We start from the raw sequence: 57,671 nt of genomic DNA on the forward strand, positions 1-57,671 counted from the left end.
GGTCAGTACACTGGCATTCTCGCCGTTAACCAGCCCATCAACGGTGAAGCCGTCAACACTCTGCTCGGCGCCGTTATAGGTGGTGGTGCCGCTGTTGGCGGTGACGGTGGCCTGGGCCTTGTTGATGGTCAGGGTGCCGTTGGTGGTGATCAGGTCGTAACCTTGCTGATCGGAGTACAGACCGCTCATGTCGATGTTGTAGGTGCCAGCGTTACGCCCGCCGCCGCTGGCCTGGCCAAAGATTCGATCAGCATCGTACTCGCCCGTGGTGCTCCAGCCGCCGGTCTGCTCGGTACCGTTGTAGGTCGTCGTTGTGGTGTCGCCGGTCACCTCAAGGGCGGTCAAAAAGTTGCGCAGCAGTGGGGCGGTATAACCTTCGTAGATGCGCCAGACCGTGCCCGTGCCGCCTTGTGCATCAATATCCCAGCCAGTGAAGCTATCGGCTTGCAGCATTTGTGCGGTGGTGAGGCCGGTGATGCCGTTGGTACTGCCGCTGTTGTTTAACCCCACTGCGTTGGCTTTGCCGCTGGTGTCAATATTCCAGTAGCTGTTGGTAATGGTGCTGCTGTCAAAACTGTATCCAACCAGCCCGCCGGCTGAGTCAGTAGCTGAAACGCTTCCGGTGGCATAGGCGTCGTTGATGGTTCCCGATCGGTTAAAACCGACCAGCCCGCCGACGTAGGCATCACTGCCCTTAACGCTGCCGGTGGCATAGGCGTTACTGATGGTTCCCCCGTTGGATCCGACCAGCCCGCCGGTGGAAGTCTCACTGCCCTCAACGCTGCCGGTGGCATAGGCGTTGCTGATGGTTCCCGACGACGTATAACCGACCAGCCCGCCGACGGCGTTCTTACCCTTAACGCTGCCGGTGGCATAGGCGTTACTGATGGTTCCCCCGTTGGATCCGACCAGCCCGCCGACGAGGTCACCGCCCTTAACGCTGCCGGTGGCATAGGCGTTGCTGATGGTTGCCAAATAGTTGTATCCGACCAGCCCACCGATGGAGAAACTACTGCCCTTAACGCTGCCGGTGGCATATAGGTTGTTAATGGTTCCTGTGTTGTATCCAAGCAGCCCGCCGACAAATGTAATGCCCTCAATGCTGCCGGTGGCATAGGCGTTGCTGATGGTACTGTAGTTGTATCCGGCCAGCCCGCCGACGTATTCACGGCCGGAGACGCTGCCGGTGGCATAAGCGTCGCTGATGGTTCCCGATTGGTTGGCTCCGGCCAGCCCGCCGACTCTGTCAGCGCCCTTAACACTACCGGTGGCATAGACGTTGCTAATGGTTCCCGATTGGTTGAGCCCGACCAGCCCGCCGACATCCTCACTACTACCCTCAACGTCGCCGGTGGCATAGGCATCGTTGAGGGTTCCCGATTGGTTAAATCCGACCAGTCCGCCGACTCTTCCGCTGCCCTCAACGCTGTCAGTGGCATAAGCGTTGCTAATGGTGCCTGAGCTGACTCCGACCAGCCCGCCGACATGGTTACGGCCGGAGACGCTGCCACCTACCAGCCCAATATCGCGGATCATGCTGCCGCTGGCGGTAGCGCCGAACAAGCCAACAAAATCCGTACTACTTCGGTCGATTGTGAGATTGCTAAGGGTATGGCCTAGGCCATCAAAGCTGCCGGCATAACGGTTAGCCCCATCCCCAACGGGCACAAACCCCGCGCCGCCATTCCAGCCGGCGGTGGCGGAGGCGTCGATATGATTGCCCAGCAGGTAGTTGGCCGTAACGTCGTCGCGCATGGCCTGCAACTGCTCCACGTTCTGGATCACGGTATAGAGCGCCGGGCGGTTAGTGGCGTCGATGGTGCCGGTGGGCAGGTCGTTTTTATTGAACACCCGGTTGCCGGCCAGAGCGCGCAGGTAGGGGGTTGTCTGATTGTTGGCATTGGCCCAGGTGCCAGCAAAATCGAAACCGCTGAAGTTGGCGGCATCGAACATCTGCGCGGTGGTGAGGCCGGTGGTGCCGGTGGAGCTGCCTAAACCCGCGGCACTGGCCTGTCCGCTGGTGTCGGTGTTCCAGTAGCTGTTGGTGATGGTGCCACTACGCATGCTACCTATTAGCCCTCCGATCGAACCAAAAATATATTCTTTTACCTGCCCGGTGGCATAGCTTCGACTGATTTGCCCTCCATTCATAATGCCGACCAGCCCGCCCCCGAAGTCGCCTTTCACACTGGCGGTGGAGTAGCTGTCGCTGATCTGCCCGACTAGCCATCCCACTAGTCCGCCAGATACTTCAGTGGCATATACGGCGCCGGCACTATGGCTGTGCTCAATGGTGCCGGCGAAGTTTCCTGTCAGCCCTCCACCGTTCAGATAAGCACTAATATCGCCTTGTACCGAGCTGTAGCTTATACGGCTGTTATTAAGCCCCTGACCCACCAGTCCACCTACTCGGCTCTGTCCAGTAATGGTGGCGTTAGTCAGCCCTATATTGCTGATCTGGCTAGCAGAGATCACCCCAAACAGGCCGACTTCATTGGTACGTCGGCGGTTGATGGTAAGGCCATTGATGCTATGGCCCTGGCCATCAAAGCTGCCGGTGTAATTGTTAGTCCCGTTCCCAATAGGCACAAAGCCCGCACCACCATTCCAGTTGGTGGTGCCGCTGGCGTCGATATCGTTGGTCAGCGCAAAGTGGCTGCTCAACAGGCTGCGTGAGGCCATGCCCTGCAGGCCGTAGAGATCAACAATCTGGTAGGCGTTGCCCTCGCTACCGTCACCGCCGTTGGCGCGCAGGAAGCGGGCATTGGCGGTATTGAGGCGGAAGTCCCTGGCCGAGAAATCGGCAAGATTGCTGACCAACTGGCTCCAGGCGCCGCTTTGCAGATTAAAGGTGCCGACGTTCACCGCGCCGTCAGCGCTGATATTGCCACCGGCGTTGAGGGTCAGGCCGCCGTTGGTGGCGGTGATGGCTTCATTGATATGGATGTTGTTGTGGGCGTTCAGGCTGAGGGTGTGGTCGGCGTTCCAGCTCACTGCGCCGTTGACGTACATATCACCGGCTTCGGTGCCGCCGTCGACGGTGGCCAGGGTAACGTTGTTGTTTTCCAGATTAGCGCTGAGGGTAGCAGCACCAATGCCGCTGTCGGTCAGGGCGTCGCTGCTGGCGCTGATGGTGAAGTCGGTCGGGTCGATCAGCCATTCACCGGTGGTGCCGTTGTTGGCTTTGGTGGTGACCTGGGTGCCGCCGGCGATTTTGACGTGGGCGCCGGAGGTGTCGATAAAACCGCCGTCGCCGCTGTCCGGGGCAGAGGCGTCCAGCGTGCCGGCCACATTAACCGTGCCGCCGTTAAACCCGCCCTTGAGCACAATGGTGCCGCTCTGGTTGTCCAGCGTTTGCGCTTCGATGATGCCGGTGTTGTTGACCACGGTTTGTAGCAGGGCGTTGGTGGCGTTGGCGGTCATCACTACCTGGCCGCCGTTGGCGCGAACCAGTTGGTGGTTCTCGACCAGCGCGTCGATTGTGCCTTCATCGACGGTGACGTTGAGCAGGCCGTCACCGGCAAAGTCCAGGGTGATTTTGTCGCCGGCGGCCAGTGCGACCGTGCCCTGATTGGCTTGGATAATGCCGTGGTTGCTGACCTGCCCGCCGAGCAGGGCGACCGCGCCGCCGTCGGCAGTGATGCTGCCACGGTTGATCACGGCGGCGTTGTTGCCGTCACCCTGAAACTGGTAATTGCCGTCGTTAAAGTCCTGGTCAGACAGGCTCAGGGTTGAGGCCACCAGCGCCCCCACGTTGACCGCGGCACCCTCGCCAAACAACACACCGTTGGGGTTGACCAGAAATACCTTGCCGTTGGCATTGAGGTTGCCGTAGATCGCCGAGGCGTCTTCACCAATCACCCGGTTCAACGCTACCGAGTTGCTGCCCGGCTGATAGAAGTTGACCGTATTACCCGCACCAATGTCGAAGCTGTCCCAGTTGGTGATCAGCTTGTCGCTGTTCTGCTGCACGTTCAGGCTGTTGCCATCCTGACTGATGCTGCCGGAGCCACCGACGATGTTGCCGCCGGTGGGTAGGTCAGCAGCGTGCAGATTGGCCGAGATCAAGCTGATGGCGATGGCCAGGGCGGTGGGGGCGAAGTTGGGGCGTGTGCGGGTCATGGTGAATTCCTTTCTGGCGGCTGGTGCGTGCTGTTTACCGTGTGTTGGCAGTCTGCGGATCTAGAACATCCACTGGATCTGGCCCCAGAGGTAAACGTCTTCCGGTTCATCACTGACGGCCTCTTCGCCATCCAGCGAGGTGGCTGCGGTGGCGCTGATCTGCCACTGGTGATGCGGTCGCCAGTAGGCGGCAACGCCGGCACCGGCGAGGTTGCGGTGACGATCACCGATCGCTAGCGGGTCCTTGTTGTAGGTGATTTCACCTGCTTCCAGGAAGGCACCCAGTTGCCACTGGCTGCTAAGGGCGTAGCGCAGTTCGGTACTGGCCAGCCAGCCCTCGTCGCCGGAGGCTTCACCTTGCGGGAAGGCACGGATGCCGTAGGCACCGCCGAGGCTCATCTTCTCTACGGAATCCAGGTTGCCGTCGGCCAGTTGGCCACGCAGGTTCATGTTCAGGGTGAAGCGCGGGCTGAGACGCTGCTGGCGCAGCAATGCCAGGTTGACCTTGTGGTAGCGGCCTTCGGTACCGTAAAAGTCGGAGGCGACAGCGTAGGGGCTGTCCATCGACAGCTCGCCGTGGGTCCAGCTCAGGCGATAGCTGTTGGCGCTGCCGCCCAGCAGGTCATCACGCCAGTAGCCGTTGACCAGATCAAGGGTGACGCTGCGCAGGGTTTTCTCGCTGGCGACACCAAGCTGCTCATCTTCCAGATCGCGGTAGCGCCATTCGATGCGGCTGGACACCCCCCAGCGCCGTTGCTGCCACCAGTTCTGGCTGGCAAACACGCTGCCGGTGGCGGCTTTGCCCTTGGCGTTCAGGCTGTCGAAGTCCTTGCCCAGTTCGTATTCCAGCCAGGACAGGCCAAGCCCGACACGGGTGTTCCACGGGCCGACTGGCAATTCGTATTGGGTGCTCAAGTATTTTTGGTCGCCGTCGGAGACCAGCGCCTGCAGTTGCAGGCTGTCACCCAGCCCGAAGGGATTGGCGATGGCAAGGCCACCGGTCAGTCGGTATTCGCCGTTGTAGGTGTTGCCATAGTTGTCGAGCGACAGTTGCCCGCTCAGCGCTGGCAGGTCGTTTACGTCAATGTCCAATGCGCTGGTACCGACCTGCTCACCGCGAGACAGGCGCGAGTTGACCTGGCTGGCGGGCAGCGCATCGAGGCTCATCAGCGCGTTTTCCAGTGCGCCGGCGCGCACCCCGTCGCCGGCGTTCAGGCCTCGGGTGGCGTTTTGCAAAAGGCGGTCCGGCAGCTCGCTCTGGTTGTTGAGTCGAACCTGATCGTATTTGCCTTCGACGATTTGAATGGTCAGGTAGCCGTCATCAATTTTTTGCGGGGGCAGGATGGCGCGGGCGAGCAGCCAGTCGTGCTGGCGATACCAGGCGGTAATCCGGTCGGCGGCCTGTTGCAGTTGCCCAAGGGTGAGGGCTTGGCCGGACAGGTCGAGCAGTACGGCGGCCAGTTGGTCATCACTGAAGGCGGTGTTGCCCGTGAAGCGAAAGCCCAGGATGTTGACGGTCTGGCCGCCGGCGGCCTGCTCGTTGGCTGGTGGTGGCGTCAGAATGGGCGTGTCTGCTGGTGGTTCGGGCGGCAGATCAAGCGGCCTGGTTTCGAGGTCGCGCAGCGCGCCACCGGCGGTTTCTGCGGCTTGCAGCCCCCCAGCTGCTAGAGCGCCCAACAGACACATAGCCTGCAACCCGTTTTTCACCTGTTGTTTTTGCACGGTTCCCTCCCCAGCACACTCGCTCTAAAGCGGGAACGGTAGCAATCAGAGAGGGCGCGCGGCTTCCACTCAGCGCCACACCAATTGATTAGCTGACGCGGCTCTGGCGCAGGGGGTCAAGCCTCGCGGGCCTCCCCCGGAGGAAAGCCAAACCGGCGTTTGAAGGCGCGGTAAAACCAGGACAGGTTATTAAAGCCGAGGGAGTAGGCGATTTCGGTAATGCTGCGCGCCACATGCACCGGGCTACGCAGGCAGTGCAGCGCCCGTTGCAGACGCAGTTCCAGCAGATAATCGGTGAAGCTGGTGCCTTCCTGCTCAAACATGGCACGCACGTATCCGGGCGAGACGCCGTGGCGCGCCGCTACCCAGGACAGCGACAGCTTTTCGTGATGCAGGTTAACCAGCAAATCAGCCTTGAGCGCGCGCATACGCGCCTGCTTAAGACCGCGCTGACGCGCCAGCACGGCCATGTCCCGCGGCGCGCCGACCGCCAGAGCGGCCAGGTCAAGCAACTGGTTGGAGCACTGTAGTACATCAAGGGGCGCGTCTTCCTCGCTCAGGCGCAGCAGCTCAAGCGCCGTCCCTGCCAGTAGCGCGTGCCCTTCACGCGCCAGCCGGGGCGTCTTATAGCGACGCTCCAGATCCGCCGTCATCTCGCCTATCAGTGCCCGCGAGAAGGTGATGTTTAGCATCCAGTTGGTTGTGCCGGCAAACACGATATCGCCAGGCCGGTCATTAAAACCGAAGCACCCCGTGCCCGGCGCGCACTGAACCTCGCCGACGCCTGCCAGCTCGGTCAGCCAGCTGTTTTGTCCGGTGGGGTTGATCAGCAGAGCAACGTCGTCGTTGCCGTCTTGTAGCTGCGCTTCGCGCCGCTGCACTAGCAAGGGGGAGGACTGGGTCAGGGCAATGGTGATGCCCGGCAACAGGCGCACCCGCGTTTCGACAAAGGGCACCATGTCGCGCGGTGTGGATACTGCGATATTGGCTACGGCCGCATACACGTCTTGGGCCGCTTCCAGCCGCTGAACTTCTGGGTAATCCCGTGTGGAAAATGAGAAAAAAGCCATACTGCTTCCAGCACTACCAGTCCTTTTTATAGCCAATAGCGTCGCCCGAAGCAGGCCGCCAGTCAATGCGCGCTGCAAGGCCAAGAGCCAGAGCAGCGCGCAGCGCGCTAAAACGCGCCCTAAAAAGGGGCCAGCAGCGGCCATTACTGATTAGCAAATACCGGCCAATGACCCACCACCCTGCCCGCTCGCACGGCCAGCAAGTCGCCAAACTGCAGCAGCACCGCCTCGCTCTGCGTAGGGCGCATGAACACCAGATCATCCACCTGCAGCGCCGTATCCGTCGGCGCCAGCAAGACTTGCTGATTGGAGCTGGTGCCGTACAAACCACTCGCCGTCAGCCCGGCGGGTGAGACGGGTTCAGCCAGCCAGTTGCCGCCGTAGATAAACAGCGCCTGTTTGCCACGCCCGGCCAGCCGCGAGATGAGCGCTGGCAGCCACCCTGCGCCGGGCAGCGTGAAGGCACCTGTCGCCTTGAGCACCGGGGTGGCAATGAACAAAGCCGGTAGATGCCCGGCCAGGCTTGGCAGATCGAAGTGCGTGGGTTTAAGCAGCCCACTGCCCAGCGCCAGCTCGTTGCTGACCTGCTCCTGATCGTGCAGTCGATAGGTTGGGCTACCCGCGGTGTTCAACGTCAGCGGCGGCTGACCGTCTGCAGCCAGTGCCTGCGCCCAGAGCGCCGGCGCCTCACGCTGCACCTGTTCCACCCGGGCCTGGTACGTCGCCATGGCCTGCGCCAGCAGGCGTTCGGGCCTGCCAAACAGACGTGGCAGCATGGCCACATGCGGCTCGTAGCCCATAAACCCGGTAAACCTCAGGTGCTGCGGGTGCTGCGCAATACGCTGCAGCAGCGCACTCAGCATCAATGCGCCCGCCTGCCCTGGCGGCACACCGCCCCGGCGCAGGCCAACATCCAGCTCCAGATTCACGTTAAGCCGCAACCCCAGGCGCTGCGCCAGCCCCAGATACTGTTTGAGCCGCTCGGGAGAGTCGATCAGCCACTGCAACTGGCGCTGCGGCTCAAAGCCGCCCGTAAGCGATTGATAGAACCGCTCCGCGAGCGCCGCCGGCATTGGCTTGCCGAGCAGAATGTCGGCATCCGGCCAATGCTGGGCGTCGAGGTTGAGAAAGGGTTGGTGAAACGACATCAACCGCCGGGTGCCCGCTCGCCGGGCAATATAATCAAGCAGTTGGAACGACGGCAGCGACTTCTCCACCAGCCGCAACGTCTTGCCGGTCTGCGTGGCAAAGGCCACCGCCTGATCAATATTGTGATCCAGACGATCCAGATCGACGATCAGCCGCGGCAGCAACTCACCTTCCTGCTGCAAGGCGGCCTGCAGTTGGCCGAAGTACGCATTGTGTCCTGTCATGGCATCACCAGCAGCGTGCGCAAGTGATCGTTGAGCATCTGCCCTTGCGGGTCCAGTTGCTCACGTACGCGGCGAGCGTCATCCCAGCGCGGATACAGCTCCGCCAGTCGCACCGCATCCAGCGAATGCAACTTGCCCCAATGGGGCCGCCCGCCGTACTTCCAGAATATGGGCTCCACCAGGTTGAACAGCGGGCGGTAATCCGTGCAGACATGCTGATGAATCGAGATGGACGCGCTGTCACGCCCGTAGAACGGCGAGAGCCAAGCCTCATCTGCCGCCACCGTGCGGTACTCCAGCGGAAACAAGGTGCGCAGCGACGAGCGTTGCACCGTCGTCAGCACCTCTTCCACGCATTCCAGTCCGCGTGCCAACGGCAGCTCGTATTCCATTTCATTGAAGCGCGACGCCCGCGGGCTAGGGAAAATCTGGTAGGAGCGCCCGACTCGACGCACCTCCGAGTGCAGCGCGATCAACAACCGCTGCATCAACGCATCTGCGCCTGCCACCCCGTGGGCAATCCGTGAGGTGATATCCAGCACCTTGTCGACCGGCAGATTAAAACGGGGCTGTGGGGTCGGCGGCTCGGTTGACTCGTTCAGTACCTTCACGACAGCCCTGTCGGTGCGGAAAAACGCCCAGAACTCGGCGTGGCGGTTATTCCGTGCAAGCCCCTCAAAACAGCTCAGCACCTCAGCCAGCGGCAGCAGGTACTCGCGCTCCGCCAGGTGATAATTGGGTCGGTTTTGCAGGGTGATCTGGGTGATCACGCCCAGCGCACCAAGCGAAGTTGCCCCCGCCTGCAGAATGTCCGCATTGTGCGCGGAATCAGCGTCGATCACCTCACCGCTCGGCGTCACCAGCCGCAGTCCACGCACCAGTGCAGAGAACGACCCCAAGCCCAGCCCGGTGCCGTGAGTCGAAGTACCGCAGGCGCCCGCCAGCGACTGCGCATCAATATCGCCCTGATTGATCAGTCCCTGCCCGAGCGGCCAAAGCACACAGCCCAACTCATGCAACGGCGTGCCAGCCATCGCAGTGGCCGTCAGCCGTTCAGCGTCGTGGGATACCAGCCCGCTCAGATGATCAAGAGAAACCAGATGCCCTGCCGTTTTGCACAGTGCACTGAACGAATGCCCCGCCCCGGTCACCCGAACCTCACCGGTCGAGCCCTGCAACAGCGCAACCAGCTGGTCCTCGTTACCCGGACGCCACCAACGCCCAGGCATCGCACGCTGCGCCCCTGACCAGTTGCGCCATTCACCCTGCGAACTCACAGCCGCCGCCATACCCACTCCTTGTCATTGGACCCGGACCAATCCGGGGACGCGGTACACTGCCGCGACAACCTGATCATTGCGCGAGATGGCGACGGGAACAAGGGTAGAAATTGAGGCAGAAAGCGTCAGCACAGGCTAATGATTCGCTGACTCGGTGCGACGCATAGGATTATCGCGAGGGTAACCAGGGCACAAAAAAAAGGACCTTGGCTTGCGCCAAGGCCCTCTTTTTTCTGACGGAGTAGCCCGGTTACCGTCAGCCGATTCGCGTCCCGGCGCTCCCTCGCAGAATGCTTGACGCATCCTCCAGACGGCCGATAGCGGCGATCTTGCCGGTTCCTGCGAACCGCGCTGCGGCCTTTGCCTTTGGCAACATCGAGCCCGCCGGCAGGCTGATGTGGTCGAGATCATCCACGCTCAGAGCAATCACCCGTTGGGCCTGCGGCGTACCAAAATCACGGTATACCGCGTCAACATCGGTCAACAGAAGCAACGCATCGGCATCTATCTGCTCTGCAAGCAGTGCGCTGGCCGCATCCTTGTCGATGACTGCCTCCACGCCAACAAGGCTTCCATCGCGCCGACGTACCACGGGAATGCCACCACCCCCCGCGCAGATGACAATCACATCATTGCGCAGCAGGATTTTCAGCACCGACAGGTCGGGAATTTCAAGGGGCGCCGGCGACGGGACCACGCGGCGCCACTTGTCACCATCCTGCGCGATCGACCAGTTGGCAGCAGACGCCCTGCGCTCGGCCTCGGCTTTGTCGTACACCGGCCCGACAAACTTGGTCGGCTTTTGAAACGCCGGATCAGCCAGATCCACCACCACCTGGGTCAGCAGCGTTGCGACCGGTTTCTGGTGATCAATGGCATTTTCCAGCTCCTGTTCGATCATATAGCCGATCATGCCTTCGGTCTCCGCGCCCAGTACGTCCAGCGGGTCAGCGCCATCGGGGCGATAGGCTGCACCCTGCAGGGCCAACAGGCCGACCTGCGGCCCGTTGCCATGGGTGATCACTATCTGATGGCCTTCCTTGATCAGCTCCGCCAACGCGGCAGCGGCCTTGTTTACGTTGGCCCGCTGGGTCTCTGCGGTCATGGCCTCTCCCCGCTTGAGCAGAGCATTGCCCCCCAGAGCAACGACGATCAGCATGCTAGCCTCCCAGGGTCGCGACCAGAACCGCTTTAATGGTGTGCATTCGGTTTTCCGCCTGATCGAACACGATGGATGCCGGGCTCTCGAACACCTCCTCCGTCACTTCCATGCAATCGAGGCCGAATTCGCGCTGGATCTCGGCCCCGACAGTGGTTTCAGCATTGTGGAAGGCAGGCAGACAATGCATAAAGCAGGCGCGCGGATTACCGGTCTTCTCCATCACCTCGCGGGTGACCTGATAGGGCTTGAGCAACTTGATACGCTCTGCCCACTTCTCCTTGGCCTCACCCATGGAGACCCAGACATCGGTGTAGACGAAATCCACCCCCTGCACCGCCTCATCCACGGCCTCGGTCAGCGTGAGACGCGCACCCGTCTGCTCTGCGATTGCTCGTGCTTCACGCTGCACGCTCTCTTCAGGCCAGCAGGCACGCGGGGCACAAAGGCGCACATCCATGCCCATTTTGGCGCCACCGATCAGCAGACTGTCACCCATGTTGTTGCCCGCATCGCCGAGAAAGGCGTAGGCAACCTGATGCAACGGTTTGTCGACATGCTCCTGCATGGTGAGGAAGTCAGCCAGAATCTGGGTCGGGTGAAACTCGTCCGTCAGCCCGTTGTAGACCGGAACACCCGAGTAATCGGCCAGCGTCTGCACCACCTCTTGCCCAAACCCTCGGTACTCGATGGCGTCATAGATTCGGCCAAGCACCCGCGCGGTATCCTTGACCGTTTCCTTGTGACCAATGTGGTTCCCGGACGGCCCGAGATAGGTCACTCTGGCACCCTGATCGTAGGCGGCCACCTCGAACCCAACGCGGGTTCGGGTGGAGCTCTTTTCAAAAATGAGCGCAATATCCTTGCCCTGCAGGCCAGGACGCTCGGTACCGGCGTACTTGGCCGCCTTGAGATCGGCTGCCAACTTCAGCAGAAAAGCGATTTCTTTCGGCGTGTAGTCGCGCAGCGTCAGAAAGCTGCGATTTTTCAGATTGAATGCCATGATCTGTCGTCTCCTGTCCTGTTCAAACCGGGTCGCGTGCGGTTGGGCAGCTCATGCAATGGCCGCCGCCACGACCACGGCCAAGCTCGGCGCCAGGAATCTCCAGCACCTCAATGCCGGCTGCCTTCAGTTCGGCATTGGTATCGTCATTGCGGTCATAGGCGATGACCACGCCGGGGCGAAGCGCCACCACGTTGTTGCCATCATTCCACTGTTCACGGGCCCGCTCCTCCTCGGTAGCGCCGCCCGTGGGCACAATGTGCAGCTTGCTGAAGCCAAGCACCTCGGCCACGATCTCGAAGATCGGCCGCGGGTCCTGACGGAAATCCAGTGCGCCTTCAACATTCCCGGGGCGGATGTCGTAGCACACCAGTTCATCCGCCACTTCCTTGAAGGTTGTCACCACATCGCCACCGCACAGGGTGAAAACGGTGTCCAGATGCATGGCCGAACGGGACTTGGGTATGCGGAAAGCCAGCACGCGCTCGACCACACCTTTGGCGAACAGAGCCTGCGCCAACTGGCCGACGGCCTGCGGCGAGGAGCGCTCACCCATGCCAACCAGTACCGTCTTGTTGCCAACCGGCATGATGTCGCCCCCTTCGAGGGTCGCCAGCCCGTGGTCGACCGTCGGGTCGCCCCAGTGAATCTTGGTGCGACCGGCAAAGTTCGGGTGGAACTTGTAAATAGCGGTATTGAGCAGCGTCTCCGGGCGGCGGGCATTCCAGTACATGGGGTTGACCACGACACCGTCATAGATCCAGGCGCTGTTGTCCCGGGTAAAAAGCGCGTTTGGCAACGGCGGCAATACAAAGCCCTGGTGCCCGATGTAACTGCCGAACAGCCCCGAAGGCTCAAATGGCAGCTCTTCTACCGTCAAGCCACCGAGCAGGTGCGTCGCCAGCAGCTCGCTCGGAATCTCTGTCATCCAGCTGGTCAGCTCCGCTTTCGCACCCACGCCTACCTGGTCTGCGGTAATACGGTGATCGAGCACCCAGCTGCGCGCCTCGGCATGATCGAGGGTTTCTGCCAGCAGGGTGTTGACGTCCAACACCTCCACCCCTTCGTTGCGCATCGCCTGGGTAAAGACGTCGTGATCCTTTTGAGCCTGCTTTACCCAAAACACATCATCAAACAGCAACTCCTGGCAGTTACCAGGGGTCAAGCGACGGTGCGCCAAACCAGGCCGGCAGACTACTACCTGACGCAGACGCCCCGTTTCAGAATGCACACCAAGCTCTTGTACAGACATATCCATTTCTCCCTATTCCATTGGTGAAACGCTCAAAGCAGGGTGGAAATGCTCAGAACGACGGTTATGAACAGGATCAAAATAAGCAAAAGAGGCCAGATGAAAACCAGCCAGCGGTCGTAGGAAACCCGGCCAATGGCAAGCCCGCCAACCACGACGGCAAAGGTCGGATTAATGAAGTTCACCAGCCCGTTTGCAGACTGATAGGCAGTTACGACGAGGTCGCGCCCTACGCCTGCGAAATCGGCCAGAGGAGCAAGAATGGGCATCGACAGCACGGCCAGTCCGGAAGATGAAGGCACCAGAAAGCTCATAGCCGCCTCAATCCAGAACATCAGATTGACAAAAGCCAACCCGCCAACCCCGTCCAGCGCCTGCGCTGCGCTGTGCAGCATGGTGTCTGCGATCAGCCCGTTTTCCATAATCACCACAATCCCGCGCGCCAACCCGACAACCAATGCCACACCCAGCAGCTCTCTGGCGCCGTCAACAAAATGGTTGGTCAGGCCCTTCTCGCCCAGGCGCGCAATCACGCCGATCACAATTGCAGACCCGAGGAACAGCGCGCCCATCTGCGCCATCCACCAGCCTTGCGATGAAACGCCCCAGATCATCACCGCGAAGGTCAGCGCAAACAGCACGAGCACCACCGACTGAATGCCGGTCAGGTGATCACTATGCTCCTCGGCCGCCTGACGCTTGAGGAAAAAGGCCTTGTGCTCCTCAAGCTGCTTGGCCACCGCCGACCTGGACGGGTCCTGTTTGACGCGATGGGCATACGCCATCACGTAGGCGATGCAGATCACCAGCCCGCCGAGCAGAATCACGAACCGGGGGATAATCCCGTCAGTGAACGGAATACCCGCCGCATTAGCCGCAATGACCGTCGCGAACGGGTTGATTGTCGAGCCAAGCACGCCAATGCCGGCACCGACCAGAATGATCGCCACGCCAGTAACCGAGTCATACCCGGCCGCCATCATCACGGGTATCAGCAAGGCATAGAACGCCAGCGTCTCCTCAGCCATGCCATAGGTCGTACCACCAATGGCAAACAGGCTCATGAGTATCGGGATCATCCAGATCTCGTGGCCCTTCAGATGCACCATCGCCGAGCGGATGCCCGTATCAATGGCGCCCGTGGCGTTCACTACCCCAAGAAAGCCCCCAAGAAAGAGCACGAACAGCGCCACATCGATTGCATTGGCAGCATAACTGTCCGGATCATAGAAACCCGCACCGGGTGCCAGCATCACTTCGACGAGGCCTTGCGGATTCGGCTCGACTTCATGGTAAGTCCCGGCGACCGCGACCTCACGCCCAACCGCCTCGTTCATCTCGCGGTCAAACTTGCCTGCCGGCATGATCCAGGTGAGACCGGCCATCAGAATGATAAGAAGGAAAAGAATCGAATACGCGGTAGGAAAACGGGAAGCCAGATCCTGGCTCTTATCTTTCTCTAGCTCGGGTGCACTGTCCATTGGACACCTCCAGAAGAATGAAGCCCTGTCCGTATTCACCCCTGACGCGACGCACAGGCAAGGGCAAATCCGTTCAAACGACCATTAATAAACAGCCGTAAAGTCGAATACTGACGCTATTGAATGTATCAGCACCGAGACATACGTTAGTTGATGCAAATCATTCTTTGAGAATTGTTTTCAAATCACTGAATCGACTCTGGGATCCAAGCGACGATTGCTGCCAGACGGGCCTACACTCATGTGTCACCAAGCGCGCGCTAGCCGACGAGCAAAAGCACTCGGTCGCCACGTTAGTAGATCCACTGATCATCTGCTGTGAAAGAAGATCGAGCACCAACGCCAGATGCGCCCCGGTAGGTGCGGACGCTACTGATGGCCATACCCCCATGGCTAGGTTCGGTGATTCCGGCGAAGCCCGTGCAGGCTCGCCTGCCATAACGGCCGGGGCCGGCTGGCGTCGGTCCAGCATCTGCCGGACCGCTTTATCCTTGCAGTTAGGGGGAATGACCTTCGGCGTTCATGGCAATTTCGCCGCTGCTGAATACACAGGCCAGGGATGTCTGACGGAGCGGGGGGATCCACATCGGTTTTAAACCCGTAAGGGAGAACAGGGTAGAAACCGGCCTGCATTAACCAGGGCCGCCAGCGCAGCGGCCCAGTAGCGAGGCTACAGCAACGTCGGGTTAGGCGCGTCGCCGTAGACCTTGAGCGGATCAAAGGTCTTTTCCTGCTCTGCGTAGCCGATACGCCCGGTTTTCAGCTCGACGGTACGATAAAAGCAGCTGCGGTAACCGACGTGGCAACTGGCCGGCGCGGCGTGTGTGCCGGCGCTCAGCGCCACCCGCAGCCAGACCGCATCCTGGTCATCGTCAATGCGCATTTCCACCACCCGCTGGATCAAGCCGCTAGTCGCGCCCTTGTGCCACAGCACCTGGCGCGAGCGGCTCCAGTAATGCGCCTCACCGGTGAGAATGGTGCGCTCCAGCGCTTCGCGGTTCATGTAGCCAAGCATCAGCACTTCGCCGCTGTCGGCATCGGTGGTCACGCAGGCGATCAGCCCATCGCTGTCGAACTTGGGGGCCAGCTCATGCCCCTCCTCGACCTGCTCTACCGAGGTGCGAGGGGCGAAGTTCAGCGCCTGCGCGGCGTCGTTATCGGGCGTGTTGTTCATCAGGTATCTCCAGTGCTGGTAAGGTCTGCGCCCGGTGAAGCAACGGCCGGTACGTCAAGAAAACGGATGGGGCGCCCTTGCGGGCGCTCGCTGAGCTGCTCGTCGCGCACGGCCAGGTGGCCGCGCACCACGGTGTGAATAGGCCAGCCGGTCACGCGTACGCCATCGTAGGGGGTCCAGCCGCTGCGACTGGCAATCCAGCTGTTGTTGATGGTGCGTTGGGCGCCCAGATCAACCAGCGTCAGGTCGGCGTCATAACCCAAGGCAATGCGCCCTTTGCCTTCGATGCCGAAGATCCGCGCCGGCCCGACACTGGTGAGATCGACCAGGCGCTGCAGGCTGAGCCGCCCGGCGTGCACATGTTCAAGCATCATCGGCAGCAGCGTCTGCACGCCGGTCATGCCGCTGGGCGAATTGGGATAAGGCTGGCTCTTTTCCTCCAATGTATGCGGTGCGTGGTCGCTGCCGATCACATCGACCACCCCGTTGCGGATGGCCTGCCAGAGCGCCTGCTGATGGACGAACTCGCGTACCGGAGGATTCATTTGCGCCAGGCTGCCCAAGCGTTCATAGCAGTCCGGCGCCACCATACTGAGGTGATGCGGCGTGGTCTCTACAGTCACTCGATCCTTGTGCTGGGCAAGAAAGGCCATTTCCTGCGCGGTGGTGACATGCAGCACGTGCAGGCGGCGCCCGGTCTCCCTGGCCAGGGCGACGATGCGCCGGGTCGCCTTGAAGGCGCTTTCCATGTCACGCCACTGCGGATGATCGCGCACATCGCCACTGGCCTCGACCAGCGCCTTGCGCTCGCGCAGGCGCGCCTCATCTTCTGCATGCACAGACAAGCGCCGCTGACCGTGCTGGAGAATCTGTCGCAGTACCGCGTCTTCATCTGCCAGCAGATCACCGAACGAGCTGCCCATAAACACCTTGACGCCGGCACAGCCTGGCAGCCGTTCCAGGTCCGCCAACTGCGTGGCGTTGATCTGCGAACCACCGATATAGAACGCATAATCGCACCAGGCTCGGCCCTCGGCGGCCTGCAGCTTGGCGTTCAGGTCAGCCTCCCAGAGCGTCAGCGGGTTGGTGTTGGGCATCTCGAACACCCCAGTCACCCCGCCCAGCACAGCCCCTCGGGTGCCCGCCTCGATATCCTCCTTGTGGGTCAGCCCGGGCTCGCGGAAGTGCACCTGGGTGTCGATCACACCCGGCAGTACATGCAACCCGCGCGCAACCAGCACCTCGTCGGTCTGCCAGTGGCCGTGCAAATCGCCCAGCCCGACGATCTTGCCATCGCGGCAGGCGATATCGAGGGTCTCGACGCCATTGGGCGTAACCACCCGCGCGCCATGAATCAGCAGCTCAGCGCGCATCGGCCACCTCGCCACCTGATACCTGCAGCTCTTCGCGAGCACGCTTGAACCAGACCAGCGTCTGCTGGCGTTGTGCCTCGCCATAAAGCGCGACAAAACGCGTGGTCATATGATCGTTGGGGGCCTGCAGGGCGGCGATACGCGCCTCAATGTAGCTCAGGGTCAAGGGTTGCGCGCAGGTGACGGTGATGCAGTGCCGCCACTGCTGGTAACTTGCGGGGATGTCGGCGGTATCCATCGGTTACTCCCTGTGGTTTGCGGTTGATTGCAGGCCCAAACGCTCGCGCACCGAGGCGTTCGCCGCGCGGCTAAGCGGTGCATCCGGCGCGCTGGCGGCCTGCTGCAGATAAGCCAGCGCGTCGGCCAGTGGCATGCTGCCGAGGTCCTCGCCGTCACGATCACGTACCGCAACCGTCCCTTCAGCGCACTCACGGGCACCGGCCACCAGCAGGAAAGGGATGCGTTGCAGGGTCTGCTCGCGAATCTTGTAGCCAATCTTCTCGTTACGCAGGTCAACCTCGACCCGCAGGCCAGCGGCCCGCAACCAGGCGGCGACATCGCTGGCGTAGCTGCCATGCGCATCGGTGATGGGCAAGACCACTGCCTGCACAGGCGCAAGCCAGGCGGGCAGCTTGCCGGCGTGATGTTCCAGCAGGATGCCGATAAAACGTTCCAGCGAGCCGAACAGGGCACGGTGCAGCATGACCGGCCGCTGACGACTGCCATCCTCGTCGACGTACTCGATGCCGAAGCGCTCCGGCAGGTTCATGTCGACCTGCAGGGTGCCGCACTGCCAGTCGCGGCCGATGGCATCGCGCAGCACAAACTCCAGTTTGGGGCCGTAGAAGGCACCCTCGCCCGGATTGAGGTCATAGCTCAGCTGCATGGCATCCAGCGCCTGGACCAGCGCCCCTTCCAATCGATCCCAGGTGGCCTCGCTGCCCATCCGGTTGTCCGGGCGGGTAGACAACTTGATGCGAACGTCGTCAAAGCCGAATTCGCGGTAGATATCCAGCACCAGCGCCACCACCGCACGGCACTCCTCATCCATCTGCTGCGGTGTGCAGTAAATGTGCGCGTCGTCCTGGGTAAAGTGACGAACCCGCAAGAGTCCATGCAGCGCGCCCGAGGGTTCATAGCGATGCACCTTGCCAAACTCGCCCATGCGAATCGGCAAGTCGCGGTAGCTCTTCAGGCCATGACGATAGAGCAGCACGCTGCCGGGGCAGTTCATCGGCTTGAGCGCCAGGGCGCGGCCATCTTCGGTCTCGCTGGTGAACATGTGATCGCGGTAGTTGTGCCAGTGGCCGGAGATTTCCCAGAGCGAGCGGTCCATCACATCCGGCGTGTTCACCTCGGTGTAGCCCGCCTGTTGCTGGCGGCGGCGCATGTAACTGATCAACTGCCGGAACACGGCCCAGCCACGCGGATGCCAGAACACCGCGCCCGGAGCATCTTCATGGAAATGGAACAGGTCAAGCTGGCGACCGAGTTTGCGATGATCACGTTTTTCGGCCTCCTCAAGGCGCAGCAGGTAGGCATCCAGCTGCTTCTTGTCCGCCCAGGCCGTGCCATAGATGCGTTGCAGCTGCTCGTTGCGCGAATCACCCCGCCAGTAGGCACCGGACAGACGCGTCAGCTTGAAGTGTTTGAGAAAACGCGTGTTCGGCACATGCGGGCCACGGCACATGTCCACGTACTCCTGGTGGAAGTACAGGCCCATGCAGGTCTCGCTTGGCATATCGTCGATCAAGCGCAGCTTGTAGTCCTCACCGCGCTCACGGAACAGCTCAACCACCTCATCACGTGGGGTGACCCGCTTGATCACCTGGTAGTGGGTGGCAATCAGCTCGCGCATGCGCTGCTCGATCTGTGCCATGTCGTCGGGCGTGAACGGCCGCTCAAACGCAACGTCGTAGTAAAAGCCGTCTTCAATAACCGGGCCGATGACCATGCGCGCCGAGGGAAACAACTGCTTCAGCGCGTGACCGAGCAGATGTGCGCAGGAATGGCGAATAATCTCCACCCCTTCCTGATCACGCGGGGTAATGATCTGCAGATGAGCATCGTGCTCCAGCACATCACAGGCATCGTGCAATACCCCATCCACCTTGCCGGCCAGGGTATTTTGCGCAAGCCCGGGGCCGATACTGGCAGCCACATCGGCGATGCTGGGTGGGTGGTCGAAGGTGCGCTGCGAGCCATCAGGCAAAGTGACAACAACAGGCTGGACGGAACGGGGAACAGTCATGATTCAAAACTCGTTAAGGATATGCTGGTAAGCAGGGGTCAGGGTCTGGTTTGTTTTTCCGTGTCGCGATGGCTGCAGCAAGGGGCAGCGTGCTTCGCCGGCGGCACCGGGTAATAGCCGCCCGGATGCAGGGGATGACAGCGCAGCAGGCGCCGGATACCCAACCACAAGCCAACAATGACGCCGTGGCTTTGCACCGCCTCGATGACGTAGTGCGAACAACTCGGGTGAAACCGGCAGCGCGGCCCGAGCAGTGGGCTGATGAGCAGCTGATAGCCGCGTACCAGCAGCACCACAAGCCGCGCGCCGAGGTGTTTCATAGCTGAGCCTCTCCGGCTAGCCGCCAGCGACTTCCGGTGGGCGCGTCATGCAACACCACGCCGGCCTCATTCAGCTGTGCCCGCAAGGCGTCGGCCCGGGCATAGTCGCCCTGCTGTCGCGCCTGCTCCCTGGCAGCGACCAGCGCGTCAATCTCCGCCGCAGGCAATGCCGGTTCAGCCTCCGAGGCTTGCAGCTGCGCCAGTGCCTCGGCCGGCGGTTGCTGCAGCAGGCCCAGCAGTGCGGCCGAGGCAAGCAAACGCCCTTTAGCCAGGGCGCGCGCGGCAGGAGAAGCAGCCGTATCCAGCTCCTTGCGCAGCTGGTTTAGCCGCTCCAGCGCAGCATGCACATTCAGATCACTGCTCAATGCCAGCAGCACACCACCATCGACCGGCATATTCTGCGGCGTCTCAAGCTCGGCCACTGCCGCCAGGCTGCGATAAAAGCGCGCCAGCGTGCGCTTGGCGTCCAGCAGGCGCTCAGTACTCCAATTCAACGGCCGCCGATAGTGCGTGCTGAACAACGCCAGGCGAATCGCCTCGCCCGGTGCCAGCTCCAGCAAGTCACGCACCAGCAGAACATTGCCCAGTGACTTGGACATTTTTTGCCCATCGACGGTGACAAAGCTGTTATGTACCCAGTGCTGGCAATACAGCTGGCCGTTGGCACAGGTGCCCTGGGCCACTTCGTTTTCATGGTGCGGGAAGATCAGGTCCTGCCCGCCGCCATGAATATCGATGGTCGGCCCCAGATGCCGGCCAATCATCGCGGAACACTCGATATGCCAGCCCGGACGGCCGCGGCCCCAGGGGCTGTCCCATCCCGGCTGCTGCGGGACGGAGGGTTTCCACAGGACAAAATCCATCGGGTCGCGCTTGTAGGGCGCAACCTCTACCCGGGCGCCCGCCAGCATGTCCTGTGGGCTGCGCCCGGACAATTGGCCGTAATCAGCAAAACTCGGCACATTAAACAGCACATGCCCCTCGGCCAGGTACGCATGGCCGCGCTCCAGCAGCCGCTCAATCAAGGCGATGATGTCGGGAATATGCTCGGTGACTCGCGGCTGCAGGTCCGGTGTTTGCACCCCAAGCGAGCGCATGTCCTGCTGGTAGGCCGCAATGTAGCGCTCGCTGATGACGCTGATCGACACCCCTTCGGCCGCCGCTGCGGCGTTGATCTTGTCGTCCACATCGGTGAAGTTGCTGGCGTAGACCACCTCGCGGTAGTGGCAACGCAGCACGCGCGCCAACAGGTCGAAGACCACCGCCGGGCGCGCATTGCCAATGTGCGCATAGTTGTAGACCGTCGGTCCACAGACATACAGGGTGACCCGATCAGCCGTGCTGGTGGTCACCGGCTTGCGCGAGCGCGTCAGAGTATCGTGCAGTACCAGAGGCAGACTCATAACGCGCCCCCACGCCAGCGCAGGCTCATAAACTGCTAGGGCCACTGGCCCAGGCCACCGCATCATGCGGGTGCAGGCTTTCAATATGGCGAACAAAGACCTGCGGTTGCAGCCCCGCCAGGCCCGGCGCAGACTGGATACGCCGAGCGGCATCCTCGACGAACATCAGGTTCTGTCCGTTCAACGCGGCAAACGCCTGTTCATCCGCCCGTTTGACGGCGGTTTGCACCGGCGTCCCGAGCGCCTGCTCGATCTCGTCAACCAGCGACAGCAAGCCAAGTCCGGACGCCGCCTCCTCGAGCGTTACATCCACCTCAGCCTCGCTACGCTGGCTATGCGGTGTTGCCAGGGTGGCATGTGTCTCCAGCCAGCTCGCCACCTGCGCCGCACTCAATGTCTGCCCGGCAAAGGTCTGCAGAAACGCCTGCTGCACCAGCTGACGGGCCAACGCGGCCGAACAGGGGCAGGTCGACGAGTAGCCGACAGTGACACGCAGATTGAGCTGAAAGACACCGCGCGACAGGCTCGCCTGCAAGCGCACGGGATAGGACTTCCACCCCGCCAGCCCCTCGGTCACCAGCGCCGGGCGGCGCGTCAGAAAGTCAAACTGCAGGGCCAGCCGTGCGCTCTGCGAGCCGCAATCTGCATGGCTGTCGACCATTTCCTGAAGTACCGCGCGCAACCTGCCAGGTGCCAGCGGCGCGCCTTCACCGAGGCTATCCAGCAGCCGGTACAGGCGCGACATGTGAATGCCCTTGACCTGCGGCTGCGGCAAATCGACATGGACATCCGCACGGGCGTGTACAGTCTGGCGCTCGCCGGACTCGTCCAGCACAACGGGTAAATCAATGCCCTGCATTCCCACCCAGTCCAGCGGCAACAGCCGGGAGGACACCTCGGTGCGGGATACATCAGGCAGTACGGCATTCATCAGGTTTGCTTCCTTTTGGTTCAGGTGGTTGGCAACAGCGCATGCACTCGTTACGGCCCTACCAACGGGGTAATCAGTTCAGCGTTCTCGTCTGTGCCGTTCCGCGCTTTCCTGCCGCTCCTTTGCCTCGAAGCTCAGGGTTGCAGTCGGCCTCGACAGCAGACGGGCCAGCCCGATCGGCTCTCCGGTTTCAGCACACCAGCCATATTCGCGACGGGCCAGCAGCTGCAGCGAATGGTCAATTTTGTCGAGCAGCTTTTTCTCGCGCTCCAACAGACGCAGGTGCGCCTGACGCACCTCCTCCGTGCTGCCAATGTCAGCCGGGTCGCTCGAGGTCTCGTAATGGCGCAACTCACCGAACTCTGCATCAATTCGGGCCCGCAGCGCCTCCCGTTGGCTGAGCAGCAGAGCGTGGAAAAAAGCTTGTTGCTGCTCATTCATGTAAGCGTCATCGGGCTGCTTCAGCAGTTCTTCTTCGGTCATGCACGTCTCCCTCTTGCTGTGCGCAAGGCCCTGCGGTAGTGATCAATCGGGTGGTACAAAGCGTGGCAGACGCATCGCGCCGGCTTCATGGGGTCGAGTCGGCCTGCTGCAGACAGTTGGCGCACTGGCCATGCACCTCAATGGCCGCCTGCCCCGGCGCAAACGCGTGACGTTGCTGCCAATGGCTCAGGTTTTGGCTGAGACTATCGTCAACAAATTCGCTGACCTTGCCGCAACAATCACAAATGGCCAGCACCCTCAGGCCGTGCTTGCAGCCACCAGGCTCAGCACAGGTCACGTAGGCGTTCAGCGACTCCAGGCGATGTACAAGGCCGCGCGCAACCAGACGATCCAACGCCCGATACACCTGCGCCGGCGCATTAAAACCGGGCCGGCTCAAACGCCTGAGCAACGCATATGCCCCAAGCGGCGCCTGCTCCTGACGCAACGCAGCCAGCACCGCCGTCTCGTTCGCAGTCAAAGCCACCTGGCTCTCCTTTCGCCACAAACAATTGGTTATAACATAACATTTTACGCAATCAAACCGCACCCGGATACTGCGAACACCGTTAGTCAGTCGGTACCCTGCAGCCCGCAGGCGGCGCTGAGCGAGCCAGCTCTACGCGCTATCAGCAACTCGCTGAACGGTTTGGCGTGGCGCTTATTCCGCCCCGCAAGCGCACTCACCTGCCTGCTGGATGAGCGCGCAAAATGGGGCGGACACGATGATGTCTCGTTACTGTTGCGGCTGCGGTTGCGGCTGAAACGGCAGCGATGATTGATGCAGCACGATCCTCACCCTACCGTCGTCACACATCTTGAAGACAAAACTCTTGTTAACGAAGATATGACTGTCGTCTTCGCCAATCAGATGAACGTTGCATTGAACGATTGCGAGGTCGCCGTGCAGCAGGTAATCCAGCTTGTTGAACCAGAGCTTCATCCAGGGTTTGAGCTTGAACCCGGTGTCATCGGGAAAGTCGGGGTTACCGCCAATGAAATACGAGAGCGCTCCCTCCTTGGTCGGACGATAGGTCTGCGGGCCGAAGGTCAAGGTCGGTTTGAACAGCACCTTGCCTTTGTCATAGTCGTAAGTGTCGGTGAGTATCTGCGTTGCCGCGGCAGTGACATCGCCGCCTTCCGAGTGGATCTGACCAATGCGCACGACGTTGTCGCACCAGCGCTGAACGCTATCGACGACCATCTGGTCGGTGAAGGTGTTGCTGGTCATATATTGTCCTTCTGTCAGTGATTCGAGAAAACGCTGGCCCGTCGTGGCAGCCAGTTGGCGCAGCTTATGAGCGTCCTGGCGATGATCGACTGGTGACGCCCTCAGGGCCGAGAAAGGGTGCGCTGCCATTATCCACGGGCGGGCTGCCCGCTGGCGGAAAGCGATGGCGGGCAGTCAGGAGCAGCCGGCGCAGTGCTGTCAGATGCAGAAACTCAACCAGCATGCCGATTACCAAGGCAGCGTAGAGCAACGGCTGGTCCGGTAGCGCGGCCATGGTAATCGCCAGCATCAGCGGCGCATTGCGCGCCGCCACCGTCATGGTCAGCAGTGCGTGCTCGGGGTAGCGCATCCGACACAGGCGACTGATACCTTCGCTCAGCAGGAAGGTGAGCACGAAAAACGCGAACACCGCCAGCAACACCCAAACAAAGACCGCACGGTGCGCCATGAGCACGGAAATATTGGCGGCAAAGATTTCCATCACCAGCAGGGCAATGACCCAAGGCGTGGCCTGGTCGACGCGATGAAGTACCCGCTCAAAACGGGCCGCTCCCAAACACAGGCGCAGTAGCTGATGGGCGACCACTGCAGCTACTAGCGGCAGCAGGAACCACTGCAGCAAGGTGCTGCCGATCATCCCCGCCTCGACCTGCACAGCGTTATGCGTGAACCATTGCAGGTACCACGGATACAACAGCAGCTGAACCGCCATGTTGAGGGGAATCAATGCCGTACCGAGCGACACATTGCCGCCGGACAGCCGCGTGAAGCCAAGGAACCAGTCGGTGCAAGGCGACAAAAAATAGATCATCAGCCCGACCATGATCAGCGGATGGTCGGCCAGAAAGAGCGAAGCCACACAGTAGCCAATCCAGGGCACCAGCAAGAAGTTGGCCACCAGGGCTATACCGAGAAAACGCAGGTTGCCGACGGCCTGTACCAGCGCGCCAAAACGCACACCAAAGAACAACAGGGTGACCAACGCGAGCAACGTAGGGTCCACCCGTTCACCCAGCCATTGGCCGCCCGCCGGCAACAAGAGCCCAAACAGCGCCCCGAGCGCGATGCTGGCCATCAAGAGCACCGAGGTGACGGTAACACCAGGCAGCTGTGGTTCGGAGGATGAGCTCAGCATTGGCAATCCTCGCAGCAGTCGCTGTTACCGAAGGGCCCCCAGGCCCCATATTCGGCAAGCAACGCAGCGTCGTCGATGTCCAGGCGTTCGGCAATGTGGCCAGCTATCGCGGCAAAGCGCTGGCGAAACTTGTAGACGAAACAGTAGATCAGCGGATCGTGACGCACCTGCGGCCCCACCAGAAACAACCCGGGGCTCTGGGTCGATTCGTCCAGCTCACTCAGCACGGGACGGTCTTCGTCGTCCCACGCCCACAGCTCGGCGATCTGCCGTGCTCCGCCCCCTTTGAGAAAGCCGGTGCCCAGAATGGGAGGCTGTGGCTCATCCCAGTAGCGACCGTCCGCAGCGTGGATTCGATACTGCCCCCCTGCTTCCTGCGTGACGGACAATACAACGGCGGTGATTCACGCCCGAATAAAAGTACCAATGCTCGTTCCGCGCACCGCTTGCGCGATGCTTGATGGGCCGAGTCGACTCAGCATCAGTCGGATGTACCGGTCCACAGCGCGCTGCTATCACTCAACCACCGGCGCCGTGGACGTTCGGCTCCATGCTCGCTGCCAACTGCTCGCTGTTATCCATCACCGCCATCAGGACGGCGACCCGGTTGCGGAACACCGGCATCTCGTTCGCCGGTATGTGCGTGGCTGTGGGGATATCGGCAGTCAACGGATCAACGGGCCGGTTATTGACGTGCAGCTCGAAATGCAGATGTGGCCCTGTGCTGCGGCCGGTGTTACCCGACAGGGCGATACGCTCTCCCCGGCTGACCCGCTGCCCTCGCTGAACCTGTACCTGGCTGAGATGCAAATAACGGGTTTTAAAGTGCCCAGGATGCTCAACCTCGATATACCGTCCGGCGTAGGGATGATTGCCGATTCTGGACACCACCCCATCGCCGGTGGAAAGCACCGGAGTGCCAACAGGCATGGCGAAGTCAACACCAAGGTGCGGCGCGATACGCTTGGTGACCGGGTGCAGGCGACGAAGGTTGAAGGGCGAGCTGACGCGGTAGTTGCGTTGCGTCGGGCGGCGGAGGAACGCCCTGCTCAGGCTCTCACCGTTGCCGTTGTAATAGTTACCATCGGAGTGCAGAAAAGCGCTCTGGGCAAGTTTGGCCCCTTGGAGCCGAATGGCTTCTATGCGAGTTTGCCCGGTTGCACCGGCGTCCACCATTTCTCGGCTCAAGACAATCTCGAAAAGATCGTTCTTGTGTATGTCTCGCTGGAAGTTCACCCGCTCCTCGAGAATACGTTGTGCTTGCAGGATCTCCCCGTCGGTCAGCCCCGTTTGGCTGGCCGAGGCGTAGAAACTACCGCGAATCTGCGCACTGAACACATCCTGCTGCCAGCGGCTGGGTTTGATTTCCTCTGCAAACTCGAAGCTCCCATCAGGCAGCCGGCGATAATGAATCGTTTTGCCGGGATGCACGTTCAGCGAGAGCGAAAGCAACTCACCCGACGTGAGCGCTTGCTCGAAATACAGCGTATTACCCGGCTTCAAGACATCGAGTGCGAGCAGCTCCTGGTCAGCGGCCAGTACCGCATTCATGGTCGCCACATCGATGTTCCGCTGGGAGAATATGCCGCTCAGCGTATCCCCTGCTTGAATGACCCAAGCCTCATCCACTGCGACCTCGGGCTGCTCAGGAGAGCGCGGTAACGGGGCGATGGAGCTTGAAGATGAGGGGGTTACGACGGGCGGAGAGGCGACATCCGGCACAGTCGAGACCTGGCCGCGGGGCCACAACCAGGCAGCCAGACACACAGCACAGACCAATACCAACAGCGCCAACCGGCATTGATTAGCCCGGCGGAAAAGGATATTTGCGCTCTCCGGATTCGATGCTGCTCTTTTCTCGCGCCGAGAAGCCATGGGCGGAATCGTCCTCATATCAGTAGAAGCAAGCTGCCAAGCAGACCCACAAAAGATTGATATAACATAACAAAAAAGGCTATAGAAAGTGATAAGCCCTTGCCTGCCCAGCCCGCGCTGGCCGGGCATATCCCCTTCTAAGGCGCAGTTTTTTAAGCCAGAGATCGTTTGCCGCGTCGTTTACCCACCCAACGAAAGGCAACAGCCCCAACCAAATGGCGATCTGTTGGGGGAGACGTATTGGTACTGCGGAGAATTCTGGGACAGACCTCGTGGTACGCACACCTTGCACCGGATCACCTGCAGGAAGCGTTGAGGCTGAACCCTTTCGACACTTTTTCGACACTTTCCGAAGCTGGACAAGAAAAACACAGCTTGCGCCAAGCTTCTTCGCTGTCTGATAGAGAGGGATTACTCGGCGCTGAGCGCCTCGCCCTCGGCTGGACCAGCCTCGGGTCGTCGTCGCTGCGCTCCGACGTTCCTGCGCCAGCGGTGCTGGCTCCGGTCGAACCGCTAGGGTTCTCGTCCGTCTTTTCACCGCACAAACAAAAAAGCCCCAGCTTGCGCTGGGGCTTTTTTGTTTGTCTGGCGGAGAGAGAGGGATTCGAACCCTCGATACGCGATTAACGTATACACACTTTCCAGGCGTGCTCCTTCAGCCACTCGGACACCTCTCCGGATCTCGGCGGCAGGAGACCCTGCTACCGAGGCGCGCTAATGTACCGAAACACCCGTGTTTTGGCAAACCCTTTTTCTATGTATTTCAGTCATTACAGTGGCTTGCCGACAAGACTCGCCAGTCATGATTTAGTTGGTAAACTGCCGAATCGCGAACGCGGCCTGTCGCCGCAGCCCTGACTCGAGGACTTTCTGATGAGCGAACTGGTTTCCTACCGTTTTGCCGACGGCGTTGCCCACCTGAGCCTGGACAACGGCAAGGTCAATGCCCTGTCGCCCGACATGATCGCTGCGATCAACGCGGCGCTTGACCAGGCCGAGCAGGACCGCGCTGTCGTGGTGCTGAGCGGTAAGCCCGGCATTTTCTCTGGTGGTTACGACCTTAAGGTGATGACCTCCAGCCCGGACGCGGCCAAGGCGCTGGTTGCCACTGGCTCGACCCTGTCACGCCGCCTGCTGTCGCACCCCTTCCCCGTTGTGGCGGTGTGCACCGGCCACGCGATCGCCAAGGGCGCTTTCCTGCTGCTGTCTTCGGACTACCGTCTGGGCGTTGCCGGTCCGTTCAAGATTGGCCTGAATGAAACTGCCATCGGCATGACCATGCACCACGCCGGTATCGAACTGGCCCGCGCGCGCCTGACGCCCGCAGCCTTCGGTCGCGCCGTGATCAACGCCGAGATGTTCTCGCCGGAAGAAGCTGTTCAGGCGGGCTTCCTGGATCAGGTCGTCGCTGCCGAAGAGCTGGAAGCCGCCGCCATGGCCAAGGCCAAAGAACTGGCTGCGCTGAACATGACGGCGTTCCGCCAGACCAAGGTAAAATCCCGCAAAGCCTATCTGGAGCTGCTGGATGCCTGCATCGAGCTGGACCGTCAGCACGATCTGAGCTGACAGATCGGAAGGGGACTGCGCCGCCCGGGCAGATGCAGTAGTCTGTTGCTCTGTTAATAGCGGAGCAGCCCCTTCCATGGATTCAGTTACTCAGCTCGTTCTCGGCGCCTCTATCCAGGGCGCCATGCTTGGCCGCTGGCAGGGCCGCAAGGCGCTGGTATACGGCGCGGCACTAGCCACCCTGCCGGACATGGATGTGCTGATCGACTACGGCGATGCCGTCGCCGATATGACCTACCACCGCGGCTTCAGCCACTCTCTGTTCGTACTTGCAGCTCTCGCTGCGCTGCTGACCTGGCTGATCCGCAAGCGCTGGCCGGATGCCGGCTACAGCGGCAGGCGACTGTTCCTGACGTTGGCGCTGGTGCTCTGCACCCACCCGCTGCTGGACAGCTTTACCACCTACGGCACCCAACTGTTCTGGCCGTTGACTACGCCGCCGGTGGCGATTTCCTCTATCTTCATCATCGACCCGCTCTATACCTTGCCGCTGCTGCTGGCGACGCTGGTAGCGCTGGTGATCGGTCTCGGGCGCAGCGGTCGACGCTGGCAGTACGCGGCGCTGGCGTTGAGCAGTCTGTATCTGGGTAGCACACTGGTCGGCAAGACCATGGCAGAGCATCGGCTACAGGCCGCGCTTGAGGCGCAAAAACTGCAGCCGGATTCGGTATTCAGCACGCCCACGCCGTTCAATACGCTGCTCTGGCGCGTCATGGCGGTGGATGGCGACATCTATTACGAAGGGCTGACCGGCTGGCTGGACCATGAGCCAATGAGCCTGACCGCGCTGCCGCGCCAAAGCGAAGCAGCGGCACAAGCGCTGGCGAACTCACCGCAGAACGAGCGCCTGCGCTGGTTTACCGGTGACCGTTTGCGCTATGACCTGATCGACGGCCAGTGGGTGGCCACCGACCTGCGCCTGGGCATGAGCGGCTATCATCCCTTCCGTTTTGCCCTGGCAACCGCAGACGAGGACGGCCAGACCCGCCTGATCGAATACACCGAGCAGTGGCCTGCGCGCCGGCCAGACGCCTCGGTCCTGCGCCTGCTGATGGCCCGTGCGCTGGATGCCGCTACACCACTGTCGTTGGCGGAGCTAGCGCAGCCGCTGGGCGAGCCTGGGCCACATCAGCGGCAGTGATGGCCTGACTGACTGTCCGCTGCGCGCCGGCTTCTGCGATAATCGCCGCTTTATCCGGAAGGAGCAGGAAGATGTCAGGGCCATCGTCACACAGCAGTTCCGCAAGCAGTCGCCGGGTGGCGATGTGTGGTGCGCTGCTGGCGATTTTTACCACCATCTTCGCCAGCAACGTGCCGACACCGCTGTACGCGGTGTGGCAGGTCAAAATGGGCTTCTCGTCCACCGCGCTGACTGCGGTGTTCTCCATCTATGTGCTGGGAGTGGTGCTTACCCTGCTGACCCTGGGCTCGCTGTCAGACAAGATCGGGCGCCGTCAGATGATGGTGCCAGGGCTGCTGTTCATCATTGCCGGCGCGGTGATGTTCATGCTGGCCAGCGATATCTACGGCCTGGGCGCCGCCCGGGTGCTGACCGGCATTGGCACAGGCATCGTGACCGGAGCCTCCTCCGCCGCACTGGTCGAGCTGGAACCCAATGACAACTGGACCCGTGCCGCCACCCTCTCCGCCCTGTTCTTTACCCTGGGCGCCTTTGCCGGCCCCACGGTAAGCTCGTTGATGCTGGGTCTGGGAGAGGCGGCACTTACCTGGCCCTTTGCGGTAACGGTGGTGCTCGGCTGCATGACGGTGGCCATGCTGCTGTTCGCGCCCTGGCCCGCTGATATCGGCCAGCGCCATCCGGAGTTTCGCTGGCGCGCCTGGCGCCCCGCCACTATCAAGGTACCCCGCGAGATGCTGGGTGCCTTCATCTTTGCTGCCGCGGCCATCTGTCTGGCCTGGTCTACCGGTAGCCTGTATGCATCCCTTGGCCCATCGCTGGCAACCAAGCTGGTGGGCATCGACGATCGCACCAAAGCCGGCCTGTTCGCCGCCGGCTGGCAATTGATGGCCGGCGTCAGCCAGTTTGCCTGCAAACGCCAACCACTTGATCGTCTGCTGCTGGTGGGGCCGAGCACCCTGATCGTTGGCTTGGGCGTAATGGCAGCTGCGGTGGTCTACAGCTCACCCTGGCTGTTTACCCTGGCCACCCTGGCAACGGCTGGCGGCGCGGGCGCTACCGGTGTGGTCGGCATTGCCTCCATCAGCAACACCGCCCCGGTGGATCAGCGTGGCAGCATCAATTCGGCGTTTTACCTGATGGCGTACCTGACCATGGCCTCGGTGGTGCTGGGCGTGGGCTTTGTCAGCGACATGATCGGCTTTGCCCCGACGGTGCTGGGCTTCACCAGCATCATTTCCTGCGCGGCTCTGACTCTGATACTGGTGGCCGTTCGCACCAAGCGCGCATCGTTCTGGTAATCAGCCGAACAGCCACCAGCGCCAGAGAAAGAACACCAGCATGCTGCCAAAGATGGTCAGCAGCAGGTTACGGCTGAACGCGGCGATCAGCACGGCAACGACGCCGCCGACCAGATAGGCGTTACTTGGGGTCAGTTCCAGCCCCTCACCGCCCGGCATCAGCATGGCCGGCACGATGATCGCGGTCAGCACCGCGACCGGCACATAGCCGAGCGCCTGCTGCACCAGCGGGCTGAAGCGCACCCGGTCGCCGACGGCAAACAAGGTGTAGCGAATGGCAAAGGTAATGCTCGCCATGCCCAGCAGCAGCACGATCTCAAACTGACTCATTGATCGCCTCCTTTGCCGGTTGCGCCGCCAGCCAGCGTTCGGCGAGCACGCCAGCGCTCACACCCGCCAGCGCCGCAATCATCAACCCGAGCTTCCATGGCAGGTCATACGCCAACACCGCAACCAGGCCGGCGACCACCGCCGCCAGCAGCATCGGGCGAGTGCGCAGCAGCGGTACCACGATGCCGGTAAAGGTCGCGACCATGGCAAAATCCAGCCCCCAATCAGCCAGCCCCGGCAGCGCGTTGCCCAACAGCGCGCCGAGCAGCGTGCAGAGAAACCAGTTGCTGTACATGGCAAGACAGGAGCCCAGGTAATACCAATGCTTAAGTTCTTTGGGGGGGGTGCGGGTCCAGATAGTGACGGTGCACCACGGCAAAGCTCTCGTCGGTCAGCCAGAACGCCAACGGGATCTTCCAGCGCTGGGGCAAGTGCCGCACATGGGGCATCAGGCTGGCGCTATAGAGCATGTGGCGCAGATTGACGATCAGCGTGGTCAGCAACAGCACCACCAGCCCGGTGCCACTGGCGATCAGGCTGACGGCAATAAACTGCGCCGAACCGGCAAACACCAGCGCAGACATCAAGAGAGTCGCCGGCAGAGACAGCCCACTGGCAACCGCCAGCGTGCCGAAGATGAGACCAAAGGGCAAAGCGCCGATCAGCATGGGGACGGTGTCGCGCGCGCCGCGCAACAGAGCTGTGGTTTTGGCAGACATGGGCAGCAGGCAGACCGGGCAGTATCAGAACGATAAAGACTGCAGCCTATCCCGCCGCACCGCAGCAGAACAGATACAGCTACACGGCAACACCAGTACAAACTGTTACGTTCAGGCCTTGGGAAGTACTGATTAATTCCACACACCCTCTGCGAGTTCTCGAGCGTGCAGATGCAAGGCGCGATATGCAGCCAAGAGTGGTTAGCAGATGCATGCTTGAGCGCTCGCCCTGCGGGGCGCTCAGGCTGGGCCGCACTCTGCATTGTGATTTCTCGACAGGTTCCGACATGCCTTCGATACCACGCCTTGATTGCGGCCCAAACGGATGCGGTCCAGCCTGAACGCCAAGAGGGCATGTGGAATTAATCAGTGCTTCCCAAAGCCACGTGACGACTGATCAGGGCACGCAGTGCGGCCGGTTTGACCGGTTTGGGTAGATAGGACAGCCCCGCCAGCGAGATTTCGCTAAGCACGTCCTGCCGCCCGTCCGCGCTGATCACCACGCCCGGCAGGTCGGCGCCAAGGCGCTCGCGCAGCCAGAGCATCACCTGGGTGCCGGTATCGCCGTCATCCAGATGGTAATCGACCAGCACCAGTTCAGGCACAAAGCCCTGGTCCAGCACCTGTTGCGCCTCCGCCCGGTCACGGGCCACGGCCACGCGGCACTGCCAGCGGCCGAGCAGGCTCTGCATGCCGGCGAGAATATTCTTCTCGTTGTCGATACACAGCACCGGCGCCCCCTCAAACTGCGGCGGCAACTCCGGGATGGAGACCCGGCTGCGCACCACACGCGGCATCGTCGCCAGCGGCACCGTCACACTGAAGACGCTACCCTGCCCAGGCCAGGACCGCACACTGAGTTCATGCCCCAACACACGACACAGACCATCGGCAATCGCCAACCCCAGCCCCAACCCCTTCTCCGCCTGCGTGCGGTGACTATCCAGGCGCTGAAACTCCTCGAAGATCAATTGCAGCTTGTCCTCAGGAATCCCCGGGCCCTGATCCCACACCTCGATACGCACCGCGTTATGCAGGTGCCGTACGCCTAGCACCACACGCGCGGCGCTGGCGTAGCGAAAGGCGTTGGTCAGAAAATTCTGCAACACACGCCGCAGCAGACGCATGTCGCTGCGCACCCGCAGGCGGCTACTGTGGATGCGCAGGTCAATACCGTGTTCCACCGCCAGCGCGCTGAACTCGATCCGCAAGGGGTCGAACAACTCGCTGAGGGCAAAGTCGCCCAGCTCCGGCACGATGCGGCCCGCTTCCAGGCGCGAAATATCCAATAGATCGGAGATCAGCTCCTCCGCCGAGGCCAGCGAGCTGTCCAGGTGGCGTACCAGCTCATCGACTTCCGGGGCCATGTCGGCCTGGTGCGCCAGTGAGGCCGAGAACAGGCGCGCGGCATTCAATGGCTGCATCAGATCGTGACTGACCGCCGTGAGGAAGCGACTCTTGGACTGGCTGGCGCGCTCGGTCTGGGCCTGCGCCTGCAGCAGCGCCTGGTTCAGCTCCGACAGCTCGCGGGTCCGTTCGTCTACCCGCCGCTCCAGGCTTTCGTTGGATTCCTGCAGCGCCTTTTCCGCGTCGCGGAAGGCCGAAATATCGGTAAAACTCATGACAAAGCCGCCGCCCGGCATCGGGTTGCCGATAATCTCGATCACGCTGCCATCGGGGAACATGCGCTCGGAGCGGTGCGGCGTGCCTTGCTGCATCCAGGCAATACGCTTGTCGACGTGCATTTGCGGGTCGCCCGGGCCACAGAGGCCACGCCGCGCGTTATGCAAAATGATGTCGGAAATCGGCCGACCAATGGCAATCAGACCCTCTGGGTACTGGAACATCTCCAGATAGCGGCGGTTCCAGGCCACCAGTCGCAGCGACTTGTCGACCACGCTGATGCCCTGACTGATGTTCTCGATGGCGCCCTGCAGCAGGCCACGGTTGAACTGCAACACCTCGGAGGCCTCATCGACGATGCGCACCACATCGTCAAACTGCATGTCGCGGCCTTCAATCGCCGCCTTCACCACCAGCCGCGCCGAGGATGCGCCTAGCACCCCGGCCAGCAGACGTTCGGTCAGGGTGATCCAGCCGGAATCGGCGGTCTGACTGCCGTGCAGGCCACCGCCCTGGCGCATGGCATACTGGTTAAACGCGGCCTCGGCACGGTCTTCGCCGACAAAGCGTGACGCCAGCTCCAGCAGGTCATCCACTCGTACCCGCAGCAGCACCTTGCCCGGACCGTCGATCCAGGGCTCTGCGTCCTGACTGACAAAGCGGCTGGCCTGCCAATGCTCCAGCACCCGGGTGCGACTGAACAGCGAGAAGGCGACAAAGACCAGGAAGTTACCCACCAGCGACACCACGCTGGCCAGCGTCAGCGCATCCACGCCCCAGCTGGCCGCAGCCGTGCGCACGGCCTCGATAACCGGCAACTGATTGGTATGCCAGTGCAGCCCGGCCCCGACCAGCGGCAGCACCAGCAGGTAGAGCCACAGGACGATGCCCACCAGCAACCCGGCGAGGACCCCGGTACGGTTGGCTTGTTTCCAGAACAGTGCGCCAAACATCGCCGGCGCCAACTGGCCGATGGCCGCGAAGGCTACCTGGCCGATACTGGCCAGGCTGGTCTCGCTGCCAATCAGGCGGTAAACCACGTAGGCCAGCAGCAGGATGATCAGAATGCTGGTGCGCCGTACGTTCAGCAGCCAACCGCGAAAGCGCTCATAGGAGTGCTCAGGGCCGACGCGGTTGCGCAGCAGAATCGGCAGTACCACATCGTTCGAGACCATGGTGCTCAACGCAATGGCCGCCACAATTACCATGCCCGAGGCGGCGGAAGCCCCGCCCAGAAACGCCGCCATGGCCAGCGTCGAGTTGCCCTGCATCAGCGGCAGGCTGATGACGTACGAGTCAGGCGACAGGCCGCCACCCAGCAGCATCTGACCGGCCAGGGCAATCGGAATCACAAACAGGCCAGCCAGCAGCAGGTACACCGGGAAGACCCAGCGCGCCAGGCGCAGGTCACCCGGTTCACTGTTCTCAACCACGGCCACCTGAAACTGCCGAGGCAGGCAAATAAAGGCCAGAATGGCGATGGACGTCTGCAGCAACAGGCCGATCACCGGTGTCTCCTGCTGCCAGTACCCCTCAAGGACCTCAGCGCTGCGGGCCTGGGCAAACAGATCAGCGGCACCACCAAACAACCCAAACACCACAAACAACCCCACCGCCAGAAACGCCAGCAACTTCACCAGCGACTCGAAGGCGATGGCCAGCATCATGCCGCGGTGATGCTCGGTCACATCCAGGCTGCGGGTACCGAACAGCACCGTAAACAGCGCCAGCACCAGGGTGACAACCAGTGCGGTATCCTCTGCGCCCAACGCACTGTCGGCGCTCATGGCGCTGCCCGGTGCGCTGCTGAGCAGGCTGTAGCCGAGCACAATCCCCTTCAACTGCAAAGCGATATAGGGCAACACGGCGACCAGGCAAAGCAGCGAGACGATCACACCCAAGCCCTGCGACTTGCCGTACCGCGAGGCAATAAAGTCGGCGATGGAGGTGATGTTCTCCTGCTTGCTGATGGCGATCATGCGCGCATACAGGCGCCAACCGAACAGGAATAGCAACAACGGGCCGAGATAGATGGGTAGAAAGCCCCAAAGCTGGTTGGTCGCCATGCCAACCGAGCCGAAGAAGGTCCAACTGGTGCACCAGACGGAGAGTGACAGGCTGTAGATCCAGACCCGCAGGCGTGGCTTGAGAACGCTTGCGTTGCGATCGCCCCAGAAAGCGATCACAAACAGCAATGCCATGTACATCAGAAAAATGAGGGCTACCAGCCCGCCGGAGAGCATCATGGGGCGTGTTCAATCCACTGCAGTGTCACAGCATGCAGTCTGGCAGTGCCAGTGGGGTTTGCCCAGCAGACTTCCGTCGTAGCCGGGCCCAGGCAGGGGTGACTCAGCTCGCCAGTTCCATCTGCTGCAGCACTAGAGCGGCCTGGGTACGCGTGCGTACATTGAGCTTGCGGAAAATGGCGGTAACATGGGCCTTGACGGTGGCTTCGGACACGTCCAGCTCGTAGGCAATCTGCTTGTTCAGCAAGCCATCGCAGACCATGGTCAGCACGCGGAACTGCTGCGGCGTCAGGCTGGCAACCCGCTCGCTGATCTGCTGCTGTTCGCTGCTCATACCCGGCGGGTTGTCGATACCCTCAGGCCAGCAGACGCCACCATCGAGCACCGCCTGAACCGCCTGCTGAATGGCCTCCAGACTGGCCGACTTGGGAATAAAACCACTGGCACCGAAGTCGCGGGCGCGACGGGCCACAGCAGACTCTTCCTGGGCAGAAATCAGAATGACCGGTATTTGTGGGAACTGGCCGCGCATCTGCGCCAACCCGGAAAAGCCGTAGGCACCGGGCATGTTCAGATCCAGCAGGACCAGATCCCAATCGGCGCGCTCGCCCAAACGTTGCTGCAACTCGGTGATACTGCCCACTTCACTCAGGGTAATGGTGTCGCCCAGGCCATCGAACAACGCCTGGCGCAAGGCACTACGAAAAAGGGGGTGATCGTCAGCGATCAAAATGTCATAGGTCAGGCCCATGCTTGGCGTCCTGCACAGTCTTTTTGTTATGGAGGTGAGACAGCACGCTGAGACTGCCAGTCAGCGACCGCCCAGTCAATGCCAATCGCCAGCGATACAGTCTGCCTCTACAACTGTATCTGGATAAGTACCCAGCGCAGGGAGGAAACTACCTGTTTCACTGCCTCCGAGTCCCCCATGAACCTGCGCCATTATCGGGCTGATGCCCTGATGCTGATTACTGCTCTGATCTGGGGTAGCACCTTTGTTGCCCAGCGCCTGGGCATGGACCACATCGGCCCCTTTCTCTATACCGGGCTGCGTTTTGCCATCGGCGCCATCACCCTGCTGCCGCTGATCTGGCTGCTGCGCAAACCGGTCCAGGCAAACGGCGGCCCATCCCGCCTGAGCCGCCCGATGCTGCTGGGCAGCCTGGTGCTTGGCCTGGTGCTAACGCTGGGCATCAACCTGCAGCAGATTGGCCTGATGTTCACCACCGTCACCAACTCCGGCTTTATTACCGGGCTCTACGTCATTCTGGTACCGGTGTTTGGTCTGTTTATCGGCATGCGTACCCACAAGGGCACCTGGGCCGGTGCCGTGATGGCGTTGGTCGGCATGATGCTGCTGAGCGTGACAGCCGAGTTCACCGTCGCGCGCGGCGACTGGCTGCAGCTGGTGGGCGCCTGCTTCTGGGCTGTGCATGTGCTGCTGGTCGGCGCGCTGGCAAGCCGCTACGACCCGATTCTGGTGTCCTTTATCCAGTTTCTGGTCTGTGCCGTGGTCAGCCTGACGCTGGCGGTCACGCTGGAACCGATCAACGTTGCTGCCATCGCGCAGGCGCTACCGGCCATTCTGTACGGCGGCATCCTGGCCGTTGGCGTTGCCTTTACTCTGCAGGTGGTGGCACAGAAAGACGCCATCACCTCACACGCAGCGATCATCCTCAGCCTGGAGGCGGTGTTTGCCGCGCTGGCCGGCTGGCTGATTCTGGGTGAAACCCTCACCCCGCGCGGTTTGCTGGGTTGTGCGCTGATGCTCGCCGGCATGCTCACTGCACAGCTGGTGCCTATCTATCTTGATCGGCGACGACGCCCCGCTGCGGTACAGCAGGAGCCGGCGGGGCATCACTGAGGGCGCTTGCGGCAGGTACTCAGGTAAGCGTCGGTAAAGCGCTGAAAGTAGCCATCCAACGCCTCGGCAGCGGCCGTATCGCCGGCCAGCTGCAGGCAGGCCGACGCCACCTCTACGGTACACAGGTGGTCATCACGAGTGGAGCGGCGCAGGCGATAGCGCGACAGCTGCTCGGTCTGCAGACTCAGCACCGGCACATCCGCCAGATACGGACTCTTGCGAAACATCTTGCGCGCCTGCGTCCAGGTGGCGTCCAGAATGATCAGCAACGGACGGCGCCCCTGCCCCGCCTCTATCTGCTCACACACCTGCTGGGTTGGCTGTGCGTACTCCCCGGGAAACACCACATACGGCTGGTAGCGCAGGTCATTGAGTAGCGCCAGCAGCACTGGGTCAACCTCGGTTCGCGCCCAGGTAAAGGCATACGTATCGGGCAGACAATCAGCAATCAGCCGACCGGTGTTGGTCGGCTTGAGGGGCTCATAGGCGTGCATCAACAGACAGAAACTGACACCGCTCTCAAGCCTAGGGCGCTCTGCACAGATACAGGCATGCTCCGCCACCTGGCAACTCGGGCAACGGCGCACCCGTGCACCGCGCGCCAGAAACGGCCGGGTGGAGCGCGCAATGGCGTCGCTGCGCAAGCGATTGACCGCATGGTCCGGGTGTTCAGACATCACTACATTTTCCTGGCTGGACAGGCGACGCGCCACAATGCCAGCATTCTATCCGATTCCAGCCGGCAACACCGATAGCGACTGGCCAGCGAACCAGTCGGCAATGGCGTGGTCACAAAGGATGTCACAGCATATGGACATTAAACCTGGAGAGACATAATGCGCTGGTTACCCCTGGTGCTTGCTGCCTGCCTGGCAGCGCCACTGCAAGCCGCCTCGCTGCGAGATATTCGCCTGAACGACACCCTCAAACAGGTTGCTGAGCAAAGTAATGAAAACACCCCACGCGACATTAGCGCGCAGATCACCGACTTGGGCTTCAGCGCCGAAGGTGATGAGCTAATCAATCGGTTGGCGGTCGACGCCGACTACGCCGAACTGATGCAGCAAGATCCGCTGCTGACCCGTAGCCAGCTGCAAGCCAGCGTCTGCACCGACCTGCGCTTCCGCCGCCTGCTGGACATGGGCGCTACCCTCACCTACCACTTTGTCCTCAAGGACAATGAGCAGCCGGTACTGACCCAGAGTTTTATCGCCGATCATTGCCAGACCCTCTGAAGCAGGTGCCCGATGCAGGACAACGATCCGGCCGACTACCTGAGTCGGCACTGGCAAACCGGCAGCAACGAGATTCCCAGTCGAGTCGATGAGCTGATCGCGCTATGCGCTGCCGACAGTGACAACGCACCGCTCTACCGCGACATGCTGCTGGACGTGATTCGTATGGCCCAGGCGGACCGCAACCGCTGGGACGCCAAGATCATGCTGCATACCATTCGCGAGATGGAACAGGCTTTCTCGCGTCTGGAGATGTTCAAGCGCCGCCGCAAGGTCACCGTGTTTGGCTCGGCACGCACCGCGCCCGACCACCCGCTGTACGCCGTAGCCCGCGAGATGGGCGCCGCCCTGGCCGCCAACGACTATATGGCGATCACCGGCGCTGGCGGCGGCATCATGACCGCGACCCACGAAGGTGCCGGACTGGATCACAGCCTGGGCTTCAATATCACCCTGCCGTTTGAGCAGCGCTCCAACACCGTGGTGCATGGCACCAGCCATGACCTGGCTTTTGGCTTTTTCTTTTTGCGCAAGCTGTTCTTCGTGAAGGAAGCAGACGCTCTGATCCTCTGCCCAGGGGGCTTCGGCACCTTGGATGAAGCCTTGGAAGTGCTGACCCTGGTACAGACCGGCAAGAGCCCAATGGTGCCGATCATTCTGCTGGACCAGCCGGGCGGGCAGTACTGGCAGGCCTTTACCCAGTTTGTTCGCAGCCAACTGGCAGACAGCGCCTATATCCACCCCGACGACATCAACCTGTTGACGCCCTGCAACTCACCCGCTGAGGCGATGCAGGTGGTCCTGAATTTTTACAGCAACTATCACTCATCTCGCCGTGTTGGAGAACAGTTTATGCTGCGCCTCAACCACCCGCTCAACCAGCAGGCACTGGCACAGCTGGAGACGCGATTTGGACACATCTGTGTCTCAGGCGGATTTGTGCAACAGGGGATGTGTGAACAGGAGGACGACGAGCCCGAGCTGGGCGCACTGACGCGCTTGTGCTTTGATTTCAACGAAAGGGACAGGGGTAGCCTGCGGGCGCTGATCGACTTCGTCAATCAGCCCGAAAACCTGAAAACCCCCGGTACTGCATAAAGCGCAGCTGCTTGCCGCGCTCCGCCGGATCACGGGCAGTGCCCTCAGGGAAGCGCTTGGCAAACACCTGTTCGGCCAGCGCCTGCCAGTCCTGATCTGCCTCGGCCAGACTGCGCTCGACCAGCGATTCAGATACGCCACGCTGGCGCAGCTCCTCGCGCAGGCGCGCGGGGCCGTAACCGCGCTGACTGCGGGCGTAGATATACGCCTCGCAAAAGCGCTCATCACTGAGCAACCCATCCTCAACCAGGCGGTCCAGCTCTATCTCGGCCAGATCGCTCGGCGCGCCTCGCTGGCGCAACTTGCGTTGCAACTCCGCATAGCTGTGCTCTCGCCGCGCCAGCAAATCCATGGCTGAGCGGCGAATGGCAACAGGGGTTTCCAACGTAGAGCGCGGGCGCATCAGTCAGCCGGCTCAGTCTTCCAGTTCGGCGTCGGCTTCGCTCTCGGCCTTCGGCTTGCCGGGCTTGGCCAGCAGCTTGTCGCGGATGGCCTTTTCGATCTCCTCAGCCACTGCCTTGTTGTCTTCCAGGAACTTGGCGGCGTTGGCCTTGCCCTGACCGATCTTGCTGCCTTGATAGCTGTACCAGGCACCGGCTTTCTCAACCAGGCCGATCTGTACACCCAGGTCGATGATCTCGGCGTTATGGTAGATACCGGCGCCGTACAGGATCTGGAACTCGGCCTGACGGAACGGCGGTGCGACCTTGTTTTTCACAACCTTGACGCGGGTTTCACTGCCAACCACCTCGTCGCCCTCTTTCACCGCGCCGGTACGGCGGATGTCCAGACGGACAGAGGAGTAGAACTTGAGCGCGTTACCGCCGGTGGTGGTTTCCGGGTTACCGAACATGACGCCGATCTTCATACGGATCTGGTTGATGAAAATAACCAGACAGTTGGCGTTCTTGATGTTACCGGTGATCTTACGCAGCGCCTGAGACATCAGACGGGCCTGCACACCTACGTGGTGGTCACCCATTTCACCTTCAATCTCGGCCTTGGGCACCAGTGCCGCTACGGAGTCGACGATGATCACGTCAACAGCGTTGGAACGCACCAGCATGTCGGTGATTTCCAGTGCCTGCTCACCAGTGTCAGGCTGGGAGACCAGCAGGTCATCAACATTCACGCCCAGCTTGCCGGCGTATTCCGGATCCAACGCATGTTCCGCGTCAACGAAAGCGCAGGTGGCGCCGTGCTTCTGCGCTTGCGCGATAACCGACAGGGTCAGCGTGGTTTTACCGGAGGACTCCGGCCCATAGATTTCGACGATACGGCCCTTGGGCAGGCCGCCAATGCCGAGGGCGATATCCAGGCCGAGCGAGCCGGTGGAGATAGCCGGAATGGCCTGACGCTCGTGATCGCCCATGCGCATCACGGCACCCTTGCCAAACTGACGTTCAATCTGACTCAAGGCAGCCGACAGCGCCTTCTTTTTGTTATCGTCCATTTCGCATCCTCTTGGCTTGGGGCAGGCGCCGAAGCGACCGACCGATCAACTACTGTATATTTGGTCAGTATTATTCCACAGAAAAAATTACCCGCCTACCCCCGATATGCAATCAGACTGACGACCGGTTCGCAGCTGCCTTCTCTGCCTCCGAGACCAGGCGCTCCAGTGCATGCAATACCGTTTGAGCACGCACCTCACGGCGGCCGCCCTGAAAACGCTTGCATTCACTGACCACCCGGCCATCACTCAAGGCCCAGCCAAACCACACCGTGCCGACCGGCTTTTCGGCGCTGCCGCCATCCGGGCCGGCAATACCGCTGACAGCCACCGCCATATCCGCCTCAGCCGCCGCCTTGGCCCCCGCGGCCATGGCCAGCACCACCGGTTCGCTGACCGCTCCGTGCGCCTCCAGCGTGGCCTGCTCCACCCCTAGCCAACGCGCCTTGCTACTGTTGGCGTAGGTGACAAAGCCGGTTTCAAACCACTGCGAGCTGCCTGCGACACGAGTAATGGCTTCAGCGATACCGCCGCCGGTGCAGGACTCGGCGGTGCTGACGCGTTGCCCCAGGTGTTCAAGTACACGCCCCAGGCGGGCGGCGGCGGAATCAATCAACGGATCATAATGGGACATGGCACCCTCCTCGACGTGCGTAACAGGACACAGCATGCCAGTTGGTCCGGCGGCTGCACCAGAGCTGGGACCGGCTTTGTCGAGGTTGGTTTCGTGCAGACAGCACAACGCCGGCAGCCCGTTCAAGGCTGCCGGCGTTATGTTCGCGCTCAAGGGCAAACGGCGGCGATAGCGCTGCTGTCGTTGCTCAGTACCTCGTTGATCGGCTCGCCGAGCTTAATCACGGTCGCGGTCAAGGTGCTGCCGTCGACTGTCAGATCAAACCCGCTCCAGTAGAGACTGACGGCACTCCCCTGCTCGCTATAGGCAGCGCTGGAGGCAATGTACTCCTTGGTGGTCTTGGCCGGGCTGCCAAGCTGATTGAACAAGATGCGCGGCTTGCCGTTGGTGGCGCCGTAATCCAAATCAAAGGCGTACTGGGTACAAACCGCCCCGTCCAGCCCCGAGTTGTAGGTGCCGTCCTGGGCTATGACAGTCAGGGTTGCCGGCAGCAGCGCATCCAGCGCATCAACGTAGGCCTGATGCGTTGCAATCAAGGGCATCACCTCACTGGCAACGTTGACCCCATCGGCGGCGTTCGCGTCATCCTGCAGGCGCCAGCCATTGAGCCCCTCGCCCGGCTGACGGTACAGCAGCAGCTTAATGTCGCTGTCGCCAACCTTGTAGAGCACCTCGTAGTGGGGGTTAAAGCGCGGATTGGTGCCCGTTTTGTCCGTCCAGGAAAAGCTGCTGTCCGCCGGATCAAGCTGGTAGATGCCGGCGATGTCGATAACGCCGCTGACGCTGTCGATATCCAGCGTCAACTCGTCACCCACAGCCCAGCCATGGCGATTACCCGCCTTGCTGAAATACGGCTGGGTGCTGTAACTGCCGGCCAGATCCAGCAACGCCTGCGGCACATTACCAGTGGTGGGGCTGTAGGGTACGTAGGAGCCGTAAAACACATAGCCTGCGTCGCCAAACAGCCCCTCACTGACGTTCAACTCGTTGATGACGCCGGTATTGGCGTTGCTCAGCGCATAGCCCAGACCGGTATTGCTGTCGTGCCAGGCGATCTCGACGTGCGAGTCGGAGATATACACCGGGTTGCTCAGCTCGCTGCCGCCCGGCAGGATCAGCCGCCCATCGGCGGTCACCTGATACTCATCAATCACCCCGTCCTGAATCCCGGAGCCGGCGGTGACTTCTTCAAACAGAAACTGATACACGCCCACCAGGCCGGCAGGCACAGTTGCAGCCTCCCGCCCGGGGTCGGTGGTTCCGCCGTTGAGTTCATCCAGCTCGTTCTGCAGGTGCGCCAATGCATCGGCCTGACTGATCAGGGTAACCCCCAGCGCAGCCTGCACCGCGGCAGCAAAGTCTGCCACCGGCAGGTTGAAGTCCAGCGCCGCGGTGGTGCTCAACTCGGGAATGAGGATGCCGTTATCCGGGTTGCCGTCTTCGTCCAGGGTTTGCAGCAGGCGGGCAATATTGATCACCACCGGGTCGTTGATATCCGTACTGCCGGCCAGATCAAGCGGTGTCAGCACGCCCTTGGCAGTCACGGCCGGAAATACGATATCACCGATACGAAAGGTCACCGTCTCACCTTCGTGGTAAAGGTATTCACCGTCAGCATTGGTGGTGCCGCTGAATTGGGCAGTGCTGTAACTCACCCCGGCAACAGCCGAATCAATCAGGCGACCGGTTTTACCGGCGGCGGCGCTATCTCCACCGCCGCCCCCGCCACCGCCGCTCAGGCAGGCGGTGAGCGCAAGCGCCAGTGGGAGCAGAGCAAGTGTTTTCAGTTTCATGGCCAGTTGCCTTCCTTGTGTAGATGCTGCCATTTAAAGGCAACACCGCAAGGCAGGTTAGCCCGTGAATACGGGGGGTGATCAATCTGCAGCGGGAGTATCGGGTGGACCAATCGGCACCTGCAGCGCCAGCCACCAGCGTTGCTGCACGCACCCGTGCTGCAGCTCACCACCCAGCTGGCGAGCACGGGCCTGCATGATCTGCAGGCCGCGCCCACTGGTGGCTGTTTCAGCCAAGGCAACGCCGTCATTCTCGACCCGCAACTGTAGCGTGACGCCTCCCTGTTGACTCAACTGCACGCGCAGTTCGGTAGGCGTAGCGTGGCGCAGGGCGTTACTGACCGCTTCTCGCAGCACCCGGGTCAAATGACTGAACTGCCCCGCACTCAGCGACTGCTCGCCCAGTATCTGTTGCCAATGCAAAATAACGCCGCGGGCCTGGCAACGGTTTGCCGTTTCCTCCTGCCAACGAGATGCCGCCACATCCAGACGCACCTCGTGGCCATCCATGTTGTGCAATAACTCGCGCAAGTCACGAATCGCCTCGCGCACCAGTTGCCGCGAATCACCCGATGCTGTGTGTAGCAGTTGCAGCAGCTTGGCCCCCAAGTCGTCATGGATATCTTGGCGGATACGATTGCGCTCCTCGGTTGCGCCTTCTACCCGTGCGGTCAGCGAGTGCAGCACGAGGTTGTCCAGCGACAGCACCAAGCGAGCCAGTTGAACATCCTGACGAGTAAACAGTCGACGCCCCTGCTCCGCATGTAACAGCACATAGTCACCCTCTCCCGATGGCCCAGGGACTTGCAGCGCATCTCCGTTGTCGACCACCTGAGGGCGCTGCGCCTTGCGTCCCAAGCGCTCGACACGCAGCGGCTGGAATACCGCCAGCAAAGCCTGCTCCACGGCGCTGTCGGCTTGGTCACTGCGCTGAGCTTGCAGCATTACCGGCAGCGCTTGTGACAACCAGGTATCCAGACCACGCTGACGTCGCACGGTCAAACGGCCCCAGATAAACTGCCGCACAGGAAAGTACACCCACCCCACCAAGGCCACCGAGGCAGCCAGTACAGTAGGGCCAGAGAGGGTCAGCAACGACGCTAGCGCCAAATCCGTCAGCAGCACCGCCAGCCCGCCCAACAGCCAGCTCCAGATTGAGAACCACCAGCGCTCCAGTTCAAACAGACGGTAGCGGGTTACTCCCAACGCCATGCCGGCGTACATCAGTAAAAAGGTAGCCAACAACGGCCCCTGAGCATGGGGCACTGCTACCTGCAAAATGGCTGGCAAGATCATGCCGGCCGAAAAGAACACCGTACCGGCAATAATGGATAACAACACCCAGCGAAAAGCCGAGCGGTCAGCCGCGCTATTGCGGGTTTGCCGCCACTGCCAGACAGCGCCCGACAGTCCGATCATAAACACGCCAATAACCCAGAGATGGAAGCCCTCGACCGGCGAGGCGGTGAGCTGCAGCTGGTCTAGCGTCATGCACGAGACAAAGCCAGCGTAAAGCGCAAGCGGGATCCAGACGGACGGCGCGCGCCGCGGGTAGCTCCACAGAAAAGCACTGACCGCTGCAGAAAACAACATTGCGCCGCAATGGTTAAAACCGGACAGAACGCGGAACAAGTCACCGTCAATAAACAGCTCACGCGTGCTATACACAGCGGCCGTCGAAGATGCCAGCAGATACCCCAGACCGGACAAGGCAAAGGAGCGGGTCGCCAGGTTGCGCTCACCCGGAACCCACACCAGCATGCATATCACCATGCCAGCCAAGCCACACAACAGTTGCAGCCAGAACATAGCCGGCAACTGCATCAAGCCGCGTGCTACCGGATGTAATTGCTGCTCACTGCCGTCTTGGTAACGCACCCACAGGGTGCCGGCCTCCAACGCCTGCAGCAGTTGTGTGTGTTCAGCAAAAACCTGGTTGATATCGCTGTATGCCGGCAACACATCCGGCTCCTCAATAACCAGCACCGCACGGGCCGGCAGCGCCGTGCCGCCTATCAGCATCGCCTCAACCGGGCGCGGCGCGGCGTCCGGACCTGCGGCCAGCAATTGATCGCCCTGCTGGCTGAATTGCAGCTCGCTGGCCGGCAACGACAGGGCCAACTGAATTATCCAAAAACCATACAGCACAATTACCGCCAGTCCGGCGAGCAGTTTGGTTCGCAGCGGCACCATCCTTAGCAACTCCCTTGCCCCCACATCAAGGGGGTTGATCTTGTTTTCATTCGGCGCGACTTTAGGAAAGTCTCGGTTTTATCCCAAGCCGTTTAAAATCAATTGACGTGATCGAAACGATACTAGCGCCATTATTGTGACATCGCACAGCGCATTTTCAGCAGGGAGCGCGGACATGCAAACCACCAACCGGGTATTGATCATTGAGGATATGCCGCAAGTCGCCGACTGGCTGACACAGCGTTTGCACGAGGCGTTGGGCCAATGTCCCGTCGACCTAGCCTGCAGCTCGGCGCAGGCTAACGAGTTGATAAAACACAACCGCTATCAGCTGGCCTTGGTGGATCTCGGCTTACCCGATGGCAATGGCGTTGACCTATTACCGCAGCTCAAGAACCAAAGCCCGCAGACGCAGTGCATTGTCACCACTATTTTTGATGACGCTGAGCACCTGTTCGCCGCGCTGCGCGCCGGCGCCGACGGTTACCTGTTGAAAGACGAAGATGAGCAGGCCTTCGTTGCCCAGCTCGGTGGCATCGTGCAAGGCAAACCACCGCTCTCGGCCTCCATTGCCCGACGTATCCTGGAACAGTTTCGCCCCGCCCCGGCCTCCCCCAGTGACGCATTGACGCCAAGGGAGCAGCAATTACTGCAACTCATCGCTCGCGGACTGAGCGTCAAGGGCGCCGCTCAGGAGCTAGGCATCTCGCCCCACACCGCCGCCAGCTACCTGAAGGTTGTGTACCAGAAGCTGCAGATCAACTGCCGCGCGGAAGCCGCTATCAAGGCGATGGACATGGGGCTGCTGGACGGGCGTCAGTAACGGTGTTGCTGCCCGGCGACCACCCGCGCTGATAAGCCTGGCCGCGCAGGAGCATGGCCTTGAGTAGCCCTACTTCCGATTACCCTCCTCCATCAACTCTCTCACCGGGCGAATCTCTACGCTGCCGTAGCGCGCAGGAGGAATCTTCTGCGCCAGCCGGATGGCTTCGTTGCAGTCGCGCGCCTCCAGCATGTAAAAGCCCGCCAACTGCTCCTTGGTCTCGGCAAAGGGACCATCGGTGATCATGGGGCCGCCATCACGTACCCGCACAGTGGTAGCCGTCTCGGTCGACAACAGCGGTGCGCCTTCAAGAAAGTGCCCGCTGGCCTGCAAGTCCGCGACACAGGCAATACACTCACGATTCAACGCATCCCATTCGTCCTGCGACAGCTGCTGCATTTTCTGTTCGTCGTAGTAGACCAGACACAGATATTTCATGCGTTTTCTCCATCCGCGGGCGCTGCACCATAGAAGGCAGCCTCAAGGGCAGCCAGATCCAGTTTGCGCATGCTGAACATCGCCTGACGCGCGTGCTGCACTGCGGCCTTGTCATCCGAGCCCTGCAGCTCGATAAACCGGCGCGGCACTATTTGCCATGAAACACCGAAGCGGTCTTTCAGCCAGCCACACTGACTTTCGCACCCACCATCGGCCGTCAGCGCTGCCCAGAGCCGGTCTGTCTCCTCCTGGCTGTCGGTCAGTACCGAGATGGACGCCGCTTCCGAGTGTACAAAATGCGGGCCTCCGTTGAGCGCCTGATAGGGCGACCCGCCGAGGGTAAACTCGACCAGCAGGGGCGGCGCGTCGATCGCATCGCGCATTCGGCTGTGAATGCGCGAGCCTGGGATGAGTGAGGTATAGAACTCAGCGGCCTGCTCTGCCTGGTCATCAAACCAGAGGCAGGTTGCCACGCTGACCCTGGTTGTGGTTCCGCTTTGCATGTCACCTCCTAGGATATTCAAGACTGCGCTGGTCTGGTTCCGATCAGCGAAAAAAGCGCGCCCTGTGGGTCAATGCCAATCACGATAAAGTCGCCACCCGGAATCTCCTCCGGCCCCATGACCAGCGTACCGCCAGAGGTACCGATAGCCTCAACGGCCAGATCGATATTCGCCACACGAAAATAGTAGCTCCACAATGAGCCGGGCCGTTCATCCGGTTTTGGCATGACGGCGCCAATCAGGCCGTTGTGCCGAATGAACTCATAGTTCCCCTGAGCCCCCATTGGCAGCTCGCCATCCTTGGTCCAGCCGAACTCGGCAAAATAAAAATTTTTGGCCGCCTCCGGGTCCGTGGTGGCCAGTTCATTCCAGGCGCAGTGACCAACCCGCGGCCGATCCGCTGCGAATGCCGCGCTGGGACTCTCATGAATGCCGCGCATCAGATAGAAGGGTGCGCCCTGCGGGTCGGTCACCAGGGCAATTCGCCCGACGTCCGCAATATCCGTCGCCGGCATGGACACCGCCCCGCCGGCGGCGACAATGCGGTTCACGCTGGCATCGACATCGTCCACAGCGATGTAACCAAGCCACACCGGTTGCGCGCCGCACACTTGCATCTCGTCCGACAGCTGCGCCAAGGCCCCAACCGGGACCCGTTCGCCATTTTCGTCATCGGTGGCGTGAACTATGCGGTAGTCCATACCGGGCGTAAGGCTGTCCGCAATATCCCAACCAATCACTGCGCTGTAGAACGCCTGTGCGCCGTCAGCATCAGGGGTACAGAGTTCGTACCAGATAAATTCACCGTGCTTATTGATCATCCTTTGACTCCTGCGCGCTCTATGCGGGGTTGTGCAGCTGGACGACGGGAACAAAGCCGCCATAAATCATACGCTTACCATCAAAGGGCATAGGGTTTGTCTCAGGATCCAGACGCGGATCGCCCATCTCCGGGGACATCATTCTGGCCAGCGCTGCATCGCGGGTTGCCTTGTCCGGCCATTCGACCCAGGAAAACACCACCGCCTCGTCCTCCGTGGCCTGCACGGCACGACGAAAGTCCGTCAGGGTGCCGTCCGGCACATCATCTTCCCAGCACTCCAGCACCCGCGTGGCGCCCCACTCGATAAATACCGGGTCAGCCACGCCGGCGTGATGAACAAACTTCTCGCGATTCTCCCGGGGTACCGCAATGACAAAACCGTCGATATAGCTCATGGCATCTTTCTCCTTTGAAATAGAGGCTTGCCAACACTAGTCGTACGAACACGGGGCAATTCGACACACTGAAGAAAATTTTTAATCCAGTTCGGCCATACGCCGCACAAGGAAGCGTCGCTCGGTCTGTTGCTGGGTGAGGTCGAGGGCCTGCTGGTAGGCGATAAGAGCGAGATCGCGCTGACCGGCGCGTCGATGCAGGTCGGCCCTCGCTGCCGGCAGCAGGTAGTAACTGCCCAGCGCGCCGTCACGCTCCAGGCGCTCTATCAGTTCCAGCCCAACGCCAGGCCCGTCGCGCATGGCAATGGCCACCGCGCGGTTCAGCTCGACTATCGGTGAGGGCTGCATCTGCAGCAGCAGGTTGTAGAGGCCGACAATCTCGGCCCAGTCGGTGTCATCTGCGCTTGGCGCCTGGGCGTGCAACGCCGCGATGGCCGCCTGCACAGCAAAGGGTCCTGGGGCACGCCCGGTCAGCGCCAGCGTGACCAGGCGCGCCCCTTCTTGAATTTGCGCCTGGTCCCACACACTGCGGTCTTGTTCATCAAGCGGTACCAGGTCGCCATCGCTGTTGACCCGCCCGGCTTGCCTGGCGTCGTGCAGCATCATCAATGCCAGCAGCCCGGTTACCTCGGGCGCTGGCAGCAACTCGTGCAACAAGCGCCCCAACCGCAGCGCCTCGGCCGATAGCTCACGGCGCATAAGCTGTTCCCCACTGGAGGCCGAATAGCCTTCGTTGAACACCAGATAGATCACCTGCAACACACCAGAAAGGCGCGATGCCAGGTCCGCCGGGCCAGGGACCTCATAGGGGATAGCAGCGTCGCGAATCTTGTTCTTTGCGCGCACAATGCGCTGTGCCAAGGTTGGCACCGGCACCAGAAAGGCTGCAGCAATGGCCTCAGTCGTCAGCCCGCACACCTCACGCAGGGTCAGTGCCACCTGCGCCTCGGGCGACAGGGCCGGGTGGCAGCAGATGAAGATGAGTCGCAGGCGATCATCCCCAACCACGCTCGGGGCCTCCCAGTCCGCATCCTGATCGTCCAGAGTCTCCACCAGTCGCTGCAGCGAGGCATCCCGCCGCCCGCGCTTGCGCAACTGGTCGATCGCCTTGAAACGGCCGGTGGACACCAGCCAGGCGCGCGGATTCTCGGGAATGCCCCGCGCAGGCCAGTGCTTCACAGCCTCCAAAAAGGCCTCCTGCAGCGCCTCTTCCGCCAGATCGAAATTACCATTGAGCAAGCGCAGCAAGGTGGCCAACACGCGGCGGGACTCCCGACGATAAACCGCCTCGATATCCGCCTGGATGCTCTCCATGTCATTACCCTTCATTATTAGCAACCTGCAACCGGGCCCCAGTATGGACCAGGATCAGCGCTACCGCCGCCGCATCAGGGCACGCCAGATCAACTGACAGGCAAGTCAGGTCCCGCCCGAGAATTCTCTCCCGACTCCCCCTGCAGGGCGCTGCAACGCCGTGGTAACCTTGCGCCTCACCGGCAACGGCGCCCCGCAAAGGCGCGCCCTCATCCGCAGCGCAAGTCGAGTTATTGATGAAAAAGAGCAAACCCGAAGCCACCGCCCATACCCCGATGATGCAGCAATATTTCAGCATCAAGCAGCAGCACCCCGAGCAGCTGCTGTTCTATCGCATGGGTGATTTTTACGAGCTCTTTTATGACGACGCCAAAAAAGCTGCGCGCCTGCTCGACATTACCCTGACCGCACGCGGCCAATCCGGCGGCCAGCCGATTCCCATGGCCGGCATCCCCTATCACTCAGCCGAGGGTTACCTCGCGCGTCTGGTGAAGCTCGGCGAATCGGTCGTCATCTGCGAACAGGTGGGCGACCCGGCCACCAGCAAAGGGCCGGTCGAGCGTCAGGTCGCGCGCATCATTACCCCTGGCACGGTCAGCGACGAGGCCCTGCTGGACGAGCGTCGCGACAACCTGCTGGCAGCACTGGTCGGCGCTGAAAAGGGCTTTGGGCTAGCCACACTGGACATCAACAGTGGCCGCTTTGTGGTCATGGAGTTGCGCGGCTGGGAGACTCTGCTCGGCGAGCTGGAGCGCCTGGCCCCCGCCGAACTGCTGATCCCGGATGACTGGGAGAGCAACACCCCGATTGAACGTCGCCGCGCCGTGCGGCGCCGGGCGCCCTGGGAGTTTGATCAGGACAGCGCTTTCAAGAGCCTGACCCAGCAATTTGGCACCAAGGATCTGGTCGGCTTTGGCTGCAACGATCTGCGCCTGGGCTTGGGCGCCGCCGGCGCTCTGCTCAGCTACGCCAAGGAAACCCAGCGCACCGCCCTGCCGCACATTCGCAGCATCAGCCACGAGCGCTTTGAAGACAGCGTGATCATCGACAGCGCCAGCCGTCGCAATCTGGAAATCGACCAGAATCTGTCCGGTGGCCGCGACAATACCCTGCTCGACGTGCTCGACCACACCGCCACCGCCATGGGCAGCCGTTTGATGGCACGCTGGCTGAACCGCCCACTGCGCGGCATGCAGGTGCTCGGCGCCCGCCAGGACAGTATCAGCACCCTGCTGGATCAGCAGTTCTATCTAGACCTGCAGCCTCAGCTCAAAGGCATTGGCGATATCGAACGTATTCTGGCCCGCGTGGCCCTGCGCTCCGCCCGCCCCCGTGACCTGGCGCGCCTGCGCGATGCACTGGCCGCCCTGCCCGCGCTGCAGGACTGCCTGCAACCGGTTGAAGCACCGCACCTGCGTGCCCTTGCCGAGCAGGTCAGCACCTACCCCGACCTGGCCGAGCTGCTGGCCAACGCGGTGATCGACAACCCGCCGGCGGTGCTGCGCGACGGCGGCGTGATCAAAGCCGGCTTCGACGACGAGCTGGATGAGCTGCAGAACATCAGCGAAAACGCCGGCCAGTACCTGATCGACCTGGAAACCCGCGAGCGCGAACGCACCGGCCTCAATACCCTCAAGGTCGGCTATAACCGGGTCCACGGCTACTACATCGAGCTGTCACGCAGCCAATCGGATCAGGCGCCGGTCGACTACATCCGCCGCCAGACCCTCAAGGGTGCCGAGCGCTTTATTACCCCTGAGCTGAAAGCCTTTGAAGACAAAGCCCTGTCAGCGCGCAGCCGCGCACTGGCGCGCGAGAAGCAACTGTACGACGAACTGCTCGACCGCCTGAATGAAGACCTGGCCGCCCTACAAACCAGCGCCGCCAGCCTGGCCGAAATCGATGTGCTCTGTACCCTGGCCGAACGCGCCGGCACGCTGGATTACTGCCGCCCGCAGTTTATCGCGGGCAGCCAGCTGCAGATCACCCAGGGCCGCCACCCGGTGGTGGAACAGGTACTGGAGACACCCTTCGTCGCCAACGACCTGGCACTGGACCCAGACACCCGCATGCTGATCATTACCGGGCCGAACATGGGCGGTAAATCGACCTATATGCGCCAGACGGCGCTGATCACCCTGCTGGCGCATATCGGCAGCTTTGTACCAGCCGCAGCCGTGGAGCTGTCTTGCGTGGACCGTATCTTTACCCGTATCGGCTCAAGCGATGACCTGGCCGGCGGCCGCTCGACCTTTATGGTCGAGATGAGCGAGACCGCCAATATTCTCAACAACGCCACCGACCAAAGCCTGGTGCTGATGGACGAAGTGGGCCGTGGCACTAGCACCTTCGACGGCCTGTCGCTGGCCTGGTCCGCCGCTGAATACCTGGCGCGGGCACGCGCCTTTACCCTGTTCGCCACCCACTACTTTGAGCTAACCGGCATGGCCGACAGTGACCCAGGCGTCGTGAACGTGCACCTGAATGCCACCGAACACAACGAGCGCATCGTGTTCCTGCACAACGTGCAACCCGGCCCGGCCAGCCAGAGTTATGGCCTGCAGGTAGCCCAGCTGGCCGGCGTTCCCCGCCCGGTCATTGAGCGCGCACGCGAGCACCTGGCCCAGCTGGAGCAGCAGAGTCTCGAACAGAGCAACCGCCCGGCGAGCGCGCAGCAGCCGTTCCAGAGCGACCTGTTTGCCAGTGCGGCACACCCCCTGGTGGAGCAACTGCAAGACATCGACATCGATGATCTAAGCCCACGCCAGGCACTCGATCTGCTATACCAGCTGAAACGGGAATGGGCCTAATCAAGCGACAAATGATACTTATTTGCATTAAACAGGAGAGATCATGCGTTTATCAGCACAAAAAAGCGCTGAACCCTATACCCTCTAAAAAAAACTGATAGACTACGCGCCAGCTTTTTCTCGCCTAATACGATGGAGACCTGACCATGACCTTTGTTGTTACCGACAACTGCATCAAGTGCAAGTACACCGATTGCGTTGAGGTCTGCCCGGTCGATTGCTTCTACGAAGGCCCGAACTTCCTGGTTATCCACCCGGACGAGTGCATCGACTGCGCCCTGTGTGAGCCAGAGTGCCCGGCCAGCGCGATCTTCTCCGAGGACGAGATCCCCGAAGGTATGGATGAGTACATCGAGCTGAACGCCGACCTGGCCGAAGTCTGGCCGAACATCACCGAGAAGAAAGACTCCCTGCCCGACGCCGAAGAGTGGGATGGCGTACCGGACAAGCTGCAATACCTGGAGCGCTAAGCAGGTCACCTGCATGCCCCTCGAAAACCGGCTCTTGCAGCCGGTTTTTTTATGCGCCTCAGGCAGGTTTTAGGCACATCGTGCAGGTGCGCCTTACCACGTTTGCGCGGTCGGGTACTGCTGTGTTGTTTGGCGCAGAAGGTAGTCAGGGTGCGGGAGTATCACGCGCAGACACGCCTTTGCGTTTGATCCGGCCAGCACCGATCTGGCTTGCAGTGCGGCCGAAAGGCAGCAAATTTCAGGCAAAAAAAAGGGGCCGGTAAACCGGCCCACTCTTTAGTCCTTTCATGCTTTCCATGTCCAGCCATCCTGGCTTCATCGTCCTGAAAATCCCTAGCTCAAGCTCCCTGCCGAGCAGCGCTATCCGTCGCGCTTGGGTAGATAATAAGCTTTTCAGGACTGAGCGCAAGCCTCGAATGACATTCATTCTCGTGCCTGGGTAAAATAAAAATCTTTTAAATTCATACACTTAAAATAAAATCACATGAAAAATCACCGCTGACCCACGCTTCTTGGTGGCAAAGGCGTACACGGCTTGTAGGAAATGTCTTACAAAGAACTGTCTAGTAAAACATTACCAGCAAGGAGGAGCGCTGAATTGCCCTAGCACAGCAGCGCTCGGCAACCCGACTCCCGCAATCAATCGCACGAGCATGGGCCGTATACCGGATAACGACGGCACAACGTCACCACTTGCTCCCGCACCCGGTCACGCACTGCTGTCAGTTCGTCTACACCGGTTGCCATTGCATCCAGCACGTCGCACAACCAACCCGCCACCTGTTCGCACTCGACGATCCCAAAGCCACGCGTAGTCAAGGCTGGCGTACCAATGCGTATGCCTGAGGTGACGAAAGGTGAGCGCGGATCATTGGGCACCGAGTTCTTGTTCGTCGTGATGTAGGCATCCGCCAGGGCCGCATCAGCCTCCTTGCCGGTGTAAGGCCTGGCGGCAAGATCGATGAGCATCAGGTGGTTGTCGGTGCCGCCCGAGACGATCTTGTAGCCACGCTGCTGAAGCACGGCCGCCATCGCCCGGGCGTTGGCAACCACCTGGCGCTGGTAGGTCTTGAACTCCGGCCGCAGCGCCTCCTTGAAGGCGATGGCTTTGGCGGCGATGACATGCATCAGCGGGCCGCCCTGGGTGCCCGGGAACACAGCAGAATCGAGCTTCTTGTAAAAGTCATCACCCTGACCTTTGGCCAGAATGATGCCGCCGCGTGGGCCGCGCAGCGTCTTGTGGGTGGTGCTGGTGACGACATGGGCATAGGGCAGCGGATTGGGGTACTCCCCCGCCGCAACCAGTCCAGCCACGTGAGCCATGTCCACCCAGAAGATGGCGCCCACCTTGTCGGCGATCGAGCGCATGCGTGCCCAGTCTTTGTAACGCGAGTAGGCGGAGAACCCGCCTATCAGCATCTTGGGCCGGGTTTCCAGAGCGATGCGTTCCATCTCGTCGTAGTCGATCAGCCCGGTCTCCGGGTTGAGCCCGTAAGGCACGATCTTGTAAAGGCGACCCGAGAAGTTGGACGGATTGCCGTGGGTAAGATGGCCACCCTGGGCCAGATTCATACCCATCACCGTATCGCCGGGATTGGTTAGCGCCAGAAATACGGCCGCGTTGGCCTGGGCACCGGCATGGGGCTGGACGTTGGCATAATCGCAGTCAAACAGCCTCTTGAGCCGTTCGATAGCAAGGCGCTCAGCAACGTCCACATGCTCGCAGCCGCTGTAATAGCGCTTACCGGGGTAGCCCTCAGCGTACTTGTTGGTGAATACCGAGTTCTGCATGGCCATCACGAGCGGGCTAGCGTAGTTCTCTGACGCAATCAGCTCGATGTGGTCTTGCTGCCGGCGTTCTTCTTGCTTAACCGCATCGGCCAGCTCTGGGTCAAAGTCGCTGAGCGCCAGGGAGGTGTCGTACATGGGGTTGTTCCTTTCTCTGAAATTCGGGATTGGCCTATTCAGGACGGCGAGCGTCATTCAGCTCAACTACGCCCACCGTCACTTGCGGGTTCACTTCGCAAATCAGGTCGCGGGCTCCAGCTCTGCGCTAGGTTGAACTTTCATCACACCCACCTCCGTCCCCATCGACAGCAGGCGGGTAAGACGCAGCACAATGTCGTCGATTTGCTCGTCAGTGCAGGTAAGCGGCGGCAATAGCCGAATGACGGTATCTCGGGTCACCGTAATAAGCAGCTGCTGCTCGGACAGCGCGCGTCCCACCAGCTCCTTGCAGGGCCGATCCAGCTCGATTCCTACCATCAGTCCCTGACCACGGATGGCAGTGACATGCGGATGAGCGCCCAGCGCCTGCTGCAACCCCGCGAGCAAACGAGCACCCTGCACCGCAGCCCGTTCCGCCAGCCGCTCTCGCGCCATGATGTCGAGCACGGTAAAGGCCACCCTGCAGGCCAGCGGATTACCGCCGAAAGTCGAACCGTGCAGACCGGGAGAAAACAGATCAGCCGCCGCACCGCGCGCCAGGCAGGCGCCGATAGGAAACCCGTTACCCAGGGCCTTTGCCAGCGTTATGACGTCCGGCTCGATGTCCGCTATCTGATAGCCGAACCAGGCGCCTGTGCGGCCCAGGCCGGTTTGAATCTCATCCAGCATCAACAGCCAGCCATGCTGGTCACAGAGTGAGCGCAGCTCGCGTAAGTAGTCAGCACTGGCCACCCGAATGCCGCCTTCACCCTGCACCGGCTCGATCAGCACCGCGACAATGTCCGGGCAGTGTTCGGCCGCCTCGCGTGCTGCACAAATGTCGTTGTAGGGGACCCGCAGAAAGCCCTCGGGTAGCGGCCCGAAGCCCTGCTGGTTAGCCGGATTGTCTGTGGCGGCGAGTGTCGCCAGGGTGCGGCCATGGAAGGCATTTCCCATGACCAGTATCTGCGGCTGCAGGACCTGTTTACGATGGGCGTGCAGCCGGGCCAGCTTGATAGCCGTCTCGTTGGCTTCGGCGCCCGAGTTGCAGAAAAAGGCGCTTTGCATCCCGGTCAACGCGCACAGTCGTTCTCCCAGCCGCTCCTGCCAGTCGATGCCAAACACGTTGGAGGTGTGAAGCAGTGTCTTTGCCTGATCGGCGATGACAGCAGCAATCTCCGGATGAGCGTGACCAAGGCTGGTGACCGCGACACCGGCAATCGCATCCAGGTACTCAACACCCTGTTCATCCCAGAGCTGCGCGCCGTTACCACGCACGAAGGAGACCGGTTGACGAGCATAGGCGCGCATCAGATGGGAAGTGACTGCTTGCATGGAAAAATCCTGTAGGTAAATTTGCTGACTGACGCATGATCCACCGCCCTGCCGGCATTGCATCGGCCAGTCAGGGGCAGCAGCAATTCAGCGCATTGCGCCTGCTGGGTACGCTGCAACACGCTAACGACGTGGCGGCACGCGCGGGTGGCCGCCTCCGACAGATCGACACCATTGATCCAATGCCCGACCAAGCTGGCACAGAACAGGTCGCCAGTGCCCTTGGGGGTCGCAGTGAGGCGCGGATGCGCGATAACTTCAGCCTGGGTGCGGGTGACGAGCACGACCTGCATTTCGTCAGCGGCCCAGGTATCAGGTGCCGCACTGGTGACGGCAACCCATTGCGTGCGTCCGGTCAGCAAGGTGCGGGCGGCGGCAACCACGCTTTCAACATCATTCACCGGCCGCCCGGTCAGGCGCCCCAGCTCGAATCCGTTGGGCGTCAAGCCCTCGGCCAGCGGCAGCAGATCCCGGCGATACGCATCCACAAGACCCGGATCGACATAGATGCCGTGATCGGTATCGCCCAGCACCGGATCAATCACGACGCGCAAATCGGTCTGCTGCCGCTGCCGCGCCCGAATCCAGGGCGCCAGCGCATCAACCTGCCGGGCGTTACCAAGATAGCCGACCAGAATACCGCGCAAGGCGTGCAGCGCACCGCGAGCCGACAGGTCATTCAGGTAGCCACCGAACCACTCAAGGGGCAGCGCGCCACCGTGCATTGTCGGGTAATACGGCGTATTGCTGAACATAACGGTAGGAACCGCAGCCACCGACAATGCCAGCGCTTCGAGCGTCGGCACGGCAACATTGTTACCAACCCGGCCATACACAACCTGTGACTGCACCGACACCACATCGACAGGCAAAGCTTGAACTGAGCAGGGCAAAGACAGAGAGGCGGTCATGGTGACATCCCCCCTGATGGCGCTGCTTCAACCTCATCCAGCCAAGCTGCAAACGCCGCCCGTGCGGCCTGCGGCAGATCGGACTGCAACGC

The 57,671-nt window shown here is 61.3% G+C and carries 49 protein-coding genes, 1 tRNA gene and 1 pseudogene (1 of these 51 running past the window's edge); 9 read left to right on the plus strand and 42 right to left on the minus strand.

All coding sequences use genetic code 11. From position 1 onward, the window contains the following. The 23 genes from ASB58_RS10545 to ASB58_RS10660 all read right to left on the minus strand — a co-directional run. A partial coding sequence (locus tag ASB58_RS10545) for a beta strand repeat-containing protein (protein ID WP_118130587.1) occupies nucleotides 1–4,122 on the minus strand: 4,122 nt, incomplete at its 3' end. Nucleotides 4,123–4,182: 60 nt separating this feature from the next. Beyond that, nucleotides 4,183–5,844 carry a ShlB/FhaC/HecB family hemolysin secretion/activation protein gene (locus tag ASB58_RS10550; RefSeq protein WP_147336820.1) on the minus strand — a complete coding sequence of 554 codons (1,662 nt, stop codon included), beginning with the start codon at nucleotides 5,842–5,844 and terminating at the stop codon, nucleotides 4,183–4,185. A 116-nt stretch (nucleotides 5,845–5,960) separates the two neighbouring features. After that, entirely contained in the window at nucleotides 5,961–6,914 is a 954-nt protein-coding gene (locus ASB58_RS10555) for a helix-turn-helix transcriptional regulator (RefSeq protein ID WP_181977920.1), read from the minus strand. A 143-nt stretch (nucleotides 6,915–7,057) separates the two neighbouring features. Continuing rightward, a complete protein-coding gene (locus ASB58_RS10560; protein ID WP_118130593.1) occupies nucleotides 7,058–8,287 on the minus strand; it encodes an alanine racemase in 1,230 nt (409 codons plus the stop codon). Beyond that, a complete protein-coding gene (locus tag ASB58_RS10565; RefSeq protein ID WP_118130595.1) occupies nucleotides 8,284–9,576 on the minus strand; it encodes an FAD-linked oxidoreductase, L-gulonolactone oxidase family in 1,293 nt (430 codons plus the stop codon). Before ASB58_RS10565 ends, ASB58_RS10560 begins: the two co-directional genes overlap by 4 nt. Nucleotides 9,577–9,823: 247 nt before the next feature. Then, nucleotides 9,824–10,726 carry a carbamate kinase gene (gene arcC / locus ASB58_RS10570; protein ID WP_118130597.1) on the minus strand — a complete coding sequence of 301 codons (903 nt, stop codon included), beginning with the start codon at nucleotides 10,724–10,726 and terminating at the stop codon, nucleotides 9,824–9,826. Nucleotide 10,727: 1 nt separating this feature from the next. Then, nucleotides 10,728–11,729, minus strand: a complete 1,002-nt coding sequence (argF, locus tag ASB58_RS10575) for an ornithine carbamoyltransferase (protein ID WP_118130599.1) — start codon at nucleotides 11,727–11,729, stop codon at nucleotides 10,728–10,730. A 22-nt stretch (nucleotides 11,730–11,751) separates the two neighbouring features. Next, nucleotides 11,752–12,981, minus strand: coding sequence for an arginine deiminase (locus tag ASB58_RS10580; RefSeq protein WP_118131135.1), 1,230 nt, complete (start codon nucleotides 12,979–12,981; stop codon nucleotides 11,752–11,754). 32 nt (nucleotides 12,982–13,013) lie between these two features. Further along, complete coding sequence (locus tag ASB58_RS10585; protein ID WP_118130601.1) at nucleotides 13,014–14,462, minus strand: YfcC family protein; 1,449 nt, start codon at nucleotides 14,460–14,462, stop codon at nucleotides 13,014–13,016. 670 nt (nucleotides 14,463–15,132) lie between these two features. Next, nucleotides 15,133–15,636, minus strand: a complete 504-nt coding sequence (hisI, locus tag ASB58_RS10590; protein WP_118130603.1) for a phosphoribosyl-AMP cyclohydrolase — start codon at nucleotides 15,634–15,636, stop codon at nucleotides 15,133–15,135. Then, nucleotides 15,636–17,009 carry a dihydroorotase gene (locus ASB58_RS10595; RefSeq protein ID WP_118130605.1) on the minus strand — a complete coding sequence of 458 codons (1,374 nt, stop codon included), beginning with the start codon at nucleotides 17,007–17,009 and terminating at the stop codon, nucleotides 15,636–15,638. Before ASB58_RS10595 ends, hisI begins: the two co-directional genes overlap by 1 nt. After that, a complete protein-coding gene (locus tag ASB58_RS10600; protein WP_118130607.1) occupies nucleotides 16,999–17,247 on the minus strand; it encodes a hypothetical protein in 249 nt (82 codons plus the stop codon). Before ASB58_RS10600 ends, ASB58_RS10595 begins: the two co-directional genes overlap by 11 nt. Before the next feature lie 3 nt (nucleotides 17,248–17,250). Then, complete coding sequence (thrS, locus tag ASB58_RS10605) at nucleotides 17,251–19,260, minus strand: threonine--tRNA ligase (protein ID WP_118130609.1); 2,010 nt, start codon at nucleotides 19,258–19,260, stop codon at nucleotides 17,251–17,253. Nucleotides 19,261–19,298: 38 nt separating this feature from the next. Next, on the minus strand, nucleotides 19,299–19,580 hold the full coding sequence (gene yidD, locus ASB58_RS10610; protein WP_118130611.1) for a membrane protein insertion efficiency factor YidD: 282 nt from the start codon (nucleotides 19,578–19,580) through the stop codon (nucleotides 19,299–19,301). Then, nucleotides 19,577–20,983: a cysteine--tRNA ligase gene (cysS, locus tag ASB58_RS10615; RefSeq protein ID WP_118130613.1), complete on the minus strand. Its 1,407-nt coding sequence runs from the start codon at nucleotides 20,981–20,983 to the stop codon at nucleotides 19,577–19,579. Before cysS ends, yidD begins: the two co-directional genes overlap by 4 nt. Nucleotides 20,984–21,008: 25 nt before the next feature. Beyond that, nucleotides 21,009–21,914, minus strand: a complete 906-nt coding sequence (gene folE2, locus ASB58_RS10620) for a GTP cyclohydrolase FolE2 (protein WP_118130615.1) — start codon at nucleotides 21,912–21,914, stop codon at nucleotides 21,009–21,011. A gap of 78 nt (nucleotides 21,915–21,992) precedes the next feature. Beyond that, on the minus strand, nucleotides 21,993–22,397 hold the full coding sequence (locus tag ASB58_RS10625) for a TraR/DksA C4-type zinc finger protein (RefSeq protein WP_118130617.1): 405 nt from the start codon (nucleotides 22,395–22,397) through the stop codon (nucleotides 21,993–21,995). A gap of 85 nt (nucleotides 22,398–22,482) precedes the next feature. Then, nucleotides 22,483–22,884 (minus strand): Fur family transcriptional regulator, encoded by a 402-nt coding sequence (locus tag ASB58_RS20375; RefSeq protein WP_118130620.1) that lies wholly within the window; start codon nucleotides 22,882–22,884, stop codon nucleotides 22,483–22,485. Nucleotides 22,885–23,133: 249 nt separating this feature from the next. Further along, nucleotides 23,134–23,628, minus strand: coding sequence for a metal-independent carbonic anhydrase family protein (locus ASB58_RS10635; RefSeq protein ID WP_118130622.1), 495 nt, complete (start codon nucleotides 23,626–23,628; stop codon nucleotides 23,134–23,136). A gap of 64 nt (nucleotides 23,629–23,692) precedes the next feature. Continuing rightward, the gene (locus tag ASB58_RS10640; protein ID WP_118130624.1) at nucleotides 23,693–24,763 is read right to left on the minus strand and encodes an arsenic resistance protein; all 1,071 of its coding nucleotides are present in this window, start codon (nucleotides 24,761–24,763) and stop codon (nucleotides 23,693–23,695) included. Further along, a complete protein-coding gene (locus ASB58_RS10645) occupies nucleotides 24,757–25,152 on the minus strand; it encodes an NAD(P)-binding domain-containing protein (RefSeq protein WP_202974624.1) in 396 nt (131 codons plus the stop codon). The genes ASB58_RS10640 and ASB58_RS10645 overlap by 7 nt, the downstream gene beginning before the upstream one ends. Before the next feature lie 130 nt (nucleotides 25,153–25,282). Further along, nucleotides 25,283–26,392, minus strand: coding sequence for a peptidoglycan DD-metalloendopeptidase family protein (locus tag ASB58_RS10650; protein ID WP_181977921.1), 1,110 nt, complete (start codon nucleotides 26,390–26,392; stop codon nucleotides 25,283–25,285). 832 nt (nucleotides 26,393–27,224) lie between these two features. After that, nucleotides 27,225–27,315: transfer RNA gene (locus ASB58_RS10660), tRNA-Ser, on the minus strand. A gap of 196 nt (nucleotides 27,316–27,511) precedes the next feature. Between ASB58_RS10660 and ASB58_RS10665 the strand changes: the two genes are divergently transcribed. The 3 genes from ASB58_RS10665 to ASB58_RS10675 all read left to right on the plus strand — a co-directional run bounded on the left by ASB58_RS10665 (nucleotide 27,512) and on the right by ASB58_RS10675 (nucleotide 30,643). After that, nucleotides 27,512–28,204, plus strand: a complete 693-nt coding sequence (locus ASB58_RS10665) for a crotonase/enoyl-CoA hydratase family protein (protein WP_096002884.1) — start codon at nucleotides 27,512–27,514, stop codon at nucleotides 28,202–28,204. A 76-nt stretch (nucleotides 28,205–28,280) separates the two neighbouring features. Next, nucleotides 28,281–29,345: a metal-dependent hydrolase gene (locus ASB58_RS10670; RefSeq protein WP_118130630.1), complete on the plus strand. Its 1,065-nt coding sequence runs from the start codon at nucleotides 28,281–28,283 to the stop codon at nucleotides 29,343–29,345. 71 nt (nucleotides 29,346–29,416) lie between these two features. Continuing rightward, the gene (locus tag ASB58_RS10675; RefSeq protein ID WP_118130632.1) at nucleotides 29,417–30,643 is read left to right on the plus strand and encodes an MFS transporter; all 1,227 of its coding nucleotides are present in this window, start codon (nucleotides 29,417–29,419) and stop codon (nucleotides 30,641–30,643) included. Here the strand turns inward: ASB58_RS10675 and ASB58_RS10680 are convergent, their stop codons facing one another. The 4 genes and pseudogenes from ASB58_RS10680 to ASB58_RS10695 form a co-directional block, all read right to left on the minus strand. Further along, a complete protein-coding gene (locus ASB58_RS10680; protein WP_096002887.1) occupies nucleotides 30,644–30,973 on the minus strand; it encodes a branched-chain amino acid transport AzlD family protein in 330 nt (109 codons plus the stop codon). Beyond that, a pseudogene (locus ASB58_RS10685) lies at nucleotides 30,960–31,692 on the minus strand (AzlC family ABC transporter permease). Before ASB58_RS10685 ends, ASB58_RS10680 begins: the two are co-directional and overlap by 14 nt. Before the next feature lie 362 nt (nucleotides 31,693–32,054). Further along, a complete protein-coding gene (locus tag ASB58_RS10690; protein WP_118130634.1) occupies nucleotides 32,055–35,561 on the minus strand; it encodes a hybrid sensor histidine kinase/response regulator in 3,507 nt (1,168 codons plus the stop codon). Nucleotides 35,562–35,664: 103 nt separating this feature from the next. Next, complete coding sequence (locus ASB58_RS10695; protein ID WP_118130636.1) at nucleotides 35,665–36,312, minus strand: response regulator; 648 nt, start codon at nucleotides 36,310–36,312, stop codon at nucleotides 35,665–35,667. Between the two features lie 177 nt (nucleotides 36,313–36,489). Here ASB58_RS10695 and ASB58_RS10700 point away from each other — a divergent pair, with 177 nt between their 5' ends. After that, entirely contained in the window at nucleotides 36,490–37,425 is a 936-nt protein-coding gene (locus ASB58_RS10700) for a DMT family transporter (protein WP_118130638.1), read from the plus strand. Here ASB58_RS10700 and ASB58_RS10705 read toward each other — a convergent pair. Further along, nucleotides 37,419–38,102, minus strand: a complete 684-nt coding sequence (locus tag ASB58_RS10705; protein ID WP_118130640.1) for a tRNA-uridine aminocarboxypropyltransferase — start codon at nucleotides 38,100–38,102, stop codon at nucleotides 37,419–37,421. The genes ASB58_RS10700 and ASB58_RS10705 overlap by 7 nt on opposite strands. Nucleotides 38,103–38,261: 159 nt before the next feature. On the opposite strand from ASB58_RS10705, the gene ASB58_RS10710 reads away from it, so the two are divergent. Together ASB58_RS10710 and ASB58_RS10715 are read left to right on the plus strand one after the other, a co-directional pair. Continuing rightward, nucleotides 38,262–38,660, plus strand: a complete 399-nt coding sequence (locus ASB58_RS10710; RefSeq protein ID WP_118130643.1) for a PA3611 family quorum-sensing-regulated virulence factor — start codon at nucleotides 38,262–38,264, stop codon at nucleotides 38,658–38,660. Nucleotides 38,661–38,672: 12 nt separating this feature from the next. Beyond that, nucleotides 38,673–39,758 (plus strand): LOG family protein, encoded by a 1,086-nt coding sequence (locus tag ASB58_RS10715; RefSeq protein WP_118130645.1) that lies wholly within the window; start codon nucleotides 38,673–38,675, stop codon nucleotides 39,756–39,758. On the opposite strand, the gene ASB58_RS10720 is transcribed toward ASB58_RS10715, so the two are convergent. The 5 genes from ASB58_RS10720 to ASB58_RS10740 form a co-directional block, all read right to left on the minus strand. Beyond that, nucleotides 39,718–40,161 (minus strand): regulatory protein RecX, encoded by a 444-nt coding sequence (locus ASB58_RS10720; protein WP_118130647.1) that lies wholly within the window; start codon nucleotides 40,159–40,161, stop codon nucleotides 39,718–39,720. The two genes, ASB58_RS10715 and ASB58_RS10720, sit on opposite strands and share 41 nt — an antisense overlap. Before the next feature lie 12 nt (nucleotides 40,162–40,173). Further along, nucleotides 40,174–41,211 (minus strand): recombinase RecA, encoded by a 1,038-nt coding sequence (gene recA / locus ASB58_RS10725; protein ID WP_096002896.1) that lies wholly within the window; start codon nucleotides 41,209–41,211, stop codon nucleotides 40,174–40,176. A 112-nt stretch (nucleotides 41,212–41,323) separates the two neighbouring features. After that, nucleotides 41,324–41,845: a CinA family protein gene (locus ASB58_RS10730; RefSeq protein WP_118130649.1), complete on the minus strand. Its 522-nt coding sequence runs from the start codon at nucleotides 41,843–41,845 to the stop codon at nucleotides 41,324–41,326. A gap of 149 nt (nucleotides 41,846–41,994) precedes the next feature. Then, nucleotides 41,995–43,638, minus strand: coding sequence for a hypothetical protein (locus ASB58_RS10735; RefSeq protein ID WP_118130651.1), 1,644 nt, complete (start codon nucleotides 43,636–43,638; stop codon nucleotides 41,995–41,997). An 81-nt stretch (nucleotides 43,639–43,719) separates the two neighbouring features. Continuing rightward, entirely contained in the window at nucleotides 43,720–45,831 is a 2,112-nt protein-coding gene (locus ASB58_RS10740) for a sensor histidine kinase (protein WP_118130653.1), read from the minus strand. A 175-nt stretch (nucleotides 45,832–46,006) separates the two neighbouring features. Between ASB58_RS10740 and ASB58_RS10745 the strand changes: the two genes are divergently transcribed. After that, nucleotides 46,007–46,654, plus strand: coding sequence for a response regulator (locus ASB58_RS10745; RefSeq protein WP_118130655.1), 648 nt, complete (start codon nucleotides 46,007–46,009; stop codon nucleotides 46,652–46,654). 69 nt (nucleotides 46,655–46,723) lie between these two features. Here the strand turns inward: ASB58_RS10745 and ASB58_RS10750 are convergent, their stop codons facing one another. The 5 genes from ASB58_RS10750 to ASB58_RS10770 form a co-directional block, all read right to left on the minus strand. Beyond that, nucleotides 46,724–47,092, minus strand: a complete 369-nt coding sequence (locus ASB58_RS10750) for a YciI family protein (protein ID WP_118130657.1) — start codon at nucleotides 47,090–47,092, stop codon at nucleotides 46,724–46,726. Continuing rightward, nucleotides 47,089–47,595, minus strand: a complete 507-nt coding sequence (locus ASB58_RS10755) for a VOC family protein (protein ID WP_118130659.1) — start codon at nucleotides 47,593–47,595, stop codon at nucleotides 47,089–47,091. The genes ASB58_RS10750 and ASB58_RS10755 overlap by 4 nt, the downstream gene beginning before the upstream one ends. A 17-nt stretch (nucleotides 47,596–47,612) precedes the next feature. Further along, nucleotides 47,613–48,416 carry a VOC family protein gene (locus tag ASB58_RS10760; protein WP_118130661.1) on the minus strand — a complete coding sequence of 268 codons (804 nt, stop codon included), beginning with the start codon at nucleotides 48,414–48,416 and terminating at the stop codon, nucleotides 47,613–47,615. 19 nt (nucleotides 48,417–48,435) lie between these two features. Continuing rightward, nucleotides 48,436–48,813, minus strand: coding sequence for a DUF1428 domain-containing protein (locus ASB58_RS10765; protein WP_118130663.1), 378 nt, complete (start codon nucleotides 48,811–48,813; stop codon nucleotides 48,436–48,438). A gap of 81 nt (nucleotides 48,814–48,894) precedes the next feature. Beyond that, the gene (locus ASB58_RS10770; protein ID WP_202974625.1) at nucleotides 48,895–50,142 is read right to left on the minus strand and encodes an RNA polymerase sigma factor; all 1,248 of its coding nucleotides are present in this window, start codon (nucleotides 50,140–50,142) and stop codon (nucleotides 48,895–48,897) included. A 221-nt stretch (nucleotides 50,143–50,363) separates the two neighbouring features. Between ASB58_RS10770 and mutS the strand changes: the two genes are divergently transcribed. Together mutS and fdxA are read left to right on the plus strand one after the other, a co-directional pair. Next, nucleotides 50,364–52,937, plus strand: coding sequence for a DNA mismatch repair protein MutS (gene mutS / locus ASB58_RS10775; RefSeq protein ID WP_118130665.1), 2,574 nt, complete (start codon nucleotides 50,364–50,366; stop codon nucleotides 52,935–52,937). 146 nt (nucleotides 52,938–53,083) lie between these two features. Continuing rightward, the gene (gene fdxA, locus ASB58_RS10780) at nucleotides 53,084–53,407 is read left to right on the plus strand and encodes a ferredoxin FdxA (protein WP_083724410.1); all 324 of its coding nucleotides are present in this window, start codon (nucleotides 53,084–53,086) and stop codon (nucleotides 53,405–53,407) included. A 639-nt stretch (nucleotides 53,408–54,046) separates the two neighbouring features. On the opposite strand, the gene glyA is transcribed toward fdxA, so the two are convergent. The 4 genes from glyA to ASB58_RS10800 form a co-directional block, all read right to left on the minus strand. Next, nucleotides 54,047–55,333 carry a serine hydroxymethyltransferase gene (gene glyA, locus ASB58_RS10785; protein WP_118130667.1) on the minus strand — a complete coding sequence of 429 codons (1,287 nt, stop codon included), beginning with the start codon at nucleotides 55,331–55,333 and terminating at the stop codon, nucleotides 54,047–54,049. Nucleotides 55,334–55,435: 102 nt separating this feature from the next. After that, a complete protein-coding gene (locus tag ASB58_RS10790) occupies nucleotides 55,436–56,668 on the minus strand; it encodes an aspartate aminotransferase family protein (RefSeq protein WP_118130669.1) in 1,233 nt (410 codons plus the stop codon). Further along, the gene (gene pdxK / locus ASB58_RS10795) at nucleotides 56,644–57,579 is read right to left on the minus strand and encodes a pyridoxine/pyridoxal/pyridoxamine kinase (protein WP_118130671.1); all 936 of its coding nucleotides are present in this window, start codon (nucleotides 57,577–57,579) and stop codon (nucleotides 56,644–56,646) included. Before pdxK ends, ASB58_RS10790 begins: the two co-directional genes overlap by 25 nt. Next, nucleotides 57,576–57,671 carry the 3' portion of a glutamine amidotransferase gene (locus tag ASB58_RS10800; protein ID WP_118130673.1) on the minus strand. Its footprint extends 627 nt past the window's final position, so only the last 96 of its 723 coding nucleotides appear in the window; the start codon falls outside the window, past its right edge; it ends in the stop codon at nucleotides 57,576–57,578. Before ASB58_RS10800 ends, pdxK begins: the two co-directional genes overlap by 4 nt.

The organism is Pseudomonas abyssi (genome assembly GCF_003444685.1).
Lineage (GTDB): Bacteria > Pseudomonadota > Gammaproteobacteria > Pseudomonadales > Pseudomonadaceae > Halopseudomonas > Halopseudomonas abyssi.

Coding starts and splice junctions, on each gene's coding strand:
- ASB58_RS10565 (WP_118130595.1), bottom strand. CDS start 9,576: ATGGCGGCGGCTGTGAGTTCGCAGGGTGAATGGCGCAACTGGTCAGGG.
- ASB58_RS10595 (WP_118130605.1), bottom strand. CDS start 17,009: ATGCGCGCTGAGCTGCTGATTCATGGCGCGCGGGTGGTTACGCCCAAT.
- ASB58_RS10695 (WP_118130636.1), bottom strand. CDS start 36,312: ATGGGCCTGACCTATGACATTTTGATCGCTGACGATCACCCCCTTTTT.
- ASB58_RS10560 (WP_118130593.1), bottom strand. CDS start 8,287: ATGACAGGACACAATGCGTACTTCGGCCAACTGCAGGCCGCCTTGCAG.
- ASB58_RS10730 (WP_118130649.1), bottom strand. CDS start 41,845: ATGTCCCATTATGATCCGTTGATTGATTCCGCCGCCGCCCGCCTGGGG.
- ASB58_RS10710 (WP_118130643.1), top strand. CDS start 38,262: ATGCGCTGGTTACCCCTGGTGCTTGCTGCCTGCCTGGCAGCGCCACTG.
- ASB58_RS10690 (WP_118130634.1), bottom strand. CDS start 35,561: ATGATGCTCTCCGGCGGGCTGGTAGCCCTCATTTTTCTGATGTACATG.
- ASB58_RS10720 (WP_118130647.1), bottom strand. CDS start 40,161: ATGCGCCCGCGCTCTACGTTGGAAACCCCTGTTGCCATTCGCCGCTCA.
- ASB58_RS10715 (WP_118130645.1), top strand. CDS start 38,673: ATGCAGGACAACGATCCGGCCGACTACCTGAGTCGGCACTGGCAAACC.
- ASB58_RS10765 (WP_118130663.1), bottom strand. CDS start 48,813: ATGAGCTATATCGACGGTTTTGTCATTGCGGTACCCCGGGAGAATCGC.
- mutS (WP_118130665.1), top strand. CDS start 50,364: ATGAAAAAGAGCAAACCCGAAGCCACCGCCCATACCCCGATGATGCAG.
- cysS (WP_118130613.1), bottom strand. CDS start 20,983: ATGAGTCTGCCTCTGGTACTGCACGATACTCTGACGCGCTCGCGCAAG.
- ASB58_RS10760 (WP_118130661.1), bottom strand. CDS start 48,416: ATGATCAATAAGCACGGTGAATTTATCTGGTACGAACTCTGTACCCCT.
- folE2 (WP_118130615.1), bottom strand. CDS start 21,914: ATGAATGCCGTACTGCCTGATGTATCCCGCACCGAGGTGTCCTCCCGG.
- ASB58_RS10580 (WP_118131135.1), bottom strand. CDS start 12,981: ATGTCTGTACAAGAGCTTGGTGTGCATTCTGAAACGGGGCGTCTGCGT.
- ASB58_RS10670 (WP_118130630.1), top strand. CDS start 28,281: ATGGATTCAGTTACTCAGCTCGTTCTCGGCGCCTCTATCCAGGGCGCC.
- ASB58_RS10625 (WP_118130617.1), bottom strand. CDS start 22,397: ATGACCGAAGAAGAACTGCTGAAGCAGCCCGATGACGCTTACATGAAT.
- yidD (WP_118130611.1), bottom strand. CDS start 19,580: ATGAAACACCTCGGCGCGCGGCTTGTGGTGCTGCTGGTACGCGGCTAT.
- arcC (WP_118130597.1), bottom strand. CDS start 10,726: ATGCTGATCGTCGTTGCTCTGGGGGGCAATGCTCTGCTCAAGCGGGGA.
- ASB58_RS10665 (WP_096002884.1), top strand. CDS start 27,512: ATGAGCGAACTGGTTTCCTACCGTTTTGCCGACGGCGTTGCCCACCTG.
- ASB58_RS10675 (WP_118130632.1), top strand. CDS start 29,417: ATGTCAGGGCCATCGTCACACAGCAGTTCCGCAAGCAGTCGCCGGGTG.
- pdxK (WP_118130671.1), bottom strand. CDS start 57,579: ATGACCGCCTCTCTGTCTTTGCCCTGCTCAGTTCAAGCTTTGCCTGTC.
- ASB58_RS10640 (WP_118130624.1), bottom strand. CDS start 24,763: ATGCTGAGCTCATCCTCCGAACCACAGCTGCCTGGTGTTACCGTCACC.
- fdxA (WP_083724410.1), top strand. CDS start 53,084: ATGACCTTTGTTGTTACCGACAACTGCATCAAGTGCAAGTACACCGAT.
- ASB58_RS10680 (WP_096002887.1), bottom strand. CDS start 30,973: ATGAGTCAGTTTGAGATCGTGCTGCTGCTGGGCATGGCGAGCATTACC.
- ASB58_RS10735 (WP_118130651.1), bottom strand. CDS start 43,638: ATGAAACTGAAAACACTTGCTCTGCTCCCACTGGCGCTTGCGCTCACC.
- ASB58_RS10755 (WP_118130659.1), bottom strand. CDS start 47,595: ATGCAAAGCGGAACCACAACCAGGGTCAGCGTGGCAACCTGCCTCTGG.
- ASB58_RS10600 (WP_118130607.1), bottom strand. CDS start 17,247: ATGGATACCGCCGACATCCCCGCAAGTTACCAGCAGTGGCGGCACTGC.
- ASB58_RS10770 (WP_202974625.1), bottom strand. CDS start 50,142: ATGAAGGGTAATGACATGGAGAGCATCCAGGCGGATATCGAGGCGGTT.
- hisI (WP_118130603.1), bottom strand. CDS start 15,636: ATGAACAACACGCCCGATAACGACGCCGCGCAGGCGCTGAACTTCGCC.
- argF (WP_118130599.1), bottom strand. CDS start 11,729: ATGGCATTCAATCTGAAAAATCGCAGCTTTCTGACGCTGCGCGACTAC.
- ASB58_RS10740 (WP_118130653.1), bottom strand. CDS start 45,831: ATGGTGCCGCTGCGAACCAAACTGCTCGCCGGACTGGCGGTAATTGTG.
- ASB58_RS10750 (WP_118130657.1), bottom strand. CDS start 47,092: ATGAAATATCTGTGTCTGGTCTACTACGACGAACAGAAAATGCAGCAG.
- thrS (WP_118130609.1), bottom strand. CDS start 19,260: ATGACTGTTCCCCGTTCCGTCCAGCCTGTTGTTGTCACTTTGCCTGAT.
- glyA (WP_118130667.1), bottom strand. CDS start 55,333: ATGTACGACACCTCCCTGGCGCTCAGCGACTTTGACCCAGAGCTGGCC.
- ASB58_RS10705 (WP_118130640.1), bottom strand. CDS start 38,102: ATGTCTGAACACCCGGACCATGCGGTCAATCGCTTGCGCAGCGACGCC.
- ASB58_RS10745 (WP_118130655.1), top strand. CDS start 46,007: ATGCAAACCACCAACCGGGTATTGATCATTGAGGATATGCCGCAAGTC.
- recA (WP_096002896.1), bottom strand. CDS start 41,211: ATGGACGATAACAAAAAGAAGGCGCTGTCGGCTGCCTTGAGTCAGATT.
- ASB58_RS10585 (WP_118130601.1), bottom strand. CDS start 14,462: ATGGACAGTGCACCCGAGCTAGAGAAAGATAAGAGCCAGGATCTGGCT.
- ASB58_RS10790 (WP_118130669.1), bottom strand. CDS start 56,668: ATGCAAGCAGTCACTTCCCATCTGATGCGCGCCTATGCTCGTCAACCG.
- ASB58_RS10555 (WP_181977920.1), bottom strand. CDS start 6,914: ATGGCTTTTTTCTCATTTTCCACACGGGATTACCCAGAAGTTCAGCGG.
- ASB58_RS10635 (WP_118130622.1), bottom strand. CDS start 23,628: ATGACCAGCAACACCTTCACCGACCAGATGGTCGTCGATAGCGTTCAG.
- ASB58_RS10700 (WP_118130638.1), top strand. CDS start 36,490: ATGAACCTGCGCCATTATCGGGCTGATGCCCTGATGCTGATTACTGCT.